The following is a 57,671-nucleotide window of genomic DNA, read 5'->3' on the forward strand; positions in this document are numbered from 1 at the left end:
AGGTAGTTTTCCTGTGTAGCAGTGAGTCGGGACGTATTTAACATCCATCTGCCACTTGATACCGAGTTCAGTCGGCGTGTCATATGGTTTTGGGACATAAGATTTTTTCTTTGTTTTATGGGATTTGAAGAAGTCCAGTTTTCTCAAGATTCGAAAGAGTGAGCAAGGGTGTCTATCATATCCCTTATTCGTTTTGAGCTTGTAAAAAATTTCGATGAGGGTTGCGTTTGGATTTCTTTTGATGCAGTTTTTAATCCAGGTTAGCTCCTGCTCGGTATGAGCCTTTGGATGCGGTGTTAGAGGGCGATGAGAACGGTCTTTCAGCGACTCTTTTGTGCCATCAAAATGCTTGTTCCAGCGCATGAGAGAGGCTTTTGAAACTTTGTAACGTCGACAGATGAAGGCGACAGAGGCACCATTTTGATAGGTTTTAACAGCGTGGTAACGTGTTTCTAGAGTATGTGGTAAATAGCGAAGATTTTGTGATATACTAGTCATGAGAAGATTCCTTTTTTGGTGAGTGGTGGTACTCTTATCATATCAGGGAATCTTCTTTTTGACTTCTAGAAGTCTCACATCTATTGTAACGCTACAATCTACAAAAATGGAAGACTGTCTGATTATTGAAGAAAGCTCTAAAATATGTTAGAATGGAGCGATAAGACTATCGAAAGGAATTCAGATGGCACATATTATACGCAGAATCATTGAAAATGAAAAAGGCGAATTAAAAAAATTAGAACGTATAGCAAAAAAAGTCGAAAGTTATGCGGATGAAATGGACAACTTGCCAGATGCAGCTTTGCAAGCTAAAACAGAAGAATTTAAAGAGAGATACCAATATGGTGAGAGTCTAGATGATCTTTTGCCAGAAGCATTTGCAGTTGTACGCGAAGCAGCTAAAAGGGTACTAGGCTTATATCCTTATCGTGTTCAAATCATGGGAGGTATTGTCCTCCACCATGGTGATGTCCCAGAGATGCGTACCGGAGAAGGAAAAACCTTAACAGCTACCATGCCTGTTTATCTTAATGCTCTGTCAGGAGAAGGTGTACACGTTATCACAGTTAATGAATATTTGTCTGAACGTGATGCAACTGAAATGGGGGAATTGTATAGCTGGTTAGGGCTTTCGGTTGGAATTAACTTAGCAGCCAAGTCTCCTTATGAGAAGCGTCAGGCTTATCAATGCGATATTACCTACTCAACTAACTCTGAGGTCGGTTTTGACTATCTTCGTGACAACATGGTGGTCCGTCAAGAGGACATGGTTCAACGACCATTAAATTTTGCAGTTGTCGATGAGGTTGATTCGGTCTTAATTGATGAGGCCAGAACACCACTGATTGTTTCTGGACCAGCTAGTTCTGATACCAATCAGTTGTATCATCGAGCAGATATGTTTGTAAAAACACTGGTTCGTGAAGACTACGCTATCGATGTTCAAACTAAAACCATTGGACTGATGGACTCGGGAATTGATAAGGCCGAAGCTTATTTCCATCTTGACAATTTGTATGATATTGAAAATGTAGCCTTAACACACTTTATTGATAACGCTCTTCGAGCAAACTATATTATGTCTTTAGATGTGGATTATGTCGTCAGTCCAGAACAAGAGATTTTGATTGTTGATCAATTTACAGGTCGTACCATGGAAGGGCGTCGTTTCTCTGATGGGCTCCATCAAGCAATTGAAGCTAAAGAAGGTGTTCCGATTCAAGACGAGTCTAAGACAAGTGCCTCAATTACCTATCAAAATCTTTTTCGTATGTATAAAAAGCTTTCAGGGATGACAGGAACAGGTAAAACAGAGGAAGAAGAGTTTCGTGAAATCTACAATATGCGCATTATTCCAATTCCAACCAATCGTCCAATTCAGCGTATGGACCATCCAGATCTTTTGTATCCAACTTTGGAATCTAAATTTAATGCGGTTATAGAAGATGTGAAACGTCGTTATGAAAAAGGCCAACCTGTCTTAGTTGGTACGGTTGCTGTTGAAACGAGTGATCTTATTTCTAAGAAATTAGTAGCATCTGGTGTACCACACGAGGTCTTAAATGCTAAAAACCATGAAAAAGAAGCACAAATTATTATGAATGCTGGTCAACGTGGGGCAGTTACCATTGCGACCAATATGGCTGGTCGTGGAACTGATATTAAGCTTGGTGAGGGAGTGCGCGAATTAGGTGGTTTATGTGTCATTGGAACTGAGCGTCATGAAAGTCGCCGCATCGATAATCAGCTTAGAGGACGTTCTGGTCGCCAGGGCGATCCCGGAGAATCTCAGTTTTATCTTTCTTTAGAAGATGAGTTGATGCGTCGCTTTGGTTCAGACCGTATCAAAGCCTTCTTAGATCGTATGAGTCTGGAAGAAGAGGATGCTGTGATTAAATCACGCATGTTTACTCGTCAAGTAGAGTCCGCACAAAAACGTGTTGAGGGGAACAACTATGACATGCGTAAACAAGTCCTTCAATATGATGATGTCATGCGTGAACAGCGTGAGATCATCTATGCAGAGCGTTATGATGTCATTACAGCTTTTCGTGATCTAGGACCAGAAATTCGCTCTATGATTGGACGTACCATCGATCGTCAAGTTGATGCCCATTATGGTGCCAAAGAAGAAGGCTTAGAGGCTATCTTAAACTTTGCACGTTTAAATCTTGTTCCAGAAGAGTCCATTTCGCTGGCTGATTTAACAGGCTTGAAAGCAGCTGAGCTAAAAGAGGAATTATATGATCGTGCTATGGAAGTCTATGATCGTCAAGTGGCTAAATTTAAAGGTGATATTGACAAGCTAATAGAGTTCCAAAAAGTATTGATTTTAATGGTCGTTGACAGTAAGTGGACTGATCATATCGATGCTTTGGATCAATTGCGTAACGCAGTCGGTCTTCGTGGTTATGCTCAAAATAACCCAATTGTCGAATATCAGACAGAAGGTTTCAAAATGTTTAACGACATGATTGGAGCAATTGAGTTTGATGTGACACGGACCATGATGAAAGCACAAATTCATGAAAATGTGGAACGCGAACGTGCTAGCCATCAAGCAACGACAACGGCAACACAAAATATTGCGGCAAAACCAATTGGTGAAGAAGTATCAACAGAGAAACTAGATTTTAGTGGTGTTGGTCGCAATGATAAATGTCCATGTGGTTCTGGTAAGAAATTTAAAAACTGCCACGGACGACAACAATTATAAAGAGTAGGAAAAAATATGTCATTTAAAGCAACAAGTGAAAAAATTAATTTAGAAGATGTTAAAAGTGCTACACGTCTCACAGGCGATGTTCTAGCCAAAAAAGAATCACGCGATAAGGAATTAGAGGCCATTATGCGTGGAGAAGATGATCGCGTTCTTTTAGTGATTGGGCCTTGTTCATCAGATAATGAAGAAGCTGTTTTAGAGTATGCTCATCGCTTGGCGAAACTTCAAGAAGAAGTGAAAGATCGTGTCTTTATGGTGATGCGTGTTTATACAGCTAAACCACGTACAAATGGTGATGGTTATAAAGGGCTAGTTCACCAACCAGATGCAAAAGGTGCGCCAAACTTAATCAATGGTATTAAAGCAGTTCGTAACCTTCACTACCGTGTGATTACAGAAACCGGTATCACAACAGCAGATGAGATGCTTTACCCAGAGAATTTATCCCTTGTTGATGATTTGGTGTCTTATATTGCTATTGGAGCACGTTCGGTTGAAAACCAACAACACCGTTTTGTGGCTTCTGGAATTGATGTGCCAACAGGAATGAAAAATCCAACGTCAGGTAACTTAAACATTATGTTTAACGCTATGTATGCTGCACAAGCCCAACAAAACTTCTTGTTTAATGGGGAAGAAGTTCAAACAAGTGGTAACCCACTAGCACATGCTATCTTACGTGGCGCTGTTAATGAGTATGGTAAAAATATTCCAAACTATTACTACGACAATCTTCTTGAAACGATTGAAACGTATGAAAAGATGCAACTTGAAAATCCGTTTATCATGATTGATACTAACCATGATAACTCAGGCAAACATTACCTTGAGCAAGTGCGTATTGTTCGTCAAACACTCATTAATCGTGACTGGAATGAAAAAATTAGAAAATATGTTCGTGGTTTTATGATTGAGTCTTACCTTGAAGACGGTCGTCAAGATGAACCAGAAGTCTTTGGCAAGTCTATCACAGACCCATGTCTTGGTTGGGACAATACTGAACAGCTTGTTCATGAACTTTATGATTCGTTAGGAAAATAATTTATGGCAATTAGACAAAAAAGTGAGACCATTAAAGTCTCAGATGTGAAAGAACTTTCAAAACTATCTGGAGATGCTTTAGTTAAAAAAGAAGCACGTGATAAAGAATTGGCGGCAATTATCAAAGGAGAGGATGATCGTGTTCTCTTGGTGATTGGCCCTTGTTCATCGGATAATGAAGAAGCTGTTTTAGAGTATGCTCATCGTTTATCTAAATTACAAGAAGAAGTAAAAGATCGTATTTTTATGGTGATGCGTGTTTATACTGCAAAACCGCGTACGAACGGTGATGGTTATAAAGGGCTGATGCACCAACCAGACACTTCTAAGTTACCTGATTTGATCAATGGGATTGCGGCTGTTCGTAACCTTCATTACCGTGTGATTACAGAGACAGGTTTAACAACGGCAGATGAGATGCTTTACCCATCTAATCTCCCTTTGGTAGATGACTTGGTCAGTTACCATGCGATTGGAGCGCGCTCTGTTGAAGATCAGGAACATCGTTTCGTGGCATCAGGTATCGATGTGCCAACAGGTATGAAAAATCCAACATCAGGTAATTTGAATGTGATGTTCAACGGGATTTACGCAGCGCAATCAGCTCAAAACTTTATCTACCATAATGCTGAGGTAGAAACAGACGGTAATCCGCTTGCCCATGCCATCTTGCGTGGAGCAACGAATGAGCATGGGGAAAATGAACCAAACTACTACTATGATGTCTTGCTCAAAGCTATTGCTCAGTATGAAAAAATGGGACTGAAAAATCCATTTATCGTTTTAGATACTAACCATGATAACTCAGGCAAACAGTACCTTGAGCAGATGCGTATTGTCCGTCAGACTTTGATTAACCGTGATTGGAACGAAAAAATCAATAAATATGTTCGTGGTTTCATGATTGAGTCTTATCTTGAAGATGGTCGTCAAGATGAGCCAGAGGTATTTGGTAAATCCATTACAGATCCATGTTTAGGTTGGGAAAAAACAGAAAAAATGATTCGTGAAATCTATACAACACTAGGACATGATTCGTTTGAAGATTTAATCAAATAATAATAGGTAGTAAAAAAGGAGTGGGGAAGAGGCGTATAAGTACTTGTTCCCCCTTCTTCTTTTTGGTGATGAGACAGTATGATTGTAGGACACGGGATAGATTTACAAGAGATTAGTAAGATTCAGCAGGCTTATAAAAAAAATAAAAACTTTGTCACAAAGGTATTGACAGCTAAGGAACAATTGGTTTTTGCTGATTTAATGGGAAAAAAGCAACTCACCTATTTAGCAGGGCGTTGGTCAGCCAAAGAAGCCTTTTCAAAAGCCTATGGAACGGGAATAGAGGTCAAGGGACTGCGATTTCAAGATTTAGAAATTTTATCAGATGCTAAAGGGGCCCCTTATTTTTCAAAGCATCCCTTTTCAGGTTCTGTTCACGTGAGTATCAGTCATTCAGGAAATTTTGTCCAAGCTAGTGTTATTTTAGAGGAGGAAGTATGATTTCAAGTCCACATAGACCAACTGTCATTCATGTTGATTTGGAGGCAATTACCTACAATATCCATCAAGTTCAGTCTTCATTAGATAAAAAGACAAAAACTTTTGCTGTGGTTAAGGCTAATGCTTACGGTCATGGTGCAGTAGCAGTTTCAAGGGCAATTGAGTCACAAGTTGATGGCTTTTGTGTTTCGAATTTGGATGAAGCTTTGGAATTGCGAGAAGCAGGGATTAAAAAATCTATCTTAGTTTTAGGTGTCTTGATGCCAGAAGAGATTAATTTGGCCTTGGAGCATAATATCTGCTTAACCATTGCTAGTTTAGAGTGGCTTGATTTGGCTGAGCGTAAAGGTATTGATTTAACAGGCTTATCTGTACATTTAAAAGTAGATTCAGGAATGGGACGGATTGGTTTTAGGACAGCAAATGATGTTAATCAAGCTTTAGCGATATTAGGGGATAAGGCAGCTTTTGTAGAAGGCATTTTTACCCATTTTGCGACAGCTGATGAAGCCTCAAAGGAGTATTTTGATACTCAACTCTCTCGTTTTAAAACAATTTTAACGGGTTTAGACTGGGTTCCAGAAATGATTCATGCTAGTAATTCTGCTACAAGTCTTTGGCATAAAGATACGGTTTTTAATGCTGTTCGTTTAGGGCTTGTGATTTATGGTCTTAATCCAAGTGGTACTGTCCTTGAGTTGCCTTATGATTTAAAACCTGCCTTGAGCTTGGAGTCCGAATTGGTACATGTGAAGGTCTTGTCTGAAGGAGAAGCAGTAGGTTACGGAGCAAGTTATCGAACAACTGAAGAAGAAGTGATTGGAACGATTCCTATTGGTTATGCAGATGGTTGGACCAGAGATATGCAAGGTTTTTGTGTGCTGGTAGATGGGGAGCCTTGCCCAATCGTTGGTCGTGTATCGATGGATCAAATCACGGTTTCTTTACCAAAAGTGTATCCTTTAGGCACCAAAGTGACCTTAATTGGAACAAATAAGGAAAAAGTGATTTCTGCGACAGCTATTGCAGAAAAAAGAGGGACTATCAATTACGAAGTACTTTGTCTTCTTAGTGATCGCATTCCAAGAGATTATCTATAAAACAGGAGTGGGGTTAGGAAACTAACTCTGCTTTTTCAGTAGGAGAAGTATGTTATTAACAGATTCTTTAGCTGTCTTGCCAGGGATAGGCCCTAAGTCAGCAGAAAAATTTCAAAAATTATCTATTTTTACGATCAAAGATTTATTACTTTATTATCCTTTTCGGTATGAAGATTTTAAAGCGCGATCGGTGTTTGAGTTATTAGATGGTGAGAAAGCTGTCATTACAGGAACTGTAGTGACACCGGCTAATGTTCAATATTATGGGTTTAAGCGTAACCGTTTGTCATTTAAAGTACGACAGGGAGAGGCGGTCATTGCTGTTTCTTTTTTTAATCAACCTTATTGGCAAGATAAGGTGGTTGTTGGACAAGAAATTGCGGTGTTTGGAAAATGGGATCAAGCTAAAGGGGCTGTGACAGGCATGAAAATTTTAGTTCAGGTAGAAGAGGAAATGCAACCTGTTTATCATGTCGCACAAGGTATCTCTCAAGCGAGTTTGACTAAGGCTATCAAAGCGGCCTTTGAGATGGGGTATGATCGTTTGCTAGATGAAAATTTACCACAGACTTTAATAGATAAGTACCGCCTGTACACAAGGCAACTGGCTTGTCGAGCCATGCATTTTCCAAAGGATTTACCAGAATATAAACAAGCCTTGAGGCGTACTAAATTTGAAGAGTTATTTTATTTTCAAATGAATTTACAATCCTTAAAATCGGAAAATAAATCAGAAACAAGTGGTCTAAAAATTGATTATAACCCTCTTGCGCTAGAAAAACAAATTGCAGACTTGCCATTTCCTCTAACCAAGGCCCAAAGACGGAGTTTAGATGAGATTGTTGCAGATATGGCATCTGGTCGTCATATGAATCGTCTTTTGCAAGGGGATGTCGGTAGTGGTAAGACAGTTATTGCTAGTCTTGCTATGTATGCGGCTTATACTGCTGGTTTGCAGTCTGCTATGATGGTTCCCACAGAGATTTTGGCAGAGCAGCATTATGAAAGTTTGACCAAGTTGTTTCCAGACCTTTCTATTGCGATCTTAACATCAGGGATGAAGGCGGGTCCTAAGCGAACAGTCTTAGCAGCGATTGCTGATGGACAAGTGGATATGGTTGTGGGGACCCATGCTTTGATTCAAGATGGAGTGGTTTACCATCGTTTGGGCTTGGTGATTACAGATGAGCAGCACCGATTCGGTGTGGGGCAACGTCGCCTTTTTCGTGAAAAAGGGGAAAATCCAGATGTTCTGATGATGACAGCAACGCCTATTCCTCGAACCCTTGCCATCACTGCTTTTGGGGAGATGGATGTTTCACTTATTGATGAACTACCAGCTGGAAGAAAGCCGATTGTGACGCGTTGGGTTAAACATGAGCAAATGGAGTCGGTTTTAAGCTGGATTGGGAGTGAATTGAAAAAAGGTGCCCAGGTTTATTTTATTTCACCTTTGATCGAAGAGTCTGAAAGTTTAGATTTAAAAAATGCGGTAGCTTTGGAGGAAGAATTAAAGCATTATTTCTCAGATCAGGCGCGTGTGGCCTTGATGCATGGTCGTATGAAAAATGAAGAAAAAGACCACATTATGCAAGAATACAAGGCTCATCGTATTGATATTTTGGTTTCTACCACTGTTATTGAGGTTGGGGTAAATGTTCCCAATGCTACGATCATGGTAATTATGGATGCTGATCGCTTTGGGCTGAGTCAGCTGCATCAATTGCGTGGTCGCGTAGGACGTGGTGATAAACAATCTTATGCAGTTTTGGTGGCTAATCCTAAAACAGAGACAGGCAAGCAACGGATGAAAATAATGTGCGAGACCACTAATGGCTTTGTTCTTGCTGAAGAGGATCTCAAAATGCGGGGGTCAGGAGAAATTTTTGGAACACGCCAATCAGGCATCCCAGAATTTCAAGTAGCTGACTTGGTGGAAGATTATCCTATTCTCGAAGAAGCTAGAAAAGTAGCCAGTCAGATTACTAGCCAGCCTAATTGGAAAGATCAAGCTGAGTGGAAAATCATTGCTCAAAATTTACAAGAAAAGGGGCAGTTTGATTAATAAGCTCCTTACAGTAATAGAAAGAAAGGTGATAGTATGTTAAATAATCAAGTGACACTAGAGAATTTAGAGGAAAAAGATAAAGAACAGTTTATTCTAGACAATCAAGAAGCTTTTCAAGTAGCTGCCCTTGGCGTTTTAGCCAACCATCTTGAAGAAGAACCAGTGATCTCTAGACAAGACATTGAGGAATCTCTTGCTAATGGGATAGCTTACCGGATTTGTTTAGATGGTGAAAGAGTTGGCGGAGCAGTGGTGTCCATTAATGGGGATAAGGGAGATTTGGAGTTGTTATTTATTTCTCCAAACATGCAAGGAAAAGGAATAGGTTATACTGCTTGGGCGTTACTTGAAAAAGCTTATCCTAAGGTAAAAATCTGGCAAACCATGACACCTTATTTTGATAAACGAAATATTCACTTTTATGTCAATCGTTGTGGTTTTCAGATTGTTGAGTTCTTTCATCCTCATCATCCAGATCGACACCGAAGTGATGATGGTAAAGGTTTGGATGAGATGTTTCGATTTGAGAAAAGAAAAGTTTGATCTTAGATGCTTTTGTTTTGTTAAAGATTTATTTAAGAGTTTGCCGCTATAATGAGTCTATTCAAATGAAAGAGGTGACGCATATGACTGTAAAACTCAAAGTTGCTTATCAGAATAAAGAATTTCAAATGAAAAAAGATTTCCCTCACTACGGTGTTCGTCATTAAGATTTTATGGATAAAAAAAAGGATAGTAAAAACTATCTCCGTTTAAGTTTTTCTCTCAAGCTAACCATTTGCTTTTTAAAAAATACTTATGCTATAATAAGTTGCTTTATGCAAATGAAATAAAAGAGGATACGATGATGTTAAAAGCAATGGAAGTTTATTTGGTAATGGATGGAAATGGTCTTGAAGCTATCGAATTTTATAAAGAAGCACTAGGTGCAACAGTTGAGCAAGTCAATCTATACAAGGACTTTCTGCCTGATTGTCCAAAAGAATTAGAAAATTTTGTCATGAATGCTCAGTTTCGTTTAAATGGTCAGCGCTTTATGTTATCTGATAATAATCCAGAGATGCCATATACTGCAGGAGATAACATCACAGTAGCCTTGATTACAGATGATGCAGAAACAGCACAAGACTTATTTACAAAACTCTCAAAAGATGCCAAAGCTATTGCTATGGAATTACAAGCAGTACCGTGGTCACCAGCTTATGGTAATCTGACAGATAAGTTTGGCATCAACTGGCAGATCAATGCTGAGGTTGAAGGATACGGTCAAGAATTTTACGCAGAATCATAAAAAAAGTTGGGATTTCCCAACTTTTCATTTCAAATAAATTGAAAGGGTTTACAAGAATTTATGTCACAAAAAATTGGACAAACAGATATCAAAGCTTCTAAAATTGCGCTAGGTTGTATGCGTATGGCGAGTTTAGAAGCAAAAAATGTAGATGATGTGATTACTAGGTGTTTAGATCTTGGAATTGATTTTTTTGATCATGCGGATATTTATGGTAAGGGGCAATCAGAACAGGTCTTTGGAGATAGTGTGAAGCGCCTTGGAATCAAGCGAGAAGATATGGTCATTCAATCGAAATGCGGTATTCGAGAGGGCTATTTTGACTTTTCAAAGAAACATATACTAGCATCGGTAGAAGGTAGTTTAAAACGCTTAGGGACAGATAATTTGGATATTCTGGCCCTACATCGTCCAGATGCTTTGATGGATGTAGAAGAAGTAGCAGATGCCTTCTATGAGTTGAGAAAATCAGGAAAAGTCCGTTATTTTGGTGTTAGCAACCAAAACCGCTATCAAATGGAACTGTTAGAAGCTTATCTAGAACAGCCTTTGGCGGTCAATCAAGTGCAATTTTCTCCAGCACATACCCCTATGATTGACGCTGGATTAAATGTTAATATGGTTGATCGTCCCGCTTATGATAGAGATAATGGGATTTTAGACTATTGCCAGTTGAAAAAAATAACCCCACAAGCTTGGTCTCCTTTTCAAATTGATTTAGGACGAGGAATTTTTATGGGGCATCCTGATTATCAAGATTTGACACGCACCATTGAGGAACTTGCAGGTCAATATGGTGTTTCGCATGAAGCGATTATTATAGCTTGGATTTTACGTCATCCAGCAAAAATTCAAGCTATTGTAGGTTCAATGAACCCTGTTCGTTTAGAAAAAATTGTTGCTGCAAAACAAATTGAATTAAGTAGGGAAGACTGGTATCGTATTTATCGTAGTGCAGGTAATCGTCTGCCTTAATATAAAAAGGTTTGTGTAAGCACAAACCTTTTTATATTATCCTTCAATGTATTCTTTTAACTCCTGCCCTTTTAGACCAGCATTTAGAGCGATGAGTAATTTGATGCGAGCCTTTTGAGCGTTTAGTTCTTTTACAAACATGACACCTTTTTTAGCGAGTTGTACTCCCCCGCCATCATAAGCATAGACAGGCTCAGCAATACCATTAAAGCAACGCGACACTAGCACAACAGGGATATTATTAGTCATCAATTGTTCTAAGGCAAGTGCTGCTTGAGGAGGGATATTTCCAGCCCCCAGTGCTTCGATCACAATGCCATCCACACTGTCAGGAGATAGTAAGCTGATAATGCCATCTCCCATACCAGCGTAAGCTTTGATAATAGGAACGGTACCAGAGATGGTCTCAAGTTCAAAACGTACACGGGGTTCTGCCGTTTTAAAGTAAAGGATATCATTTTTCATGATGATGCCTAAGGGACCATGTGTCGGAGTTTGGAAAGTGGAGACGTTAGTTGTATGGGTTTTGGTCACATATTTGGCAGCATGGATCTCGTCATTCATGACGACCAAGACCCCTTTATCTTTACTTTTTTCATGGCTGGCAACTCGTAAAGCAGAAAGGTAGTTATAGATGCCATCACTACCTAGTTCATTGGAGCTACGCATGGCTCCTGTCAAAACAACAGGTATATCAGGAAGTGCCATTGTATCTAAAAAATACGCTGTTTCTTCTAGGGTATCTGTTCCATGGGTAATGACGACGCCATCATATTGTCCAGCTGTTTCCTTGATTTTTTGATAAAGTGCCATCATATGTGTCATAGTGATATGAGGACTGGGGACATTTAGAAAGTCTAAAACATCAAGGCTGACTTGTTTTAAATCTAGTCCAACTTGGGTCATCGGATTTACTGTATCAGGAACAACGTTTCCTTCTTGATCAGCATGCATGGAGATGGTACCTCCTGTGTGGAGGACAAGGATTTTTTTCATTGTCATTCTATTTCTCTCTTAAAATGTGTTATACTATATTTTAACATAAAGAAGAGGAAGAAGAAGGACTATAATTTGGCAATTAAAGCAGTTTTTTTTGATATTGATGGCACGCTCTTGACGGATATGAAGACTGTTTCCAAATCGACACAAGAAGCGATAAAATCAATGAAAAAACAAGGCATTTTGGTCGGTGTGGCGACTGGTCGTGGTCCTAGTTTTATCAATCGCTTTATGGAAAATTTAGAGTTAGATTTTGCAGTTAGTTATAATGGTCAATTTATTTTCACACGCGATCAGATTCTTTATCAAAATCAGCTTCCTAAATCAACTATCTATAAAGTGATCAAGTATGCAGGAGACAAGCGTCGTGAGATTTCTCTTGGAACGGCATCTGGTCTAGTTGGATCTAATATCATCAATATGGGGACAAGTCGTTTTGGTCAAATTGTTAGTCGTATTGTTCCAAAGCGATTGACAAAAACAGTTGAGCGCTCTTTTAAGCATTTGATTCGTCGCTTTATTCCTCAGAATCGTGCCAATCTTCTCACGATTATGCGTGAGCCTATTTTTCAAATCGTTCTTGTGGCAACAGCAGGAGAAACAGATAAAATCCAAGAGAAATTTCCACAACTAAAGATAACACGCAGTAGTCCTTACTCTGCTGATTTAATTGCTAAAGGGCAATCTAAATTGGTTGGTATTGAGCGAGTTGGTCGAATTTTTGGTTTTGACTTAGATGAGGTTATGGCTTTTGGGGATTCAGATAATGACAAAGAGATGTTGATGGGTGTTGGTGTTGGCGTTGCAATGGGAAATGCGACGGAGGAGTTAGCAGCAATCGCCACTTATCGCACGAGTAGCAATAATCACGATGGCATTGCTAAAGCTTTGTCACATTATGGTTTGATTCATATTGAAACAGACCGCACGTTTACCAGTAGCGATGATAATTTTAATAAGGTAAAAGATTTTCATCAGCTGATGGATGGTGAGACCTGTGAGACACCAAGGACCTATGGTCTTATAGAAGCAGGGCATCGGGCAGATTTTAAAGTTGAGGAAATTGTCGAGTTTTTATATGCGGCATCAAATGGTGACCAAGAGGAGTTTACTCAAGCTATCGCAAATCTTCATCTTGCAGTTGATAAGGCAGTCAAAAAGGTGCAAAACAAACCTCATCCAGAAAGTCCACTTGTTGGAGAAGTGGATGCCCTAGTAGATCTACTTTACTTGACTTATGGTTCTTTTGTTTTAATGGGAGTTGATCCTAAGCCACTTTTTGATACTGTTCATGAAGCTAATATGGGCAAAATTTTCCCAGATGGTCAAGCTCATTTTGATCCTGTGACACATAAAATTTTAAAACCGGATGATTGGGAAGAACGCTTTGCCCCTGAACCAGCTCTTAAGCGAGAGTTAAATCGCCAAATTCAAAAATCCTTAATCCGAAAAGCTAGTCGTTAATCTATTTTGCGTAGGAAATTTCCTGCGTAAAATTTTTCTTGACTTATGCAAGCGTTTGCGGTAAAATAAAATCAAATTAAAATAAGGGAGAAAACCTATGACAACCCTCAATCTTAATAAAGTTTACAAAAAGTATCCAAACGCAACGTATTACTCTGTTGAAGATTTCAATCTTGATATTAAAGACAAAGAGTTTATTGTCTTTGTTGGCCCATCTGGTTGTGGTAAATCAACGACCCTTCGTATGATTGCAGGACTTGAGGACATTACCGAAGGTGAGTTTTATATTGATGGTAAACTCATGAATGACCAAGCGCCGAAAGATCGTGATATCGCTATGGTCTTCCAAAACTATGCCCTCTATCCACACATGAGTGTTTATGAAAATATGGCATTTGGTCTAAAACTACGTAAGTACTCCAAAGATGAAATTGATAAGCGTGTCAAAGAGGCAGCTGAAATTCTTGGTTTGACAGAATTTTTACAACGTAAACCAGCAGATCTATCTGGTGGACAACGTCAACGTGTTGCTATGGGGCGTGCCATTGTTCGTGATGCGAAAGTTTTCTTGATGGATGAGCCATTGTCTAACTTGGATGCCAAATTGCGTGTCTCTATGCGTGCAGAGATCGCCAAGATTCACCGTCGTATTGGAGCGACAACCATCTACGTGACACATGACCAAACAGAAGCAATGACTTTGGCAGATCGCATTGTCATCATGAGTGCCACTAAAAACCCAGATAAATCAGGCTCTATAGGTCGTATTGAGCAAATTGGAACACCGCAAGAACTTTACAATGAACCAGCTAATAAGTTTGTCGCAGGCTTTATTGGAAGCCCAGCTATGAACTTCTTTGAGGTGACAGTTGATAAGGGTGAGATTCGTAGTGATGATGGCTTTAGAATTGCTCTTCCGGCTGGACAGGAAAAAGTCTTAGAAGCAAAAGGTTACCTTGGGAAAAAAGTAATTTTTGGAATTCGTCCAGAAGATATTTCAAGTAAAGAAATCGTTAAAGAAACCTTCCCAAGTGCTAATGTTCAAGCAGAAGTCGTGGTTTCAGAGCTTTTAGGTAGCGAGACCATGCTGTATGTGAGAATTGGTCAAACAGAATTTGCCTCACGTGTTGATGCCCGTGACTTCCATGAACCAGGAGAGAGTGTTGATTTGACGTTTAATGTTGCTAAAGGCCACTTCTTTGACCTAGAGACAGAAAAACGTATCACTAATTAAAGCTAAGTTCCATAAAATAGAAGGAAAAAACCAGTTGTTAGCTGATGATTCAGCTAAGTTTTGGAATGATTTTTGTATCCCTAAATAGTTTTGGGGAGATGCAGTAATAATAAATGATAAGACAACTTGTTCACCAACCTATTTAGGATAAAAAATAAAAAGTGAAACCGATGATTTAATCGGTTTCACTTTTTTAGATTAGAAACTCAATATGTCAAGCTTTAATGTTTAGAAAGTTTTTTCAGGATCACGGACGATAAGCAGATCAACTTTTGCATGACGAAGAATGTATTCTGATGAAGAGCCGATGAGTAGGCGTTCAAAAGTATTTAGCCCAGTTGCTCCGACCATGATAAGATCCACCCCTTCACGATCAGGAATTTCAGTAGCTAAAAGTGGTTTTGGGTTGCCAAATTCAACAACCTTTTTAACCTTTAATAGTCCTTTTTTATTAGCTTGTTGCTCATAATCATTCAAAACCTCCTTAGCCTCTTGTTCAAGTTTTTCATAAACATAAGCATCAAAAGTGGCAACACTCTGGAGGGCACGAGTATCGATAACATGAGTCAAAAGAAGCTCAGCACCATTTCTGAGAGCGACATTAACCGCTTTTTCAAAAGCAAGCTCAGATTCATAAGAACCGTCAATAGCAACTAGGATACGTTCATATTGATGTGACATAAGTTTGACCTCCTTATCTTTTATGATTTTATTGTACTCCTTTTTTTAAAAAAATGAAAGCGTTTTTACAAAAAAGATGAAAATTTTTTGATGCCAGTGAGAAATTTTCTGTTAGAATAAAGAAAAATGAAGGGAGAAAAAATGATTAGGAAAGTTTTAAGAGATCTTTATCAACATAAATATACCTATATCTTAAAAGCCTTGCTACTACAGCTATTTTTAACTACTATAGGGATTTATATCTTATCAGAGCTCTTTTCGTTGATTTTATTTTTAGGAAATCAAGTCCAACTCAATAAGGATAATCTAGCTGATTTCTTTTTAAATCCTTTAACGTTACTGGGATTTATCCTTTATTTCTTTGCGGTTGCTCTTTTGGTTTATATGGAATTTTCTATTTTAGTAGAGATTATTCGTCAAAAAGATAGTCCAATAAGGGTAACGATTAAGCGATCTTTGTTTAAAATTAAGCCATTTTTAAGATCCATCTCTGGTTTTCATTTATTTGCCTTTATCGGTTACTTGATCTTAACTGTCCCCGTGGTGCAATATGTGATGGCATCTTCTTTAGTTGAAAAGCTTTACATTCCCAAATTTATTACCGATGAGCTCATGAAAAGTAGTCCTACTCGGTATATCATGATGGCAATGGGGATTTTGGTTTTTTATTTGAACATTCGCTTTATTTATACCCTTCCTTTAACAGTGATAAAAGAAGCTCCGTTTTTGTCTAACATGAAAGAAAGTTGGCAACTCACTAAAAAGAAAACGTTCACGATTTTATGGCAGCTAGCTGTCATTGAATCGGTCATTTTAGTGACCTTATTTAGCATTGCTTTGCTGATTATAATGGGCTTAAATTATATTGATAGTAGTGAAAAACATCTGATATTACAAACAATCTTTTTAAGCTTTTCATGGGGAGTGCTGTATTCAGCCTCATTGTTATCTAAGTTATCTTCTATTTCTTATCTTTTATCCAGTATCAATGAAGATAAAAGTCCTTATCTTCTTTCTGTCCCAAAAGTTAGAAAGAAAAAAAGACTCTTAGCTTTAATGATCTTGGTCACTGCTATGGGACTAGTCACGATGGCTTGGAATTTGGAGCGTTTTAGTGGCGCAGCTTTTAATAAAAATATTAAAACAATTGCACATAGAGGATACGTGTCAAAGGGTGTGGAAAATTCGATTGAAGCACTTGAAGGAGCTGCTAAACAAGGTGTGGACTATGTTGAGATGGATATTCTATTAACCAAGGATCATCACTTTGTGGTTATTCATGACAATAATCTCAGTCGTCTCGCTGGGGTTGATAAAAATGTTAGTGATCTCAAAGCAAGTGAGGTTATAGGACTTGCGATTCATCAAGATGGTCATCAGAGTACAATTTCTTCTTTTGAAGATTATGTCGCAAGGGCAAAAGAGCTAGGTGTCAAATTGTTAGTTGAGTTGAAACCGCATGGGTCAGAACCAGATAACTACGCCCAGTTATTTGTAGATAAGATGAAAGAGCTGGGTGTTGAAAAAGATTACCAAGCCATGTCGCTAGATTTATCAGTAATGGAAAAAATAGAACAATTGGCACCAGAGATACAGACAGGTTATGTCATTCCTTTACAGATTGGGAATTTTGACAAAAATAAGGTTGATTTTTGGGTTATTGAAGATTTTTCATATCGCGAACGTTTGGCTTTAGAAGCTAAGTATCTAAAAAAATCGCTCTATGTTTGGACGGTAAATGATGAGGATCAAATCGAAAAATATCTAAACAGCTCAGTTGATGGTATGATTACGGATTATCCTAATTTAGTTAAGGAAGCTAAGAAGTCTCTGGAGGAGAATGATTCATATGTGATGCGCTTTTTAAGTCTTCTTAGTTGAAAAAATATATTTAGTTCACCTTTTTATAAATTTAGTTTATAATTTTAACAAGTAAAAAATTTGAGGTATGATTATGAAATATTTTGATAAATCATCGAAATTAGAGCATGTTGCTTATGATATTCGTGGACCAGTATTAGATGAAGCCATGCGTATGCGAGCTAATGGAGAGAAGATTCTGCGTCTAAACACTGGGAATCCAGCAGAATTTGGTTTCACAGCTCCTGATGAAGTGATTCGAGATCTTATCATGAATGCACGTGACAGTGAAGGTTATTCAGATAGTAAAGGGATTTTTAGTGCTCGAAAAGCCATTATGCAATATTGTCAGCTAAAAAATATTCCAGATGTTGACGTTGAAGATATTTATATCGGAAATGGTGTCAGTGAGCTGATTACGATGAGCATGCAGGCTTTATTAGATAATGGAGATGAGGTTTTGGTTCCTATGCCAGACTATCCTCTTTGGACGGCAGCGGTCAGTCTTGCTGGTGGTCATGCGGTGCATTATATCTGTGATGAGCAGGCAGAGTGGAACCCTGATATAGATGATATTAAGTCTAAGATCACATCTAATACTAAGGCTATTGTTCTTATCAATCCTAATAATCCAACAGGTGCCCTTTATCCAAAAGATATTTTAGAGCAGATTATTGAGATAGCTCGTCAACATGACTTGATTATTTATTCAGATGAGATTTATGACCGTATGGTCTTTGATGGGGCAACACATATTCCTATCGCGAGTCTAGCACCAGATTTATTTGTGGTCACGATGAACGGGCTATCAAAATCACACCGTATTTGTGGCTTCCGTGTAGGGTGGATGGTTTTATCTGGTCCTAAAGAACATGTCAAAGGCTATATTGAAGGTCTAAACATGCTATCAAATATGCGTCTTTGTTCAAATGTCTTGGCGCAACAGGTGGTTCAGACTTCTCTTGGTGGCTATCAGTCAGTAGATGAGTTGTTAATACCTGGAGGGCGTCTTTACGAGCAACGTGAGTTTATCACTAAAGCCATCCAAGATATCCCTGGTTTATCAGCTGTTAAGCCTAAGGCAGGCTTATATATCTTCCCTAAAATTGACACGACCATGTATAATATCACGGATGATGAACAGTTTGTCCTGAATTTCTTGAAGCAAGAAAAAGTCATGTTAGTTCATGGACGAGGTTTCAACTGGAAGGATCCAGATCATTTCCGTATTGTTTATCTGCCGCGAGTGGAAGAATTGGCAGAAATACAGGAAAAAATGGAGCGTTTCCTCCGTCAATACCGTCGTTAAAAAACAGAAATTATTAAATTAAAATAATGTAGGGAATTTTCTGATAATTGTTTGCAATTTAAGAAGAGCTTTGTTATAATTGGGGGGAATGATCAAAGAAAGAGTAAAAAATGGCAAATTTATTATCAAAAACAAGAAAAATAACATCGATTTTACAACGCTCAGTCGATAGTCTGCAAGGAGAGTTACCATACAATATTATGGCTGATCAACTTGCTAATATTATTGATTGTAACGCTTGTATTATCAATGGTGGCGGTGTTTTACTTGGTTACGCAATGAAGTACAAGACCAATACCGATCGTGTCGAAGAATTTTTTGAAGCTAAAAAATTTCCTGAAACTTATGTTAAATCGGTGAGTCGTGTCTATGATACTGAGGCGAACCTTCCTATTGACAGCAATTTAACAATTTTCCCTGTGGAGTCTAAGGATATCTATCCTGATGGCTTGACGACTATTGCCCCTATTTATGGTGGAGGGATGCGTCTAGGGACACTGATTATTTGGCGTAATGATAAAGAGTTTAACGATGATGATCTTATCCTGGTTGAGATTGCCTCAACAGTAGTTGGTTTACAACTGCTTAATCTTCAAACTGAGAATTTAGAAGAAACCATTCGTAAGCAAACCGCTGTTAATATGGCGATTAACACCCTTTCTTATTCAGAAATGAAAGCTGTTGCAGCGATCTTGGGTGAATTAAACGGAACAGAAGGGCGCTTGACGGCATCTGTTATTGCAGATCGTATTGGCATTACTCGTTCTGTTATTGTTAATGCTCTTCGTAAGCTAGAGAGTGCAGGGATTATTGAGAGTCGCTCTTTAGGAATGAAGGGGACCTACCTCAAAGTCATTAACGAAGGCATTTTTGATAAGATTAAGGATTACGAATAGTCTATGGTAAAAGCTTTAATTTCAATTGATTACACCTATGATTTTGTGGCTGATGACGGTAAATTAACAGCAGGAAAGCCTGCTCAAGCGATTTCAGAGGCTATTTATCAAGTCACTCAGGCCGCTTACGAGGCAGGAGATTACATCTTTTTTGCGATTGACGGTCATGATGAGGGAGATAAATTTCACCCAGAAACCAATCTTTTTCCTCCGCATAATATTATAGGAACTAACGGCCGTACCCTTTATGGGAAATTGTCGGATTTTTATCAAGAACATCACTCAGATAGCCGTGTTTTTTGGATGGATAAGCGCCATTATTCAGCATTTTCAGGGACTGATTTGGATATTCGTTTACGTGAGCGTCGTGTTGATACCCTTGTGTTAACAGGGGTGTTGACAGATATTTGTGTTTTACACACAGCCATTGATGCTTATAATTTAGGTTATCAGATTGAAATTCCAGAAAAAGCTGTTGCCAGTCTGACAAAAGAAAATCACGATTGGGCTTTGGCGCATTTTCAACAGGTTCTAGGTGCTAGAATCATTAAATAAAGAGTTGGTTTACCCCAGCTCTTTTTACATTTGCTGTGAGTTTAGCAAGAAAAGAAGATAGGTGATTACTTTAAAATGTGGTATAATAAAAAACGATAGACTAATTGGAGGATAAGCTCAAAATGAAAATTTCTGAAGCAGAAGTTCGTCACGTTGCTCAGTTGTCAAAACTGTCTTTTAGTGACGAAGAAACCGCAGAGTTTGCGACAACTCTAAGTAAAATTGTTGATATGGTTGAGCTCTTAAACGAAGTGGATACAACAGGTGTCGCGGTTACAACAACCATGGCAGATCGAAAAAATGTCTTGCGTGAAGATGTGGCTCAAAAAGGGGATGACCGCTCAGAGCTCTTTAAAAATGTCCCAGAATCACAAGATAACTTTATTAAAGTTCCAGCCATTTTGGATGGGGGAGGAGATGCTTAATGACATTTAATCATAAGACTATTGAAGAATTACATGATCTTCTGGTGAAAAAAGAAATCTCAGCCCTTGAGTTAACCAAGGCAACACTTGAAGATATTAAAAGCCGTGAAGATGCTGTTGGAAGTTTTATTACAATTGCTGAAGAAGCAGCGCTTGCTCAGGCAGCGCGTGTTGATGAAAAAGGAATTGATGCTGATAATCTTCTGTCAGGTATTCCTTTAGCGGTTAAAGACAATATTTCAACTAAAGGGATTTTAACAACAGCTGCTTCAAAAATGTTATACAACTACGAACCAATCTTTGATGCAACAGCGGTGGCACAAGCCTATGCCAAGGATATGGTGGTGATTGGTAAGACTAACATGGATGAGTTTGCCATGGGAGGATCAGGTGAGACCTCTTATTATGGTGCTACTAAAAATGCTTGGGACCAAACGAAAGTTCCGGGGGGGTCATCAAGTGGTTCTGCAGCAGCAGTTGCATCTGGTCAGGTTCGCTTATCACTTGGTTCGGATACAGGTGGTTCTATTCGTCAACCTGCAGCTTTTAATGGGATTGTTGGGTTAAAACCAACTTATGGAACCGTTTCGCGCTTTGGCTTGATTGCCTTTGGTTCTTCACTTGACCAGATTGGTCCATTTTCACAAACAGTAAAAGAAAATGCACAACTTTTAAATGTTATTTCAGGTCACGATGCTAAAGACTCCACCTCTACAGTCAATGAGATTGCAGATTTTACAAGTAAGATTGGTCAAGAAATCAAAGGAATGAAGATTGCCCTCCCTAAAGAATATATAGGTGAAGGAATTGATCCAGCGGTTAAGGACACTATCTTAAAAGCAGCCAAGCATTTTGAGTCACTAGGCGCTGTAGTAGAAGAGGTTAGCCTACCACATTCTAAATATGGTGTTGCAGTTTATTATATCATTGCATCATCAGAAGCTTCTTCTAACTTGCAACGTTTTGATGGGATTCGCTATGGTTTCCGCGCAGACGATGCTAAGAATTTAGAAGAGATTTATGTGAAAACACGTAGCCAAGGATTCGGTGAGGAAGTGAAGCGTCGTATTATGCTAGGAACTTTTAGTTTGTCATCTGGTTATTATGATGCTTATTTCAAAAAAGCAGGTCAAGTCCGTAGCTTGATTATTCAAGATTTTGAAAAAGTCTTTGCAGACTATGATTTGATTTTAGGTCCGACAGCTCCGACAGTTGCTTTTGGTCTTGACACCTTGAATCATGACCCAGTAGCTATGTACTTAGCAGATTTATTAACAATCCCAGTTAACCTTGCAGGTCTTCCAGGAATTTCCATTCCAGCTGGTTTTGTAGAGGGCTTACCTGTAGGATTACAACTGATTGGTCCAAAATATTCAGAAGAAACCATCTATCAAGCGGCATCAGCGTTTGAAGCGACAACTGATTACCATAAACAACAACCAGTGATTTTTGGAGGTGACAAGTAAATGAACTTTGAAACTGTCATTGGACTTGAGGTCCATGTTGAGTTAAACACCAATTCTAAGATTTTCTCACCTTCTTCTGCTCATTTTGGTGAGGACCCAAATGCCAATACCAATGTGATTGACTGGTCCTTCCCAGGAGTTCTTCCTGTTCTTAATAAAGGGGTTGTTGATGCGGGGATTAAGGCTGCCTTGGCTTTAAATATGGCTATCCACAAGGAAATGCATTTTGACCGTAAAAACTATTTCTACCCTGATAACCCTAAAGCTTATCAGATTTCTCAGTTTGATGAGCCGATTGGTTATAATGGTTGGATTGAGATAGAACTAGAAGATGGCTCAACTAAGAAAATTCGTATCGAGCGTGCGCATTTAGAAGAGGATGCAGGAAAGAACACTCACGGTACAGATGGTTATTCCTATGTGGATCTCAACCGTCAAGGTGTGCCATTGATTGAGATTGTATCAGAAGCAGATATGCGTTCGCCTGAGGAAGCTTACGCCTACTTGACAGCTCTTAAGGAAATTATTCAGTACACAGGAATTTCAGATGTTAAGATGGAAGAAGGGTCCATGCGTGTGGATGCCAATATTTCTCTTCGTCCTTATGGTCAAGAAGCTTTTGGAACTAAGACAGAAATTAAAAACTTGAACTCCTTTAACTATGTGAAAAAAGGGCTCCAACATGAAGTAGAACGTCAAGCGAAGATTTTACGATCAGGTGGTCAAATCCAGCAGGAAACCCGTCGTTACGATGAAGCTACTGGCGAGACGATTCTCATGCGAGTTAAGGAAGGATCATCAGACTACCGCTATTTCCCAGAACCAGATCTTCCTCTTTATGAGATTGATGATGCCTGGATTGAAGAAGTTCGTGAAACCTTACCTGAATTTCCAAAAGAACGTCGTGCCAACTACGTGGAAAACTTGGGCTTGACAGCCTATGATGCAGGTCAGTTGACTTCTACCAAGGCTCTGTCTGACTTCTTTGAAACAGCAGTGGCAGTAGGTGGCGATGCTAAACAAGTTTCCAACTGGTTGCAAGGAGAGGTGGCTCAGTTCTTAAATGCTGAAGGAAAAACTTTAGCTGCGATTTCTTTGACTCCTGAAAACTTAGTAGAAATGATTAGCTTGATTGCTGATGGTACGATTTCTTCTAAAATTGCTAAAAAAGTCTTTGTACATTTGGCAAAAAATGGAGGGTCAGCGCGTGATTATGTTGAAAAAGCTGGTTTGGTACAGATTTCAGATCCAGCAGTTTTGATTCCAATTATCCATCAAGTCTTCGCAGACAATGAAGCAGCGGTAGCCGACTTCAAGTCAGGTAAACGCAATGCTGATAAGGCCTTTACAGGTTTCTTGATGAAAGCCACTAAAGGCCAAGCCAACCCACAAGTAGCTCAAAAATTATTAGCAGAAGAGCTGGCTAAGTTATTGGATTAATCTAAAAAAGCTATTTCCTAAAAATAGGAAGTGGCTTTTTAACTCTTTAAATGAAAATAAAAAAAGGAAAATGATAATGGATAGTAAATTAAAAGGCAGTCTTTTAACTGTAACGGCGGCAATTTCTTGGGGACTATCAGGCGTGAGTGGTCAGTACTTGATGGAGCACGGTGTCCATGTCAATATGCTGACCTCGATCAGACTTCTCATTGCAGGGATTTTATTAACGGGATTTGTGGCACTGAGAGATGACAAGGTTCTTATCCAGATGTTTTTGGATAAAAAGACCTTGCTGATGGTCTTTATTTTTAGTTTAGCTGGACTGGTATTAAATCAGTATGCTTATTTACAAGCTATTCATCATACCAATGCAGGAACAGCTACTGTGTTACAATATGCCACACCTGTTTTAATTTTAATTTACATGTCGATAAAAACTAGGGTTATGCCTAGTATGATTGAAGTCCTATCTATTGTTTTGGCTATTTTAGGAACCTTTATTATTGCAACACACGGCTCTTTTGCCAGTTTAGCCTTAACACCAAAGGGCTTATTTTGGGGAATTTTTTCTGCTTTCACTTATGCAGCCTATATTTTAATTCCAGTAGAGATGATTAAGCGATGGGGAAGTCTTCCAGTTATTGGCTTGGGGATGCTATTTGGCGGAATGGTATTCCCAATTGGTGTAGGAGTTTGGCGCTATGATGCTCATGTGACACCTGATAATCTTTTAGCTTACTTTGGAATTGTGGGAATCGGAACCATTGTAGCCTATACCCTATTTTTAAAAGGTGTTAGCATGGTTGGGGCTGTAAAAGGAAGCTTATTAGCAGCTATTGAACCAATTGCTGCTGTTATATTTTCAATTATTTTGATGAAGGAGATTTTTTATCCTATTGATATTTTGGGAATGATTTGTATTTTATCAGCAGTTATCTTGATTAGTATCAAAGATATATTGATTATGAAAAAGTATAGAAATTAGTTTATATTAATAATAAGTAAATTTATTGTAAAAACATTTTTGATATCTTGGACGATGTCAAATTAGCAGATGAAAAATAATATGAAGACGTTTAAAAATAAAAGAGCTAGCTGATAATAACAATATTGATATTATAATATTTCGAAAGTGATAGGAGTTTTTTATTGTCAATTAATAAAGTTTATTTTTGCTATTTTAGGAGAATTAAGAGATAAATCACGATGTTAGCGTCAGTATCTTTTTTTCTGATATTATGGTAAAATAAAGGGTAAATTTATTTTTGGAGAAAATTGTGAGTATAGATGATTATAGGCCGGACTTTTTAGTTGAGGCAGTTTATGATTTAACCCCAGACCGTTTGCGTCATCATGGTATAAAGGCTGTTTTAGTCGATTTAGACAATACCTTGATTGCATGGAACAACCCTGATGGCACCCCAGAGCTTCGTGACTGGTTGGATAGTATGACAGAAGCCGATATGCCTGTTGTAGTAGTTTCTAATAATAAGCACTCACGAGTTGAGCGTGCCGTTGACAAATTCGGTGTGGACTTTGTGAGTCGTGCCATGAAGCCTTTTACAAGGGGGATTAAGATTGCAATTGATCGCTATGGCTTTGATCCGACAGAGGTTGTTATGGTAGGAGATCAACTCATGACCGATATTCGTGCAGCTCACCGTGCTGGTATTAAGTCTATCTTGGTAAAACCGTTGGTCACATCAGATGCATGGAATACCAAAATTAACCGTTGGCGTGAACGTCGTGTAGTAGCCAAGTTAGAAGATAAATACGGAAAACTAAACTATCAAAAAGGAATTTAATTTGGAAGAATTATACTGTATTGGCTGTGGAGCCCAGATTCAAACCAAGGACAAAGAAAAAGCAGGTTACACTCCAAGTGCTGCCCTTGAAAAAGGGCTAGAAACGGGTGAGGTTTATTGTCAACGTTGCTTTAGATTACGTCACTACAATGAAATCACAGATGTTAATATTTCAGATGATGAGTTTTTAAAACTCCTTCATGAAGTAGGTGATAGTCAAGCTCTTGTGGTTAATGTTGTGGATATTTTTGACTTTAATGGCTCGATTATTCCAGGGCTACCTCGATTTGTAGCTGGAAATGATGTGCTTTTAGTGGGAAATAAAAAAGATATCCTACCTAAATCAGTCAAAGATGGAAAAGTAACCCAATGGTTGACAGAACGAGCGCATGAAGAAGGCATTCGTCCTGTTGATGTGGTGTTGACCTCAGCACAAAATAAGACAGCTATTCGTGAGCTTATCGATAAAATTGATGCCTATCGTAAGGGACGGGATGTGTATGTTGTTGGAGTAACTAATGTTGGAAAATCAACTCTAATTAACGCCATCATTCAAGAAATTACAGGTGATCAAAATGTTATTACGACTTCTCGCTTTCCTGGGACAACTTTAGATAAGATTGAGATTCCACTTGATGATGGTTCCTATATCTTTGACACACCAGGGATTATTCACCGTCACCAGATGGCACATTATTTAAGTGCTAAAGACCTCAAGTATGTCAGCCCTAAAAAAGAGATTAAACCAAAGACCTATCAGCTCAATCCAGAACAAACCCTATTTTTAGGTGGTTTAGCACGTTTTGACTATATCTCGGGTGAAAAGCAGGGCTTCACGGTCTTTTTAGATAATAACCTTAAACTTCACCGTACCAAAATGATTGGTGCAGATGCTTTTTATGACAAGCATGTTGGGAGTCTATTGATGCCACCTGGGCCTAAAGATTTAGCAGGCTTTCCAAACTTAGTCAAACACGAATTTACCATCACTGAGAAGACAGATATTGTTTTTTCTGGCCTAGGATGGATTCGTGTTACAGGTAAAGCAAGGATCGCAGCATGGGCTCCAGAAGGTGTTGCTGTCCTACTTAGAAAAGCTTTAATTTAAAGATAGTCTAATAAGCGCAAGCTTTTATAAAAAAAGGAGAAAAAATGGCACTTACGAGTAAGCAACGTGCTTTTCTAAAATCAGAAGCACACAGCCTAAAACCGATTATTCAGATTGGGAAAAACGGTCTAAATGATCAAATTAAAACCAGTGTCCGCAATGCTCTAGATGCTAGAGAATTGATTAAGGTCACTCTGTTACAAAATACTGATGAAGATATTCATGAGGTAGCAGAAATTTTAGAAGACGAAATCGGTGTTGATACCGTATTAAAAATTGGACGAATTTTGATTCTTTATAAAGAATCATCACGCAAAGAAAACCGTAAACTTTCACCTAAAGTAAAAGCGATTTAAGGTGGAAAGATCGGTTCGGAGGATGCTATGGCAATTGAACTCTTAACACCATTTACAAAAGTAGAACTTGACACGAAAGACGATAAAAAAGGACGCAAACAGGTTGGTATCCTAGGTGGAAATTTTAACCCTGTTCATAACGCACATTTGATAGTAGCAGACCAAGTGAGGCAACAACTGGGACTAGATCAAGTCTTCCTAATGCCTGAATATGAGCCACCGCATGTAGATAAAAAAGAAACGATTGATGAAACGCATCGTCTCAAAATGATTGAGTTGGCACTTGATGGCATTGACGGTTTAGCAGTAGAAACGCTTGAACTAGAGCGTAAAGGGGTTTCCTATACCTATGACACCATCAAAATGTTAACGAAACAACATCCTGATGTGGACTATTACTTTATTATCGGAGCTGATATGGTGGCTTATCTTCCAAAATGGTATAAGATTGATGAGTTAGTGAAAATGGTTCAATTTGTCGGCGTTCAAAGACCAAAATTTAAGGCTGGTACTAGCTATCCTGTCATTTGGGTTGATGTTCCCTTGATGGATATCTCATCGAGTATGATTCGTGATTTTATCAAGTCTGGGCGGACCCCTAATTTTCTTCTTCCTAAACCTGTTTTGGACTATATCAAAGAAGAAGGACTTTATCAATGACCTATGAAAAGTATATCAATCTCTCTCGTGAAGACTTATTAGTGGCCTTGCAAAAGGTCATGAGTGAGAAGCGTTTTCAGCATGTATTAGGTGTGGAAAAGGCAGCTATTCATCTAGCGCAGTTAAATGATTATGATCAAGAAAAAGCAGGTTTGGCAGGGCTTTTGCATGATTATGCCAAAGAGCTCTCTGATGAAGAGTTTTTATCTCTGATTGATCGCTATGCACTTGATCCTGATTTGAAAAATTGGAATAACAATGTTTGGCATGGTATAGTTGGTATCTATAAAATTCAAGAAGACCTAGGTCTGAGGGATGCTGAGATTTTACGCAGTATTGAATGCCATACTGTAGGTAGTGCTCAAATGACAACACTGGATAAGATTGTTTATGTAGCCGATTATATTGAACACAATCGCCAATTTCCTCTTGTTGAGGAGGCGCGCTTGATTGCTGAGGAAGATCTCGATCGTGCAGTGGCCTATGAAACGGTGCATACTGTTGAATACCTAGCTAAAAAAGCTCTTCCTATTTATCCCAAAACCCTAGAAACATACAATGCTTATGTTCATAAGCTGAAAGAATAAAGGAGAAAGCAGTGACAGAAAAAGAATTACTAACATTAGTGGTGAGTGCTGCCGATGAAAAACGTGCAGAAGATATCGCTATTTTAGATTTACAGAGTTTAACGAGCATGACAGATTATTTTGTCATTATGAGCTCAACAAACAGCCGTCAACTCGAAGCAATTGCGGAAAATATCCGTGAAAAAGTGAAAGAAGCAGGGGGTGACCCTAGCCATGTTGAAGGTGATGCCAAAGGAGGATGGGTCTTACTGGATTTAAATAGTGTGATTGTCCATGTCTTCTCAGAAGATGAGCGTGACCACTATAACTTGGAAAAACTTTGGCATGAAGCCCCTTTGCTTGATGTTTCAGAATTTTTACCTAAATAATAAATCAATAGAGGTTGAGGTAGGTTATCTCAACCTCTATTAACCATTTTAGAAAGGATAAAAAGATAGATGGCAACATATGAAACCTTTGCGAGAGTTTATGATAGCATCATGGACGATAGCCTTTATGATAAGTGGACAGACTTTAGTTTACGACACTTTCCTAAACATAAGAAAAAATTATTAGAGTTAGCTTGTGGAACAGGGATTCAGTCTGTCCGTTTTGCTCAAGCGGGATTTGAGGTTACTGGCTTAGATTTGAGTGCGGATATGCTTGAGCTTGCTAAAAAGCGCGCTTCCTCAGCACATCAAAAGATAGACTTTCTTCAAGGCAATATGCTCGACTTATCAAATGTTGGGAGTTTTGATTTGGTAACTTGCTACTCAGATTCCATCTGTTACATGCAAGATGAAGTGGAGGTTGGTGATGTTTTTGGAGAAGTTTATAATTGTCTAAATGAGGGAGGTGTCTTTATTTTTGATGTCCACTCCACTTATCAAACTGACGAGGTTTTTCCAGGCTATTCTTATCATGAAAATGCAGAAGATTTTGCTATGGTATGGGATACTTATGCCGATGAAGCCCCTCATTCTGTTGTGCATGAGCTAACCTTTTTTATTCAGGATGATGATGGACGTTTTACTCGCTTTGATGAGATTCATGAGGAGAGAACTTACGAGATTCTGACCTATGACATTTTATTAGAGCAAGCAGGATTTACAGATGTTAAGGTCTATGCTGATTTTGAGGATAAAGAGCCGCAGGAGCAATCTGCACGTTGGTTCTTTGTAGCTAAAAAACCATGATTACAGGAATTGTTGCAGAGTTTAATCCCTTTCATAATGGTCATGCTTATCTTTTAGAAAAAGCCCAAGGCTTAAAAATTGTAGCAATGTCGGGGAATTTTGTGCAGCGAGGGGAACCTGCACTTGTGGACAAATGGACCAGAGCCCAAATGGCCTTGGAAAATGGAGCTGATATCGTTGTGGAACTCCCTTTTTTGGTTTCAGTTCAAGCAGCAGATCACTTTGCACAAGGAGCGATAGCTATCTTAGCGCGATTAGGTGTGGATAACGTGACCTTTGGAACAGAAGAAGTGATTGATTATCAAAAGATTTCCACACTTTATGTGGAAAAACAGCAAGAAATGGCAAATTATTTGTCTAGTCTACCTGAAACCTTATCTTATCCACAAAAAACGCAGGCCATGTGGGAAAAATTTGCTGGTTTAAGTTTCTCAGGCTCCACCCCAAATCATGTCCTGGGTCTAGCTTATACGAAAGCAGCAAGTGCTTATGGCATCACCTTGAGCCCTATTCAAAGGCAAGGTGCAGCTTTTCACTCTGAAGAAAAAGAGACAAACTATGCCTCAGCAACTGCTATTAGAAAGCATATTTCAGATCAAGCTTTTGTGGATAAGTTTAGTCCTTCAGCGCAGTTACTTTTATCTTGTCCACAAGTCTCTTGGGAAAACTATTTTTCTTACCTCAAGTATCGTATTTTAAGCCAAGATAATTTGACGACAATTTATCAAGTCAATCAAGAAATGGCACAGCGTATTAAAGTAGCTATTAGAACAGCTTCTTCTCTAGATGAGTTGGTAGAAAAAGTTGCGACGAAACGCTATACTAAAGCTAGAGTTAGACGAATGTTGACTTATATTTTAGTGAATGCCAAAGAAACAACCTTACCTGAAGAGATTCATGTCTTAGGATTTAATGCAAGAGGACAGAAACATCTTAAGTCCATAAAAAAAAGAGTTCCCTTGGTCACAAAAATTGGCCAGAAACCTTGGGATGAATTGACACAAAAAGCAGATGACCTCTATCGCTTAGGTCATTCTGATATCAAGGAACAGAACTTTGGTCGCATTCCAGTAAGAACCTTGTAAATAACATCGGCTAGATAGGAGTTTGTATTTTAAATGGATGGACTGGTATTATGTGAGCCTTGTTTTATCAATTGTTCAAGGGGGATGAGCTATCTTTTCAATTAGTATCATAAAATGAAGGAGTACTATCTGATAAAGCATATGGAGAAACAAAGAGATAAAAAACAGATGAGCTATTGTATAGTGGCATTTGTGTTAGTATTGATGGCGGTTTTCATTTATATGGTAGGACGATCGCGTTACTTGTATGCATTTTTTAAGAATGATGACCAAAAAATACAGATTTATACAGGGTGGCGTCCGAATGCTATCAGTTTATATAAAGAACTTCAAATCGTCGGTAGAGATCCTTCTATTCTTAGAGTGGGAGAGTATTACTATATTGCTGTTACAGAATTTGATCCTCAGACAGGTAAGGACTTTGTCATCTATAAAACGAAAGATTTTAATCAGATAGAACGTCATGAGATAAAGGCTGGTTTAACGACTCCTCAGACCCAAAGTGTCTGGGCACCTGATTTATTTCAGACAAAAGATGGAAAAGTGGGTGTTGTCATCTCAGTACAAGCAGAAGGAAATCCTTTAGAAACAGATAAAAATGGTAATGAGATGAAGGTGTTTGACAACTATACCATGATATTAAATTTGGAAAATATGACAGTTTCCACGGTTAAAAAGTTATTGTTAGATGGAGGCAATAAAATTGATGGTCATATTTTTTGGGACACTGATTCATATCGCTTACTGATAAAGGATGAGAAAAATAAGGAGATAGAATTGTGGTCAAGCAACGATTTTGTTACTTGGTCTCAAGATTATGACACTATTCCTCAAACTAAAACAGATATAGAAGGGGCATTTGTGATAAAAAGTGGTGGTTTATATACCATATACACAGATGAATATCCAGAAGGGAATAAAAAAGCTGGAGGTATTTATTTTACTCAAACGAGAGACTTTAAGCATTTTTCAAATCGCCAAAAACTAACAACAAAAGACCACATTAGGCACGGATCGGGCTTGTATCTTCCCTCTATATTTGAATTCTGGGTAGATAGATAATTTAAAACTATTAGTATCTCATAAGGAGAAATGAATAAAAAAACTCGTCTGGGTTGTTGACCAGACGTTTTTTTATAATTCATTAACCACATATTGAAAGAGCTTGAAGTTTTCATTTTTTTCTTGAATCAGGAGTTCTGGGTGCCATTGGACACCGAGGTAGGCAATTTTATTGCTTCTTACTGCTTCGATGGTGTTATCTTTGGGATCAACTGCAATAACCTCAAGAGATGGTGCTAAATCTTTAATGGCTTGACGGTGAAAGGAATTAATGCTATTTTTAGAGCCAAAAATGTTAGCTAATTCGGAATTTTTTAAGACTGTGATCTCATGGGTAGTTTGAGAGCCTAGTTCACTTTGCCAGTGATTTTTTATCGATTGTTCCAGTGTTCCCCCCATGGCAACATTAACCAGTTGGGTACCGCGGCAGACGCTAAAAATCGGTTTATTTTGTTTGATAGCCTCAGTAACAAGGGCTAGTTCAAATTCATCACGTTCACGATGATAGTCATCACTATCAATAGTTTGTTCTTCACCATAATAGTCTGGCAGTACATTTTGTCCACCTGTGATAATAAGTTTATCAATCATATCAACATAATCCTTAGCAATGGCCACATCACCGATTGGTAAGATGATAGGAATTCCTCCAGCTTCTTTCACGGCCTCAGAGAATGCCTTAGAGGCAAAGGTACGGGTGATGGCTTTATTAGGATCTAATTGATTGGTTTCGTTTCCAGTAATTCCGATAATTGGTTTTTTCATTCCCTTGTCCTCCCTTTTAAATGGCTTTATTATCATAACACGATTTTAGACTCTTGTGAAATAGGAATTTCTTATCACTTTGATAGGAAAAACAAAAGACTTATTTTGCTCGTGAAAGCAGTCTAAATATGTACCTTTGTTAATGATGTGAGACCTAAAATGTTATTTTGAAGCTATCCATTTGTTAAGCTTTACTAGGAGCTAGCTCCTAGTAAAGCTTTTCTGATATCGATAGGAGATTTCCAGACTAAAGTTTGCATAGGGAGCCGATTAGAACGATAAAGATAGGTTTTCATCTGCTTGATCAGATCGTCATAGGAATAGAAGGTCAAGTGCTGATAGAAACGTCGATTGTCATTTCGATGACTGCGTTCAACCTTACCATTATGTCTGGGTGTTCGAGGACGAATCAGCTTGTGCTCAATGCCCAGTTCCTGACAAAATAAGTCTAGTGGGTGAACTTGTTTGGTTTCTTTGAAATGAGTGAACTCAAAGCCATTATCCGTTTGGAGGATTTTTGGTTTGTATCCAAAGTGTTTAATAGCCATTTTGAGAAATTGAACCGTTGAGTAGGACGACTGCTCTTTGAAAGGGAATATAAAGCGTTCTCGACTGGCCTCATCAATGACGGTATACTGGTAGAATTTGTCAGGTAGTTTTCCTGTGTAGCAGTGAGTCGGGACGTATTTGACATCCATCTGCCACTTGATACCGAGTTTAGTCGGCGTGTCATATGGTTTTGGGACATAAGGTTTTTTCTTTGTTTTAGGGGATTTGAAGAAGTCCAGTTTTCTCAAGATTCGAAATAGTGAGCAAGGGTGTCTATCATATCCCTTATTTGTTTTGAGTTTGTAAAAAATTTCGATGAGGGTTGCGTTTGGATTTCTTTTGATGCAGTTTTTAATCCATGTTAGCTCTTGCTCGGTGTGAGCCTTTGGATGAGGTGTTAGAGGTCGATGGGATCGATTTTTCAACGATTCTTTAGTTCCATCAAATCGCTTATTCCAGCGCATGAGAGAGGCTTTTGAAACTTTGTAACGTCGACAGATGAAGGCGACAGAGGCACCATTTTGGTAGGTTTTAACAGCGTGGTAGCGTGTTTCTAGAGTGTGTGGTAAATAGCGAAGATTTTGTGATATACTAGTCATGAGAAGATTCCTTTTTGGTGAGTGGTGGTACTCTTATCATATCAGGGAATCTTCTTTTTGACTTCTAGAAGTCTCACATCTATTGTAACGCTACATTTTGCTCGTGAAAGCAGTCTAAATAATATTTTACCAAATGCTGACAAAGTGCTATAATATAAGGGATATTAATTTTCGCTCTGCTTTTAAAAAGCGAGATAAAACTAAAAAGATAAAAGGAGATTACCCATGGGACGTAAGTGGGCCAATATTGTTGCCAAAAAAACTGCTAAAGACGGAGCAACGTCTAAAATTTATGCTAAATTTGGTGTAGAGATTTATGTTGCAGCTAAGCAAGGAGACCCAGATCCAGAAACAAATGCGGCTCTACGCTTTGTTTTAGAGCGTGCTAAACAAGCGCAAGTACCAAAGCATATCATTGACCGTGCCATTGATAAGGCTAAAGGTAATACAGATGAAACCTTTGTCGAAGGACGTTATGAAGGGTTTGGACCAAATGGTTCAATGATTATCGTTGATACTTTGACATCCAATGTTAACCGTACAGCTGCCAATGTTCGTACAGCTTATGGTAAAAACGGTGGAAATATGGGAGCATCTGGCTCAGTTTCGTATTTGTTTGACAAAAAAGGTGTTATCGTTTTTGCAGGCGATGATGCAGACAGTATTTTTGAAATCTTACTTGAGGCTGATGTGGATGTAGATGACGTTGAGGCAGAAGATGGCTCAATTACAGTCTATACTGCACCGACAGATCTTCATAAAGGAATCGAAGCCCTTCGTGCTAATGGAATTGAAGAGTTTCAAGTAACAGAACTTGAGATGATTCCACAATCAGAAGTGGAGCTTTCAGGTGAAGATCTTGAAACGTTTGAAAAACTCATTGATGCTCTTGAAGCAGATGATGATGTCCAAAAAGTTTATCACAATGTAGCAGATTTTTAAGTTTTACTGATAAAAAATGGTCTAACAGACGCAATCTATGTGCATCTGTTAGGCTTTTTTGATATCTTTTTTCTATCACTGTGATAAAAAAGAAGTATTAGCCTTTTAGGATTAGGGATGTTATCATGGTCAAAATGAAAAGGAGTAGTGACGATGAAAAAAGTGTTGATAAGTTTAGGATTAGCTTTTCCTCTAGTTCTTGGAGGAGCATCTGCCAGTGCTGATGAAAAGGAAATTGTCGTGGCAACTGCAGGCGATATTAAACCCTTCTCTTATGAGAGTAAAGGGCAATTAACAGGTTATGATATTGAGGTGTTAAAAGCAGCCGATCAATTGATTGAAGACTATAAGGTAACCTTTAAAAAAACATCTTGGGAAAGTATTTTTCCTGGTCTAGATAGTGGTCGTTATCAGGCAGCAGCTAATAATCTGAGTTATACAGAAGAGAGGGCAAAGAAGTATCTTTATTCAACAGCTATTGCTCAAAATCCCCTAGTTTTAGTCAGTAGGCCTTCAGAAAAACTACGAACTCTGTCTGACTTGGCAGGTAAGACTACTCATGACGATGTAGGGACTTCAACCGCACAGTTGGTGGAAGAGTGGAATAAAAAACAGGAAAATCAGTCTTCAACTATCGTTTATACTGGAGAAGATATCGGAAAACGTCTTTTTGATTTGAATGAAGGAAAGTTTGATTACTTGATTTTTGATAAAATCAGCATTGAAACCCTTATCAAACAAAAAGGTTATGATTTAGAAGTTGCCGATTTAAAAACAGATCTGAACCCTAATAACTATATTGTCTTTTCAAAAGATGCCAAGGACTTTGCATCCCAATTTGACAAGGCTGTTAAAAAACTTTATGCTAAAGGGGAGTTAGAAAAATTAAGTCAAACCTATCTCGGAGGTAGCTATTTACCAGAACAATAAAAGAGTGGAGAATTTATGGAATCGGATTTTTACGACAATCTTTCTAAAGTGAGACAGCATATTCATGCCAATCCTGAAATTTCTAACAAAGAATTTCAAACGACTCAATTTTTACAGCAACGATTAGAAGCTTTGGATATTAAGATTTTAGACTTGCCTTTAACAACTGGTCTTGTCGCTGAAATAGGGCAAGGTTATCCTATCATTGCCTTAAGAGCTGATATTGATGCTCTTCCTATTGTGGAAAAAAATACCTTTTCTTATGCTAGTCAAAATGGTGCCATGCATGCTTGTGGACATGATTTTCATCAAACATCATTATTGGGAGCTGCACAACTATTAAAAGCTAGAGAATCAGAATTAAGAGGAAGGGTTCGCTTGATTTTTCAACCAGCTGAAGAAGTGGCAACAGGTGCCTATGCAATGATTGATGCAGGTGCCTTAGAAGACGTCTCTGCTATTATTGGTTACCATAATATGCCTTTTTTAAAACCCGGTCAAATCGGCCTACGTTCAAAGGCTATCATGGCAGCTGTTGAAAAATTTAAAGTTTGTGTGACTGGTGTGAGTGGTCATGCTGCCAGACCTGATTTGGGAGTGGATACTGTTTTAACCATTACAACGATGGTGAACAATCTTCAAGCAATTGTGTCACGTCAGGTTTCTCCTTTTGAACCGACGGTGTTATCGGTCACGCATATTGAGGTTGGCTCGGCTTGGAATATTATGCCTCATCAAGGTTTTTTTGAAGGAACAATTCGAAGTTTTACACCAGATAATCGTATTTTTTTACGTCAGAAGTTTACGCAGATTGTGGAGCAGACGGCTCAACAATTTGGAGCAGAAGTTGATATTCAGTGGGATCAAACGCCAAATGTCACTTATAACGATGAGATTCTAACCCCTTTGATAGCGGAAAATAGTAAAAGCTTTGCAGAAGTGATTGAGGTTGCTCCTGTTACGGGTGGGGAAGATTTTGCGGCTTATCAAGAAAAGATTCCAGGCGTATTTGCTTTTATTGGTGCAAATGGAGATCCTGATGCTCCCGATCTTCATCATGATACCTTTAAGGTAAAAGATGAAGCTCTACCAATTGCTGTTAAATACTATGTTAACAATGCTGAAATGTTATTGGCATATTTTGGTGATAAAGAAAAGCTATCACGGTGATAAAAATTATCTACTAGCTAGTATTTTTAAATCGTGGTAAGATAGGTTTACTAACGTTTTGGAGGAATAATATGAAATTGAAAAAAGTAGTGACGTTTGCAGGTATTGCGGCAGCATCGGCTCTTGTTTTAGCGGCATGCAGTTCATCATCGTCAAAAAGTAGTACTGCATCAAGCTCGAAAGAAGAAGTTGTATTTGCTACTGTTGGGACAACTGCACCATTTTCATATGAAAAAGATGGTGAGTTAACAGGTTATGATATCGAAGTGGCTAAAGCTGTATTTGAAGGTTCTGATAAATATGAAGTGAAGTTTCAAAAAACAGAGTGGACTTCTATCTTTACTGGTCTAGATTCTGGAAAATTCCAAATGGGTGGAAACAACATTAGTTACTCAGAAGAACGTGGGGCTAAATACCTTTATTCTTACCCAATTGGGTCAACTCCTCAAGTTTTAACCGTTCCAAAAGATTCAGAGATTAAGTCGTATGAGGACATTGCTGGACACTCTACTCAGGTTGTACAAGGAACAACAACTGAGGCTCAGTTAAAAGAGTTTAATGATAGTCACAAAGATAATCCTGTTGAATTGAAATATACTAATGAAAATATCACTCAAATTTTGACTAGCTTGAGTGAAGGGAAAGCAGACTTTAAGATTTTTGATGCCCCAACAGTTAACTCTGTTATTAAAAACCAAGGTCTAGATAATTTACAGACGATTGAGTTAGAATCTAAAGAACAACCATTCATCTACTTTATTTTTGGACAAGATCAAGAAGAGCTCCAAACATTTGTTAATGAGCGACTAAAAGAGCTTCAAGCAGATGGTACATTGTCTAAGTTAGCCAAAGAATATCTTGGTGGGGACTATGTTCCAACAGCAGATGACTTAACTGTTCCTAACAAATAATCACATCAAGTCTAGAGCAATATGCTCTGGGCTTTTTTAAAAATTGTCAAACGAGACGTTTGATTTACCTTATAGTTATTTTCTATATCCAGACTTAGCTAATAACAATTTGCTAGATGACCTATATTGTGAGAAAATAGAAAACAGTTAAAGATGAAAATTAAAGGTGGAAATATCATGAAATTGAAAAAAGTATTAGGAATTACAGGATTAGCTTTAGCATCAACACTAGTTTTAGCGGCTTGTGGCTCAAAGCAAACAGAAGATAAAAATACCCTAACAATTGGTGTTATGACTAAAACAGAGTCAGATGAAGCTCGTTGGGAAAAGATTGAAGAACTTCTAAAAGAAGATGGCATTACCTTGAAATACAAGGAGTTTACAGATTATTCACAACCTAATAAGGCATTAGCAAATGGAGAAGTGGATCTTAATGCCTTCCAACACTATAACTTCCTTAACAACTGGAATAAAGAAAATAAAGGGGATTTAGTATCTGCTGCAGAAACTTATATTAGCCCAATTAACCTTTTCTCTGGTACAGATTCTTCTGGTAAAGCAAAATACACTAAAGTCTCAGATCTTCCTGATGGTGCTCAAATTGCGGTACCAAATGATGCGACAAATGAAAGCCGTGCTCTATATGTTCTTCAGGCAGCGGGCTTGATTAAACTAGATGTTTCAGGTGAGGAACTTGCAACGATTGCTAATATCACTGAAAATAAGAAAAATCTTGATATTAAAGAGCTAGATGCTAGCCAGACTGCTCGTGCTTTGACATCAGCTGATGCGGCTATTGTGAACAATAGCTATGCAGTACCAGCAGGTATTGACTATAATACCTCACTTTATAAAGAGCAAGCAGATGAGGATTCAGCAAAACAATGGATCAATATTATTGCAGCTCCAAAAGATTATAAAGAATCAGACAAAGCGGATGATATTGCTAAGTTGATCAAAGCTTATCACACAGATGAAGTGAAAAAAGTGATTGAAGAAACATCAAATGGTGTAGATGTTCCAGTTTGGTAAAAAACATAAGAGGTTGAGTTAACTTACGGAGCATGGGATTTTCCCAGCTCCATTTTGTCGTATAAGGAGAGAAGATGGCGTTTTCAAGCGAGCGTGAACAAATTGAAAAATTTAAAAATGATGAAGTTGCCCAACATTATTTTGAGGTTTTGCGGACGCTAATCTCAAAAAAGTCAATTTTTGCGCAACAAATTGGCTTAGCTGACGTAGCGGCTTATTTAGGAGAAGTTTTCTCAAGTGTTGGTGCAGAGGTGACGATTGATGAATCTTATACGGCTCCTTTTGTCATAGCCAAGTTTAAAAGTCCAAATCCTGATGCTAAAACCATTATTTTTTATAATCATTATGATACTGTACCAGCAGATAAGGACCAAAAGTGGACGGATGATCCTTTTAAATTGACCATTAGAAAGGGCTACATGTATGGTCGAGGGGTTGATGATGACAAGGGACACATCACGGCACGTTTAACAGCTGTCAGAAAATATATTAAAGAAGTTGGTCCTCTTCCTGTTAATGTGACTTTTATCATGGAAGGAGCAGAAGAGTCTGCTTCAACGGATTTGGATAAATATCTTGCCAAGTATCAGAAAGATCTTCTTCCAGCAGATTTTCTTGTTTGGGAGCAAGGAGCTAAAAATAGTTCAGGTCAACTGGAAATCACAGGTGGTAATAAAGGCATTGTGACTTTTGATTTATCTGTCAAAAGTGCTGATGTTGATATTCATTCAAAGTTTGGTGCAGTAATTGATTCGGCTTCTTGGTATTTACTAAGTGCTTTAAACAGTTTACGGGATGAAACTGGTCGGATTTTAGTTGAGGGGATTTATGATCAGATTAAAGAGCCTAGTCAGCGTGAGTTGGATTTAGTTGAGGAGTATGCTCTTGAAAATAGTGAAACTTTAAGAAAACTATATGGTCTGCGATTACCTGCTCTTAAAAAAGAACGTCGTGATTTTTTAAGAACTTATTATTTTGAACCTGCCCTCTCAATAGAAGGGTTGAGCACTGGTTACCAAGGTCAAGGTGTTAAAACCATTATTCCGTCTAAGGCTTCTGCTAAGATGGAGATGCGCTTGGTTCCAGGTCTTAGTCCTCACTATGTTTTAGAGCAAATTCAAAAACATTTGAAACAGGCAGGTTATGATCATATCCGTGTGACCTATACTCTTGGTGAGGAAGCTTATCGATCCGATATGTCATCACCTGCTGTTTTAAAAGTTATTGAACTAGCTAAAGCTTTTTATCCAGAAGGAATTTGTGTCCTGCCTACTGCTGCAGGAACGGGTCCTATGCACACCATATATGAAGCATTAGGTGTCCCTATGGCAGCTTTTGGCTTAGGTAATGCCAATAGTCGAGATCATGGTGGAGATGAAAATGTTTCTATAGCTGATTATTATACCCATATTGAATTAATTAAGGAGTTAATAAAATCTTATGCCTAATCCTATTATTAAATTAGACCATATTGACATTACGTTTCATCAGAAAAAACGTGTCATTGAAGCTGTCAAAGACGTTACCGTTCATATCAATCAAGGTGATATTTATGGTATTGTAGGTTATTCTGGTGCTGGAAAATCAACCCTTGTTCGTGTGATCAACTTACTACAAGTTCCAACAGCTGGTAAGATTACAATTGATGGTGATGTGACCTTCTCAGATGAAAAAGTTCAGCTGAATCCAGCAGCCTTACGTCAGAAACGCCGTGATATTGGAATGATTTTTCAACACTTTAACTTGATGGCACAAAAAACAGCACGTGAAAATGTTGCTTTTGCCCTTAAGCACTCTTCTTTGACGACAGAGGAGAAAGCTAAAAAAGTTGAAGAATTACTAGACTTGGTTGGCCTTGCAGAACGTGCTGATAATTACCCATCTCAATTATCTGGGGGACAAAAACAACGTGTTGCGATTGCGCGTGCTTTGGCAAATGACCCTAAGATCTTGATTTCAGATGAATCCACATCAGCTCTAGATCCTAAAACTACAAAACAGATTTTAGCCTTATTGAAAGATCTTAATAAAAAATTGGGTCTTACGATTGTGATGATTACCCATGAAATGCAGATTGTTAAAGATATTTGTAATCGTGTAGCCGTGATGCAAAATGGAGTACTGATCGAAGAAGGAACAGTTCTTGATATCTTTTCTAATCCTAAAGAGACGTTGACCCAAGATTTTATCAAGGTTGCTACAGGGATTGAAGATGCTATGGAAAAAATTGAACAACAAGATATTGTTCAGCATCTTCCAGCAAATGCTCTGTTAGCTCAACTCAACTATGCAGGAACTTCTACTGATGAACCTATTTTAAACGAGATTTATAAACGTTATGAAGTAACAGCAAATATTTTATTTGCCAATATTGAGATTTTATCAGATACTCCTGTTGGTGAGTTGATTGTAGTCTTATCAGGTGAAAAAGAAAAACTAGTACAGGCTCAAGTAGCTATTAAAGAGGCAGGGATTGATTTAATCGTATTAAAGAAAGGTGCTTAAATGACAAACTTAATTCAAACATATCTACCAAATGTGTATCAATTGGGCTGGAGTGGTGATGCTGGTTGGGGAACTGCAATTTTTACGACACTGTATATGACGGTTATCCCTTTTATCATTGGTGGGATAGCAGGATTAGCGGCAGGTCTTTTATTGGTTATGACAGGACCAGGTGGTGTTATTGAAAATAAGCCAATTTATTGGATTTTAGATAAGATTGCTTCTGTTTTTAGAGCTATTCCATTTATCATCTTATTGGCGATTTTGATGCCTGTGACCATGTTGATTGTTGGGACAATGTTGGGGCCTGATGCTGCTAATGTTTCCTTATCTGTAGCAGTATTTGCCTTCTTTTTACGACAAGTGCAAGTCGTTTTATCAGAGCTAGATAAAGGAGTGATTGAAGCAGCACAAGCTTCTGGCGCGACAACTTGGGATATTGTTGGGGTTTACTTATCAGAGGGCTTACCAGATCTTATCCGTGTGTCAACAGTAACCCTTATCTCTTTAGTTGGTGAAACGGCTATGGCTGGTGCTATTGGTGCAGGTGGTCTGGGAAATGTGGCCATTTCTTATGGTTATAACCGCTTCAACAATGATGTTACTTTTGTGGCAACTTTGATTATTCTTCTTATTATTTTTGCTATTCAGTTTGCGGGTGATAGTTTGACACGAAAAATCAGTCACCGTTAAGCTTTTGTTTAAGAACATAAAAAACGACTATCAGATATAAAATCTGGTAGTCGTTTTTGTATTTACTTATTTTTTAACCTTTGAGAAAACTAGCCCAAGGATTAATCCAATGAGGGCAAAAGTTACCCAACCTAGTGAATATTGCCCTAGGGGAACAACCTTGGTAAAGAAATGACTTAAAGCTGATGGGATAGTAAAAAATCCTGTCATAGTGGCAAAAGTAGAAATAGCATCATAAAGCCCAGCGAAAAACGTCAACCCGATGGTAAAGACATAGATACTACGATGAGAGTGGAAGTATTTATCCCCTAGCACTAAGAAGATTAAAGTAATCGTCAAAGGATAAAGGAGATAAAGGACAGGAACAGACCACTTAATAATTTCAGACAAGCCACCAAAGTAGAAAGTCGTTGCTATCAAAGTGAAGATGCTTGCCCACATCACATGAGAAATTTTTGGAATAAGACCATGGAAATATTCCGCACAAGCTGTGATCAATCCTGTTGAAGTGGTCAAGCAAGCAAGAAAGACAATAATAGAAAGAATGTTTTGCCCAATTGTCCCAAGATAGAGTCTGGAAGCTTGGCTAAGGACGTGTCCTCCATCAATAGGCATTCCATTTTGTACAAATTGTCCATTTGAAAAATCAAATAACCCTTGTGAAGTTGCGCCGATACGTGCTACAAAGATATAAATGAGTGCTAGGAGAGAAATAGCAACTAGACCAGATTTGATGGTCAAGCCTGAGATTTCTTTTTCAGAGGTTGCACCGTATTGTTTAGCCGCATCAATCACTAGAACTGCAAAAGCAAGGGAAGCAAGAGCATCCATTGTTCCATATCCTTGAATGAGTCCAGCGATAAATGGAAGATCCTTGAAAGCATCGTTGACACTAGAGCTCGCATTGTGTGCTGCTCCAAGAGATCCAGAAGGATTGATAAAGGACATGATAATCACAACTGCAATTGTGATGAGAAGCGTCGGTGTTAAGTATTTCCCAATACGCTCAGTCATCTTGCTAGGTTTAATAGCCATCCAGTAGGATAACCCAAAGAAAATTAAAGCATAAATGACTTTGACCACTAAGCTAGAACCAAAAATAGGTTCCACTCCCATGGAATAAGAGGTTGCACCAGTTCTTGGGATAGCAAAGAATGGTCCGATTGAAAGATATAGAGCCACAGAAAAGAAGATAGCATAAGGCTTAGACACACGTGAAGCCAATTCTTCCATATTTTTTGCTCCAGACCATGCTGTTGCAATCACACCTAGAAAAGGAAGGGTAACACCTGTTAGGCAGAAAGCTAGGATAGATACCCAGACATTTTTACCAGAATAAATTCCTAGAAGGGCAGGATAAATTAAGTTGGCAGCGCCAAAGAAAAGCGCAAAAAGCATAAAACCAATAACGGTATAGACTTTAGCGTCAAATTGTTTTGTTTTCATATAAAACCTTTCCAAGTCATAAACATTTTGAAAATCTATTATAGCTTAAATTGTCATACAATTCAAGTCAATTTTATACAATTCAATAAATAGCTCAGTGAAGAAGAGGAAGGAAAGATTGACTTGCGCTTTAATTTATAATATGATGGAGAATGTGAAAAAATGAAGGAGTGTAACATGTCTAGATTTATCAGAACGTGGAATCGAACCAGTCTAATTAAACGGATTATGATTGGTGTCCTATTTGGGATTGTTTTAGGATTAGTAGTACCGAAATTTACAGTGATAGGCCTTTTAGGGAGCTTATTTGTAGGGGGCTTAAAAGCTGTCGCTCCCTTGTTGGTTTTTGCCTTAGTAGCGAATGCCCTTTCTCAAACGAGAGAAGGTCAAAAATCTAATATGAAAACAGTAGTGGGGCTTTATCTTTTAGGGACATTTGCGGCAGCGTTAATGGCTGTTATTGTTAATTATATCTTTCCTTTAAAGTTGGTGTTAAAAAAAGCAGAGACGGGTGAGTTGAGCCCTCCACAAGGTGTAGCAGAAGTGTTTCAAAGTTTATTGTTAAACCTAGTGGATAATCCAGTTAATGCTCTAGCAACGGCAAACTATATTGGTGTTTTATTTTGGGCGGTTATTTTTGGTTTTGCAATGAGAACTGCCAGTCCTAATACCAAAGACCTTTTACATACTCTGGCAGAAGTGACTTCCCAAGTGGTAAGCTGGATTATTAACCTAGCTCCATTTGGAATTATGGGTCTAGTTTTTACAACCATCTCAGAAAATGGTCTTGGCATTTTGGCTGATTATGGGATGCTTCTTGCGGTTTTGGTTGGCACCATGTTTTTCATTGCCTTAGTCATCAATCCTTTGATTGCCTTTGTGATGATGCGAAAAAATCCTTATCCACTTGTCTTTCGTTGCTTAAAAGAAAGTGGCGTGACAGCTTTCTTTACCAGAAGCTCTGCAGCCAATATTCCTGTTAATATGAAATTGTGTGAGAGTTTAGGATTGGATCCAGATACTTATTCTATCTCTATCCCACTTGGTGCGACTATTAACATGGCAGGTGCAGCAGTTACTATTAATGTATTAACTATGGCAGCAGTTAATACCCTGGGGATTGAGGTTGATTTTGCGACAGCTTTTCTTCTTAGTGTTGTGGCTGCAGTTTCTGCCTGCGGTGCATCAGGTGTTGCTGGAGGATCTTTACTTTTGATTCCTGTAGCCTGTAGTTTGTTTGGTATTTCAAATGATCTCGCTATGCAAGTTGTAGGAGTTGGTTTTATCATTGGTGTTTTGCAAGACTCATTTGAAACAGCCCTTAATTCTTCAACAGATGTTCTTTTTACAGCTGTAGCTGAAAAGTCTGTTTGGGGAAAGAAAAAATAAAACGCTAAGATTTTATAGTCTAAAACTATATCTAGCTCAAATAAATCGGTATTTTACACCTGCACTGTTCTATGTTATTATTGATATTCAATAATATGGAAAGTGCAGGTTTTTTATGAGTAATCAGTTATTGGTTTTGCAATCAGATTTTGGCTTGGTTGATGGTGCAGTTTCAGCTATGATTGGGGTGGCCCTTCAGGAAGCTCCTAATCTTGGGGTTCATCATTTGACCCATGAAATCACACCTTATAATATTTTTGAGGCAAGCTATCGCCTTTTTCAAACCATAGAGTATTGGCCAAAGGGAACTACTTTTGTTTCAGTTGTTGACCCAGGTGTGGGATCAGATCGTAAAAGTGTTGTTGCTCTAACCAATGCAGATCAGTATATTGTAACACCAGATAACGGGACTTTGTCTTATATTAAAAAACATGTTGGTATTAAGGCTGTTCGTGAAATTTCAGAGGTTAAAAACCGCCGTGAAAATACCGAGCTATCTTATACTTTCCATGGACGTGATGTCTATGCTTTTACAGGGGCAAAGCTTGCTTCAGGCCATATTAGTTTTGAAGAGGTGGGTCCAGAGCTCTCGGTTGATGCGATTGTGGAGTTGCCAGTTGTGGAGACCCTAGTAGAAGAGGATTTGGTGAAAGGTGCCATTGATATTTTAGATGTCCGTTTTGGCTCGCTTTGGACCTCTATCACGCGTGAAGAGTTTTATCGTTTAGATCCAGAGTTCGGTGATCGATTTGAAGTGACCATTTATAATAATGATATGTTAGTCTATCAAAACCAAGTGACTTATGGTAAATCATTTGCGGATGTTCGAATTGGTCAACCTATTTTATATATCAATTCACTTTATCGTTTGGGACTGGCTATTAACCAAGGTTCTTTTGCCAAGGCTTATAATGTCGGTGTGGGACCCCAATGGCATCTTGAAATTAAGAAAATTTAGGAGAAGTTATGAAAAATAATACGATTAAAAATGTAGTGGCAACAGGTATCGGAGCAGCTTTATTTGTAGTCATCGGAATTTTGGTGAATATCCCAAGCCCAGTTCCAAATACTAGCATTCAATTGCAATATGCAGTTCAGGCTCTTTTTGCTGTAATTTATGGCCCAGTTGTTGGTGGCTTGGTTGGCTTTATCGGACATATGGTAAAAGATATGTTTTCAGGTTACGGAATCTGGTGGACCTGGGTTATTCCAAGTGGTCTATTAGGGCTAGCTATTGGTTTATTGAAGCAAAGGTTATCAATTGAAAAAGGGCTATTTCCTAAGAAAGATATCTTGACATTTAATGTCGTACAAATTGTTGCTAACCTTTTGGTTTGGGGCTTGATTGCTCCTATTGGAGATATCTTGGTTTATCAAGAACCTTCAAGTAAAGTTTATACACAAGGGCTTGTTGCTGGCTTGTCTAATGCAACAACCATTGCTATTGGTGGCACTTTACTTTTAGCAGTATATGCTAAAACTCGAACACAATCAGGAAGTTTATCCAAAGATTAAGGAGTCAGCTCAGTTGTTTGTCAGCTGAGTTTTCTCATATTCTGTAACTGTGGTAAAATAATAAAGTAAACTTTTAGATGAGATGTAAAGATAAGAGATAAAATGACAGATAACGTGATAGAATTTAAAAATTTTAGTTTTAAATATGATGCTCAATCGGAGCCGACCTTAAAAAATATCAATCTTTCTATCAAACGTGGAGAGAAGGTTTTAATTGTTGGTCCTTCTGGATCAGGGAAATCCACATTAGGACAGTGTTTGAATGGGATTATTCCTCATATTCATCAAGGTGAGCACGAGGGTGAGTTTTTGATTGATGGAAAACCTGCTTTTGACTTATCAATCTATGATAAATCTCATCTGGTCAGTACCGTGTTACAGGATACAGATGGGCAATTTATTGGTCTTAGTGTGGCTGAGGATTTAGCCTTTGCGCTTGAAAATGATGTGGTTTCTCAAAAGGAAATGAGAGATAAAGTTAATTTTTGGGCTAAGCATTTAGACTTAACACCTTTATTACATCATCGTCCTCAAGACTTATCAGGGGGGCAAAAACAAAGGGTCAGCTTGGCAGGTGTTCTTATCGATGAAAGTCCGATTCTATTATTTGATGAACCATTAGCCAATTTAGACCCTAAATCAGGACAAGATACGATTGCTTTGATTGATGATATCCATCAATCAACTGGCGGGACAACAATCATTATCGAGCATCGTTTAGAGGATGTCATTTATCGTAAGGTGGATCGCATTATTCTTATCAATGACGGCAGTATTCTTTTTAATGGATCGGTCAGTGAGCTTTTAAAGACTAATCTTTTAAATGAAAATGGTATTCGTGAACCTCTTTATATTAGCGTCTTACGCTCTCTAGGTTATCCGTTTGAAGAAGAGCTGTATCTGGATCAACTTCATCGACTAGATTTACCAACTTATTCCTTAAGTGGCGAGACTTCTACTCTAGAGAAAAAACAATCTGACGTGGTTTTAGAAGTAAAGGGATGGCAGTTTGCTTATCGTAAAGAAAATCCTATTTTGAAAGATATCAACTTAAGCGTTTATAAAGGTGAAAAGATAGCTCTAGTTGGAAAAAATGGTGCAGGAAAATCTACCTTTGCCAAAAGCTTATGTCAATTTGTTCAGGCAGAAGGTCAGATTTTTTATAAGGGAAAAAATATAGCAGATGATTCGATGACAGAGCGAGCTAGTCGCATTGGTTATGTTTTACAAAATCCCAACCAAATGATTAGCCAGACAATGATTTTTGATGAAGTGGCTCTAGGACTACGTCTAAGAGGGATAGAAGAAGAAGTCATAAAAGAAAAGGTTTATGAGACCCTGAAAGTTTGCGGTCTGTATGCTTTTAGAAACTGGCCCGTTTCTGCCCTATCCTATGGCCAGAAAAAACGTGTTAGTATCGCATCAATTCTGGTTTTGAACCCAGAAATTATTATTTTGGATGAACCTACTGCAGGACAAGATCAAAAAAATTACACAGACTTAATGAATTTTTTAAATGGCTTGCAGGAAAAAGGACACACTATTATCATGATTACACATGATATGCAACTGATGTTAGAATACTCAGATCGCGCTATTGTTTTAGCAGAAGGGCGTATTTTAGCAGATGCTAGTCCACTAGAAGTTTTAAACCAGCCAGCTGTCTTAGAGCAGGCTAACTTAAAGCCAACGAGTCTATTTGCCTTAGCTCAAAAAATAGGGGAAGATCCTGAGCAAGTGACAGATTACTATATTAAAAAGAGAGGAGATAATGATGCAACAATCTAATAGTTTGATTGGTTTTCATGAAGGTCAGGGTTTTCTTTATGATCTATCTGGGGCCACTAAACTAGTTTTTTTCCTTCTGGTATCGATTGCCTGTATGACAACTTACGATACGCGTTTGATTGCCCTGGTCTCTTTTTTATCCTTAGTTTTATTTCGTTTGGCAAGGATACGCTTGCGTGATATTTCATTTGTCTTGATGTTTATCTTGACTTTTGCGACCTTAAATGTTGTGATGGTCTATCTTTTTGCACCAGCTTATGGTGAGGAGATCTATGGAGCAAAAACAGTTTTGGTAGAAGGTGTGGGGCGTTTTAACATCACAAGCCAAGAACTCTTTTATTTGTTAAATTTAATTTTAAAATATTTTTGTACGGTTCCTCTAGCAATTATCTTTTTGGTGACCACTCATCCTAGTCAATTTGCAGCTAGTCTCAATCAAATTGGGGTATCTTACAAGATAGCCTATGCGGTCAGTTTGACGCTACGCTATATTCCAGATCTTCAAGAGGAATTTCACATGATTAAACTCTCCCAACAGGCTCGTGGTTTAGAATTATCCTCAAAAGCTAGTCTTTTTTCGCGGATTAAAGGAAATATACGGATTATTACGCCTCTTATTTTTAGTTCGCTTGAGCGTATTGATACGATTTCAACTGCTATGGAGTTGCGTCGATTTGGTAAAGAGAAGAAAAGAAGCTGGTACAAAGGGCAAGCTCTCCTTTGGTATGACTACCTTGTCCTACTTTTGGCAGTGCTAATTTTGTTAACAAGTTTTTATCTCTTTTATCTCAATGGTGGACGTTTTTATAATCCTTGGAAATAAAATAATTTAAAATAAAAACTAGAATTTTCAACTTCCTTCAACTTTGGAGACCTTATCTCAATTGTTGGAAAGAATCAGAAATTCTAGTTTTTCGTTTAGTCAAAATACCCTAAATAATCATATTTTTCAAATGTTTTAGAACTGGTAACAGCTACGATAAGATTGTTAGCCTCTAGCGGAGCTTGTAAGATAGAAGTCGTGTTGATTGGCCCTCCCTTATTAGAACGAATACCGATGACATTGATATCGTATTGTTGACGTAAATTGAGTTGAGGAATAGATTTTCCAATCCATTTTTTAGGGGTTTTAAATTCAACAATAGACACATCACCTTCAAAATGAAAGACGTCATTAATACTATTTCGTAAGAGTCTAGAGACAAGATTTACCCCTGCTTCACGTTCGGGTGCGATGACTAAGTCGGCACCAATCCCGTAGAGGACTTCTTCGTAGGTTTTGCTTCTAGCCTTGGCAATAATTTGTGAGACTCCTAGTTTTTTGCAGTTCATAACAGCTAAGACAGCACTTTCAAGATTAGTTCCTGTTGCGACAATAACGGTATCGCACTGGTCGATACCGACATATTTTAGAAAATCAATATCCGTCATATCACCGATAACGGCTTTAGTGACCTGATCGGCTAATTCTTGGACATATTGCTTTTCGCTATCGATGATAATGACATCTTGATCTAAGCGGGCGAGTTCTTTTGCGACAGTACGACCAAAGATACCAAGCCCCAAAACACCAATAATTTTTCTTTTCATAGTTTTTCCTTATCCAATAATAATATCACATTCAGCATAGTGAATGTCTTTTTCTTTTTTTTGTAAAATACTAAGAAGGACCGTGATGGGCCCAACACGTCCGATAAACATGAGAGCCATGATGATACATCGTCCTATTGTCGAAAGTTGGCTTGTCAACTCCATACTAACCCCAACAGTCGCAATAGCACTGCTAGCTTCAAAAAATAGGGCAAAAGGGTCTAAATGAGGCTCGTTTTCTAATAATAGTAGATAGCCAATGATTAGGATCCCAAAGAAGAAGAGTAAGACGGTGAGGGTCTGTCGTAAAAGACGTTGAGGGATTGTCCGATTTTGAAAGGTGACCTGGGATTGTCCTGCCAACTCTGCTCGAAATAAAAGAAATAAAATGGCTGCAACACTGACTTTAATTCCTCCTGCAGTTCCTCCAGGCCCTCCTCCTATCAACATTTGTAAGATATAGAGAAAATTTGTAGCATGACCAGTATCTAGGTAGGATAAGGTTGAAAAACCTGCCGTTCTCATGGTGACACTTTGAAAAAAACTGACCAAGATTTGTTCAGGAAAGGTCAAATATTTTAAGGTCTCGGAGTTATTATATTCTAGTAGAAAAGATAAGCCCGTTCCCAATAAGAGAATGATAGCCGTACTGTTTAGAATTAAGCGAGAATGAATCGATAAGTGTTTCCAAAAATTCGCCCAAAATCGTGGTTGTGGTCGGCTGTTTAAGTAGCTATTGTAAAGATCATGCCAGACATTAAATCCCAATCCTCCAGAAAAAATTAAAAAAGCAAGGACAAGATTAATCAAGGGGTTAAGAGCAAAAAGTTGTAAACTATTTTGACCGATATTGTCAAATCCAGCATTACAAAAAGCTGAAACTGCTAAAAAAAGGCTATTGAAGATTCCATTTCCCCATCCAAATCTAGGAATAAAATCAAATGCCAATAAAATCGCACAGATTAATTCAATTCCAAAGGTAAGACGATAGGCAAAAAAGAGATATTCTTTTAAGTGGTGATGGGTGCTTTGACTCATTGCAGATTGTAGCAATGTTTGATCACGCAGAGAGAGGCGTTTTTTGAGGCTGTATTGGCTAAAGGCGACTAAAGAGACTAAGCCAAGTCCTCCAATTTGCATTAAGGCCATTGCAGTAACTTGGCCCAGTCCATTATAGACCTCACTGACAGGAAATACAGATAACCCCGTCACACAGACCATAGATACGGCAGTAAAAAGATGATCAAGATAGCTTGTTTCAGGAGCATTTGGATAGTGCATTATAGGTGATGCTAATAATAAACTTCCGATAAAAATAAGACCAATAAAACTAAGGCTAAGTTTTTGAGTGGTTGATAGTGGATAAGTGAGGATTGATTTTTTCATAGAACCTCCAAGATAAACTAGAGTTATTATATCAAAAAAATAAAGTGCAGTGAGATTTGACAAGGAGAAGTCCTTGCGTATAATAAAAGAAAAGGAGAAAATATGACACGGGCTAAATTAACATTTAATAGTAGTATCGCAAAGAAGAAACCAACTAATCAAGATCGTTGTCCATTTTGTTATCAAGAAGAATTAGGAAAAGTCTTGGATCGACAAGATCAAATGATTTGGGTTGAAAACAAATACCCTGTTTTAGAGCAGGCTTATCAAACCTTGATTATAGAGTCAGATTGGCATGATGGAGATATTCCGATTTATTCTAGGGATTATAACCGACAGCTATTTTCTTATGCAGTAGAAAAATTTGAGTACCTAGAGCAATCTGAGAAATTTAAATCGGTTTTATGCTATAAAAATTTTGGTCCCTTGTCTGGTGGGAGTTTGCGCCATCCTCACCTTCAAATTGTGGGGCTAGAAACCGTTGACGGCTATGCTTTTATTCAAGAAAGTGCTTTTGAGGGACTGGAGGTTCAATCTTTTAGACAAGGTGCTAGGCTGGTCTTATCTTCGGATCCCATTGCAGGTGGTTTAGAGTTTAATATTATTATCTCTAAACGCTCGCATTTAGAAATCCTAGCGGATGTATCTCAGTTAGTTTTACGCTTTATCACACACGTTTATTTTAAAGATAAGGAAGCTTCCTATAATTTATTTTTATATCCTATAAAAGAGGGCTTTGTATGTAAAATCATGCCTCGTTATGTGGTATCTCCTTATTTATTGGGATATGGTATTAGACAAGTTCCTAGCCAAAAACGTCTTAGTCAACTTAAAAGCCAACTAGAAAGTTATTTGAAAGACAGTCTGTCAGATGATATTTAGACGATAAAAAATCCATCTTTACCTCTTGGTCATGGAGAGGGTGAAGATGGACTTTAAAAGATGGGAAGCCTTTATTAAGGGAAATTTTCGGTTGATAGCGTGTAAGTTGTTTTTCTAAATAACTGGTTTAGAGTGGTTTTTTATTTGGCATTCCCGCTTTTCTAGGATATTTGTTAGGGGTTTCTTTTTTCTTAGTGACAATAGTAAGGTTGCGATCATCCCCGTTTGGCAGTTGGTAATCCTGACTGATATCAACTTTACCAAAGAGCAAGTTAAGAGCTCTTTGGGCATCTTCTAATTCTTGGTCGGCGGCGCTGGCTTTTAAGGCAATGACTTGCCCATTAACCTTTAGAAAAGGAATAGTAAGCTCAGATAGTACTTGCATTCTTGCAACAGCTCTTGCGGTTACGATATCAAACTGTCCACGAAAAGCCTTATCTTGTCCAAAATCCTCAGCTCGACCGTGGAAAAAGCGTACATTTTGAAGCCCTAACTCTTCTGATAAAAGATGGAGGAAATTGATACGTTTGTTCAGTGAATCAATAATGGTAACCTTCAAGTTGGGACAGATAATTTTCATTGGCAAACTAGGAAAACCAGCTCCAGCACCAATGTCTAAGATGGAGATAGGCTCATTTTTGATGTAGCCCATTAGGACTGGGGCTAAGGAATCATAAAAGTGTTTGAGATAAACTTCTTCTTTTTGGGTGATGGCAGTGAGATTGATTTTTTCGTTCCATTCAACGAGGAGGGTAAAGTAACGTTCAAATTGATTTTTTTGCTGATCAGTTAGCTCAAAACCCGCTTGAGCTAGTAGGGTATAAAATTCTTGCTTGGTCATAGTTTCTCCTTTATTCTTGATTATTTTATCATAAAAATAGAAGGTGTGGCAGGATTAAAAAAGAGATGATGTGTTTTTCTCCTTATTTCAAGAAATTTGTTATAATGGAAAGAAAATAAAAAGGAGACAAAAATGGGAATCATTATTGGATTAGTTGTAGTTGCTATTTTAGTAATAGGGGGAATTTTTAGTTACAATGGTTTGGTAAAACGTCGTATGCAGACAACAGAGGCTTGGAGTCAGATTGATGTGCAATTGAAACGTCGAAATGATTTAATTCCTAATCTCATTGAAACGGTGAAAGGTTATGCAAGCTATGAAGGAAAGACGCTAGAGAGTATCGCAGAGTTGCGTGCACAGGTGGCGAATGCCAAGACACCTAGTGAAGCGATGGTAGCTAGTGATGCGCTAAGTCGTCAAGTGTCAGGTATCTTTGCGGTTGCAGAGAACTATCCTGATCTAAAAGCTAATGCTAGCTTTGTTAAGTTGCAAGATGAGTTGACGAATACTGAAAATAAAATTTCTTATTCACGCCAGCTTTATAACACCACAACTGCAAATTATAATGTGAAACTAGAGACTTTCCCAAGTAATCTTATTGCAAAAATTTTCCGATTTAAGCCAAGTGAATTTTTAGAAATTCCTGAAGAAGAAAAAGCTGTGCCAAAGGTTGAGTTTAACTTTTAAGGGGTGATGGGATGTTATTTGACCAAATTGCTCAAAATAAAAGGCGAACAGTTTTTTTACTCATCGTTTTCTTTGCACTTTTAGCCGCTTTAGGCGCAGCAGTTGGTTACTTGTGGTTACGCTCAAGCCTAGGCGGTATGGTGGTAGCCTTAATTATTGGGATCATCTACGCTTTTAGTATGATTTTTCAATCGACTAATGTGGTCATGTCTATGAATGGCGCAAGAGAAATTAGCATCGAAGACTATCCTGATTATTATCATATTGTTGAGGATATGGCTATGGTGGCCCAAATTCCCATGCCTAGAGTTTTTGTGATAGAAGATAGAGGGTTGAACGCTTTTGCAACAGGATCTAGTCCAGAAAATGCGGCGGTTGCTGCAACAACGGGATTACTATCTGTGATGAATAGAGAAGAGCTAGAAGGTGTCGTTGGCCATGAGGTTAGTCATATTAGAAATTACGATATTCGGATTTCTACGATTGCGGTTGCTTTAGCTAGTGCAGTTACCATGCTCTCGAGTATGGGAGGGAGAATGATGTGGTACGGTGCAGGTCGTTCTCAGCGTCGCCAAGACAATAGCCGTTCGTCTGGTTCAGACTTAGTAATGGTGATTTTTTCTTTAATCACTATTCTCTTAGCGCCCCTAGCTGCCACTCTAGTGCAACTGGCCATTTCTAGACAGAGAGAGTATTTAGCTGATGCTTCTGGTGTTGAGTTGACCAGAAATCCTCAAGGTTTGATTCGTGCACTTGAAAAATTAGATCACTCTGTACCGATGGAGCATGAGGTGGACGATGCTAGTAGTGCCTTGTATATCAATGACCCGAAAAAAACAAACCGCTATCAGTCTTTGTTTTATACTCATCCTCCTATCTCCGATAGAATTGAGCGTTTAAAAAAGATGTAAGTTTTCAAAGTAAAGATACTGATTTTAATAGTTTTGAAATTTGAGACATTAGATAGTCTATAGAAAAGTCTGGAAATCTTCAGACTTTTTTCTAACTCGTTCTATTTCATTAGTGCTCTGTTGAGTCATATGATTTCCGATATATAGAATATAAAATCAATATTTCTTAATATCTAGTCGAAATTAAAGAAATATATCGAATAAGCTTATAAAGTAAGAATAAAATAACAGAAGCTCTAAAAACTTGCTGTTTTACTTCTTGTTTGATAAAATTTAGGTGAGAAAAAATGATTTAGAAGGATAATGAACAAAAAAATAGACATATTGTTAATTTTATGATATAAATTTAACATGGTGTTTATTCTGAAAGAGTTATGACAGGATATAGTACTAAGAAGGAAAATACCAGACGTTATTTAGATTTAGCCTTGGTAGAGTTATTACAGGAAGTACCTTTTCATAAGGTATCTGTTTCTAATTTAACGAAAAAAGCAGGGCTTTCTCGTGGGACTTTTTATTTACATTATGTAGACATAGATGATTTTTTGAATAGTCAAAAAACAGGTTTATTAGCACAATTTAAAGAAGAGTTTTTGTCTGCTTCAGATAACAAGAGTTTCCAAAGAAAAATAACTGACCTCATTTACTATATTGAGAATCATTTTGAGCTTTTCAAAGGATTGTTAGGGGTAAATGGTGATAAATATTTTGAAAAAGATATCATTATTTTTATTCAAGAATTTATTTTTGAAGATTATGAATTAGAAAATAGGTTTCCTGAGTTGCCGGATCAGTATATCATCAATCTGAGTGTGATGAGTATTATTTCTATCATCCTAACTTGGTTGGAGGAAAGAGAGCCCAGGTCTGCTCAGGAAATTTTAGAGATTATTAGAGAAACGCGTCAAATTACCTTAAATGAGTTGGTAGAAGGAAAACTATGATATTTAATCTTTTAGATGTTAAAAAAAAGCCTGAGGGAATAACCTTTGAAGAGCAATTGGATTTAAAAGAAGAGTTACAAGATCGTAACAGTGAAATCTTGGATATTAGAGATATCTTGGCTAAAGGCCAGTTGATTTATGAAAATGGACTATACCTTTTGGAGTATCAGTTGTCGTATGTTTTGGTTCTCCCTTCAAGTCGATCTATGACACCTGTTGAGTTAGAGCAGTCCTATGGGGTTGTAGAAGTTTTTGTTTCAGCTGAAGAACTGGTTGCTAAGCAAGATTTAGTAGATGAAGATTTAGTCTTAGTTCTAGATGGAACGACTCTCAGTTTGTCGGAGAGTGTTGCGGATAATATTATTCTTAATATTCCAATGAAAGTTTTGACGACTGAAGAAGAAAACGATGATACCATGCCCTCAGGTCAATCGTGGTCGGTCTTGACAGAGAGTCAGTACAAGGATTTGCAAGAAGAAAAAAAAGCCGAGTCTAGTCCATTTGCTTCTCTGAGCAAATTATTTGACAGTGATGAGTGAATTGATGTAAAATAATTATTTTGCTTTAAAAATGATTGAAAAAACTAACAAGAGATAGTATAATTATACCGATGCGTTAAGTTTGGATGTGATGATAACTTCATGATATCCTATAAAGGAAGAAGGTTGGTGAAAATGGTAAAGAAAATTTTAATTATTGAAGATGAAAAAAATCTCGCTCGCTTTGTTTCTCTGGAGTTGCAACATGAGGGATATGAGGTAACGATTGCTCATGATGGTCGTAGCGGCCTAGAGCAAGCAATAGATGATGATTTTGATTTAATTCTTTTAGACTTGATGTTACCAGAGATGGACGGGTACGAAGTAACACGTCGACTTCGTCAAGAAAAAACGACTTATGTGATTATGATGACAGCGCGTGATTCCGTGATGGATATCGTGTCTGGTCTTGATAGAGGTGCTGATGATTATATTGTTAAACCATTTGCGATTGAGGAGTTGTTAGCACGGGTTCGTGCGACTTTCCGTCGTCAAGATTTTGAAAGTGAAAAATCCTTTTCTGATGGTTCAGCTATTTATCGTGACTTAAAGATTGACAGTCAAAATCGTTCAGTGGTTCGTGGTGACACAACTATCCCATTGACAAAACGTGAGTTTGACTTGCTAAACGCATTGATGAGTAATGTCAATCGAGTAATGACACGTGAGGAGTTGCTTTCACGTGTCTGGAAATATGATGAAGCGGTTGAGACTAATGTTGTCGATGTTTATGTTCGTTACCTTCGTGGTAAGATTGATGTCCCAGGACGTGAAAGTTATATTCAGACCGTTCGTGGAATGGGATATGTGGTACGTGAAAAATAATGTTAAAAAAAATACGTGAGTATTATCACCGTGCTAGTTTAAAAGGAAAATTGTCTGTGACGACTTTTTTCCTTTTTCTGTTTATTTTTACTATTGTAACACTTTTGGCTTATGCTTCTATGAATTATATATTATTAAATCATGAAAAAGAGACACTTCAAGCAAATAGTCAAAAGTTGAGTACGGAATTGTCTGAGATTGATAAGGAGTTGACTTTAGATAATTTATCAGACTATCTTTATACGCATAGAGATTCTGATGTGGTGAAGGTTCAAGAATCGATTAGGGAACATCATATTTTTCGAGAAATGAGAGATTTGTCCTCTGTCTTGATATCAACACAACAAGCTTATATTTACAGTAGTCAAAAGCGATTAATTTTTACAACAGATTCTGAAAAAAATCCTCCAACCTTACGATATGTTGGGGAGATTTATTCAACGGCCTACAGTAACGTGAAAGGATATGTGCTGACTAAGCCGATTTATGCAAAATCCAACTCTAAAAAGATTATAGGTTATATTCAAATATTTCAAAATTTACAAGTTTATTATAATATTCGTAATCGTGTGTTATTTTTTTTGGTTGTCATGGAAATTTTTATTTTGATTATTGGTCAGCTAGTTATTGTTGAGTTTTCTAGGCGTTTTTTAAGTCCTGTCCATGCCTTAAATGCTTCCATGCGTGAGGTTGTGAAAAATCCTTCAGATTTATCTAAGCGTGTAGAAATTCATACTGGCGATGAGATTGAAAGTTTAGCTCATATTTATAATCAGATGCTGGAGCGGTTGAGTGAGCAAAATGATCGCCAAGTTCGTTTTATTAGCGATGTCAGTCATGAACTTAGAACTCCTATCGCTGTGATTAAGGGTCATTTAGATTTGTTGCAGCGTTGGGGGAAAAATGATCCTGAAATTCTAGAAGAGAGCTTAGAGGTTAGTTCAGTAGAAATTAATCGTATGAATATCATGATTAATGATATGCTTGAGATGGTGCGTATCACAGGAAGTTTTGAGCAGCATCAAAATGATACTTGTATAGTTCAAACATCCAGTGCTGCCATTGTGGGGAACTTTAAAGGATTACACCCTGATTTTGACATCACCTTAAGTGATCAGATGGCTCAGCCTATTATGATTAAGATGTATAAAAATCATTTTGAACAAGCGTTGACTATCCTAATGGATAATGCTGTTAAATATTCTAGAGATAAAAAGGTTATTGACTTATCAATAGGTTTAGAGGAACAGTATGCTTTGATCAGGGTTAAAGATCAGGGAGAAGGAATTTCTAAAGAAGATTTACAGCATATTTTTGAGCGCTTTTATAGGTCTGATAAGTCACGCCATCGTGTAAGTACACAAGCTGGTTTAGGAATTGGGTTATCTATTTTGAGTGAAATTGTGGAAGCTTATCATTGTCAGATAGATGTTGTGAGCGAAGTTGATAAAGGAACAGAGTTTATGT

57 protein-coding genes (1 of these 57 running past the window's edge) are annotated in these 57,671 nt (G+C 37.9%); 48 read left to right on the top strand and 9 right to left on the bottom strand.

The window, feature by feature from the left end:
- Positions 1-498 (bottom strand): transposase (locus tag ACQRDX_RS02470; RefSeq protein ID WP_427896383.1); only part of this gene is annotated, 498 nt, incomplete at its 3' end.
- Positions 499-682: 184 nt separating this feature from the next.
- On the opposite strand from ACQRDX_RS02470, the gene secA reads away from it, so the two are divergent.
- The 9 genes from secA to ACQRDX_RS02515 all read left to right on the top strand — a co-directional run bounded on the left by secA (position 683) and on the right by ACQRDX_RS02515 (position 11,198).
- Positions 683-3,217 carry a preprotein translocase subunit SecA gene (gene secA / locus ACQRDX_RS02475; protein WP_427896381.1) on the top strand — a complete coding sequence of 845 codons (2,535 nt, stop codon included), beginning with the start codon at positions 683-685 and terminating at the stop codon, positions 3,215-3,217.
- A 15-nt stretch (positions 3,218-3,232) separates the two neighbouring features.
- Positions 3,233-4,264: a 3-deoxy-7-phosphoheptulonate synthase gene (locus ACQRDX_RS02480; protein WP_427896379.1), complete on the top strand. Its 1,032-nt coding sequence runs from the start codon at positions 3,233-3,235 to the stop codon at positions 4,262-4,264.
- A 3-nt stretch (positions 4,265-4,267) separates the two neighbouring features.
- A complete protein-coding gene (locus ACQRDX_RS02485; protein ID WP_427896377.1) occupies positions 4,268-5,323 on the top strand; it encodes a 3-deoxy-7-phosphoheptulonate synthase in 1,056 nt (351 codons plus the stop codon).
- A 78-nt stretch (positions 5,324-5,401) separates the two neighbouring features.
- Positions 5,402-5,764: a holo-ACP synthase gene (gene acpS, locus ACQRDX_RS02490; protein WP_427896375.1), complete on the top strand. Its 363-nt coding sequence runs from the start codon at positions 5,402-5,404 to the stop codon at positions 5,762-5,764.
- Positions 5,761-6,864 (top strand): alanine racemase, encoded by a 1,104-nt coding sequence (alr, locus tag ACQRDX_RS02495; protein ID WP_427896374.1) that lies wholly within the window; start codon positions 5,761-5,763, stop codon positions 6,862-6,864. The genes acpS and alr overlap by 4 nt, the downstream gene beginning before the upstream one ends.
- Before the next feature lie 49 nt (positions 6,865-6,913).
- A complete protein-coding gene (recG, locus tag ACQRDX_RS02500) occupies positions 6,914-8,929 on the top strand; it encodes an ATP-dependent DNA helicase RecG (RefSeq protein WP_427896372.1) in 2,016 nt (671 codons plus the stop codon).
- Positions 8,930-8,965: 36 nt separating this feature from the next.
- Positions 8,966-9,475 (top strand): GNAT family N-acetyltransferase, encoded by a 510-nt coding sequence (locus ACQRDX_RS02505; RefSeq protein WP_427896370.1) that lies wholly within the window; start codon positions 8,966-8,968, stop codon positions 9,473-9,475.
- Between the two features lie 304 nt (positions 9,476-9,779).
- Positions 9,780-10,223, top strand: coding sequence for a VOC family protein (locus ACQRDX_RS02510; RefSeq protein WP_427896385.1), 444 nt, complete (start codon positions 9,780-9,782; stop codon positions 10,221-10,223).
- A 60-nt stretch (positions 10,224-10,283) separates the two neighbouring features.
- The gene (locus tag ACQRDX_RS02515; RefSeq protein WP_427896368.1) at positions 10,284-11,198 is read left to right on the top strand and encodes an aldo/keto reductase; all 915 of its coding nucleotides are present in this window, start codon (positions 10,284-10,286) and stop codon (positions 11,196-11,198) included.
- A 36-nt stretch (positions 11,199-11,234) separates the two neighbouring features.
- On the opposite strand, the gene ACQRDX_RS02520 is transcribed toward ACQRDX_RS02515, so the two are convergent.
- A complete protein-coding gene (locus ACQRDX_RS02520) occupies positions 11,235-12,194 on the bottom strand; it encodes an asparaginase (protein ID WP_354369361.1) in 960 nt (319 codons plus the stop codon).
- Positions 12,195-12,269: 75 nt separating this feature from the next.
- Here ACQRDX_RS02520 and ACQRDX_RS02525 point away from each other — a divergent pair, with 75 nt between their 5' ends.
- Both ACQRDX_RS02525 and ACQRDX_RS02530 read left to right on the top strand, forming a co-directional pair.
- Positions 12,270-13,661 carry a Cof-type HAD-IIB family hydrolase gene (locus ACQRDX_RS02525; RefSeq protein WP_427896366.1) on the top strand — a complete coding sequence of 464 codons (1,392 nt, stop codon included), beginning with the start codon at positions 12,270-12,272 and terminating at the stop codon, positions 13,659-13,661.
- A gap of 97 nt (positions 13,662-13,758) precedes the next feature.
- The gene (locus ACQRDX_RS02530; RefSeq protein WP_427897459.1) at positions 13,759-14,895 is read left to right on the top strand and encodes an ABC transporter ATP-binding protein; all 1,137 of its coding nucleotides are present in this window, start codon (positions 13,759-13,761) and stop codon (positions 14,893-14,895) included.
- A gap of 228 nt (positions 14,896-15,123) precedes the next feature.
- On the opposite strand, the gene ACQRDX_RS02535 is transcribed toward ACQRDX_RS02530, so the two are convergent.
- Positions 15,124-15,576: a universal stress protein gene (locus ACQRDX_RS02535; RefSeq protein WP_427894342.1), complete on the bottom strand. Its 453-nt coding sequence runs from the start codon at positions 15,574-15,576 to the stop codon at positions 15,124-15,126.
- A 141-nt stretch (positions 15,577-15,717) separates the two neighbouring features.
- Between ACQRDX_RS02535 and ACQRDX_RS02540 the strand changes: the two genes are divergently transcribed.
- The 17 genes from ACQRDX_RS02540 to ACQRDX_RS02620 all read left to right on the top strand — a co-directional run bounded on the left by ACQRDX_RS02540 (position 15,718) and on the right by ACQRDX_RS02620 (position 31,365).
- On the top strand, positions 15,718-17,457 hold the full coding sequence (locus ACQRDX_RS02540; protein ID WP_427894340.1) for a glycerophosphoryl diester phosphodiesterase membrane domain-containing protein: 1,740 nt from the start codon (positions 15,718-15,720) through the stop codon (positions 17,455-17,457).
- Between the two features lie 73 nt (positions 17,458-17,530).
- Positions 17,531-18,745, top strand: coding sequence for a pyridoxal phosphate-dependent aminotransferase (locus ACQRDX_RS02545; RefSeq protein WP_354369333.1), 1,215 nt, complete (start codon positions 17,531-17,533; stop codon positions 18,743-18,745).
- A gap of 110 nt (positions 18,746-18,855) precedes the next feature.
- Entirely contained in the window at positions 18,856-19,641 is a 786-nt protein-coding gene (gene codY, locus ACQRDX_RS02550; protein ID WP_427894337.1) for a GTP-sensing pleiotropic transcriptional regulator CodY, read from the top strand.
- A 3-nt stretch (positions 19,642-19,644) separates the two neighbouring features.
- A complete protein-coding gene (locus ACQRDX_RS02555; protein WP_427894335.1) occupies positions 19,645-20,196 on the top strand; it encodes a cysteine hydrolase family protein in 552 nt (183 codons plus the stop codon).
- A 122-nt stretch (positions 20,197-20,318) separates the two neighbouring features.
- The gene (gene gatC / locus ACQRDX_RS02560) at positions 20,319-20,621 is read left to right on the top strand and encodes an Asp-tRNA(Asn)/Glu-tRNA(Gln) amidotransferase subunit GatC (protein WP_354369327.1); all 303 of its coding nucleotides are present in this window, start codon (positions 20,319-20,321) and stop codon (positions 20,619-20,621) included.
- On the top strand, positions 20,621-22,087 hold the full coding sequence (gatA, locus tag ACQRDX_RS02565; RefSeq protein ID WP_354369325.1) for an Asp-tRNA(Asn)/Glu-tRNA(Gln) amidotransferase subunit GatA: 1,467 nt from the start codon (positions 20,621-20,623) through the stop codon (positions 22,085-22,087). Before gatC ends, gatA begins: the two co-directional genes overlap by 1 nt.
- Positions 22,088-23,527, top strand: a complete 1,440-nt coding sequence (gene gatB / locus ACQRDX_RS02570; RefSeq protein WP_427894333.1) for an Asp-tRNA(Asn)/Glu-tRNA(Gln) amidotransferase subunit GatB — start codon at positions 22,088-22,090, stop codon at positions 23,525-23,527.
- A gap of 76 nt (positions 23,528-23,603) precedes the next feature.
- Entirely contained in the window at positions 23,604-24,512 is a 909-nt protein-coding gene (locus ACQRDX_RS02575; protein WP_427894331.1) for a DMT family transporter, read from the top strand.
- Positions 24,513-24,804: 292 nt separating this feature from the next.
- Positions 24,805-25,332 (top strand): YqeG family HAD IIIA-type phosphatase, encoded by a 528-nt coding sequence (locus ACQRDX_RS02580; RefSeq protein ID WP_354369138.1) that lies wholly within the window; start codon positions 24,805-24,807, stop codon positions 25,330-25,332.
- A 1-nt stretch (position 25,333) separates the two neighbouring features.
- Entirely contained in the window at positions 25,334-26,440 is a 1,107-nt protein-coding gene (yqeH, locus tag ACQRDX_RS02585) for a ribosome biogenesis GTPase YqeH (protein WP_427894328.1), read from the top strand.
- 44 nt (positions 26,441-26,484) lie between these two features.
- Positions 26,485-26,796, top strand: a complete 312-nt coding sequence (gene yhbY / locus ACQRDX_RS02590) for a ribosome assembly RNA-binding protein YhbY (RefSeq protein ID WP_427894326.1) — start codon at positions 26,485-26,487, stop codon at positions 26,794-26,796.
- Between the two features lie 27 nt (positions 26,797-26,823).
- Positions 26,824-27,456 (top strand): nicotinate-nucleotide adenylyltransferase, encoded by a 633-nt coding sequence (locus tag ACQRDX_RS02595; RefSeq protein ID WP_427894324.1) that lies wholly within the window; start codon positions 26,824-26,826, stop codon positions 27,454-27,456.
- Positions 27,453-28,043 carry a bis(5'-nucleosyl)-tetraphosphatase (symmetrical) YqeK gene (gene yqeK / locus ACQRDX_RS02600; protein ID WP_427894322.1) on the top strand — a complete coding sequence of 197 codons (591 nt, stop codon included), beginning with the start codon at positions 27,453-27,455 and terminating at the stop codon, positions 28,041-28,043. Before ACQRDX_RS02595 ends, yqeK begins: the two co-directional genes overlap by 4 nt.
- Positions 28,044-28,054: 11 nt before the next feature.
- Complete coding sequence (gene rsfS / locus ACQRDX_RS02605; protein ID WP_354369128.1) at positions 28,055-28,411, top strand: ribosome silencing factor; 357 nt, start codon at positions 28,055-28,057, stop codon at positions 28,409-28,411.
- A gap of 69 nt (positions 28,412-28,480) precedes the next feature.
- Positions 28,481-29,218 carry a class I SAM-dependent DNA methyltransferase gene (locus ACQRDX_RS02610; protein ID WP_427894320.1) on the top strand — a complete coding sequence of 246 codons (738 nt, stop codon included), beginning with the start codon at positions 28,481-28,483 and terminating at the stop codon, positions 29,216-29,218.
- Complete coding sequence (locus ACQRDX_RS02615) at positions 29,215-30,303, top strand: nucleotidyltransferase (protein ID WP_427894318.1); 1,089 nt, start codon at positions 29,215-29,217, stop codon at positions 30,301-30,303. The genes ACQRDX_RS02610 and ACQRDX_RS02615 overlap by 4 nt, the downstream gene beginning before the upstream one ends.
- A gap of 168 nt (positions 30,304-30,471) precedes the next feature.
- On the top strand, positions 30,472-31,365 hold the full coding sequence (locus ACQRDX_RS02620; protein WP_427894316.1) for a family 43 glycosylhydrolase: 894 nt from the start codon (positions 30,472-30,474) through the stop codon (positions 31,363-31,365).
- Positions 31,366-31,437: 72 nt separating this feature from the next.
- Here the strand turns inward: ACQRDX_RS02620 and ACQRDX_RS02625 are convergent, their stop codons facing one another.
- Together ACQRDX_RS02625 and ACQRDX_RS02630 are read right to left on the bottom strand one after the other, a co-directional pair.
- The gene (locus tag ACQRDX_RS02625) at positions 31,438-32,130 is read right to left on the bottom strand and encodes a gamma-glutamyl-gamma-aminobutyrate hydrolase family protein (RefSeq protein WP_427894314.1); all 693 of its coding nucleotides are present in this window, start codon (positions 32,128-32,130) and stop codon (positions 31,438-31,440) included.
- Between the two features lie 194 nt (positions 32,131-32,324).
- Positions 32,325-33,278 carry a DDE-type integrase/transposase/recombinase gene (locus ACQRDX_RS02630; protein WP_427894312.1) on the bottom strand — a complete coding sequence of 318 codons (954 nt, stop codon included), beginning with the start codon at positions 33,276-33,278 and terminating at the stop codon, positions 32,325-32,327.
- Between the two features lie 225 nt (positions 33,279-33,503).
- On the opposite strand from ACQRDX_RS02630, the gene ACQRDX_RS02635 reads away from it, so the two are divergent.
- The 8 genes from ACQRDX_RS02635 (at position 33,504) to ACQRDX_RS02670 (ending at position 41,461) form a co-directional block, all read left to right on the top strand.
- Positions 33,504-34,220 (top strand): YebC/PmpR family DNA-binding transcriptional regulator, encoded by a 717-nt coding sequence (locus tag ACQRDX_RS02635; protein WP_354369119.1) that lies wholly within the window; start codon positions 33,504-33,506, stop codon positions 34,218-34,220.
- Positions 34,221-34,373: 153 nt separating this feature from the next.
- A complete protein-coding gene (locus ACQRDX_RS02640; protein ID WP_427894310.1) occupies positions 34,374-35,150 on the top strand; it encodes a transporter substrate-binding domain-containing protein in 777 nt (258 codons plus the stop codon).
- A 15-nt stretch (positions 35,151-35,165) separates the two neighbouring features.
- Complete coding sequence (locus ACQRDX_RS02645; RefSeq protein WP_427894308.1) at positions 35,166-36,320, top strand: amidohydrolase; 1,155 nt, start codon at positions 35,166-35,168, stop codon at positions 36,318-36,320.
- Positions 36,321-36,391: 71 nt separating this feature from the next.
- Complete coding sequence (locus ACQRDX_RS02650) at positions 36,392-37,231, top strand: amino acid ABC transporter substrate-binding protein (RefSeq protein ID WP_427894306.1); 840 nt, start codon at positions 36,392-36,394, stop codon at positions 37,229-37,231.
- A 177-nt stretch (positions 37,232-37,408) separates the two neighbouring features.
- Entirely contained in the window at positions 37,409-38,263 is an 855-nt protein-coding gene (locus ACQRDX_RS02655; RefSeq protein ID WP_427894304.1) for a MetQ/NlpA family ABC transporter substrate-binding protein, read from the top strand.
- 74 nt (positions 38,264-38,337) lie between these two features.
- Positions 38,338-39,711: a M20/M25/M40 family metallo-hydrolase gene (locus ACQRDX_RS02660; RefSeq protein WP_427894302.1), complete on the top strand. Its 1,374-nt coding sequence runs from the start codon at positions 38,338-38,340 to the stop codon at positions 39,709-39,711.
- Positions 39,704-40,768 (top strand): methionine ABC transporter ATP-binding protein, encoded by a 1,065-nt coding sequence (locus ACQRDX_RS02665; RefSeq protein ID WP_427894300.1) that lies wholly within the window; start codon positions 39,704-39,706, stop codon positions 40,766-40,768. The genes ACQRDX_RS02660 and ACQRDX_RS02665 overlap by 8 nt, the downstream gene beginning before the upstream one ends.
- Positions 40,769-41,461: a methionine ABC transporter permease gene (locus ACQRDX_RS02670; protein WP_427894298.1), complete on the top strand. Its 693-nt coding sequence runs from the start codon at positions 40,769-40,771 to the stop codon at positions 41,459-41,461.
- Between the two features lie 66 nt (positions 41,462-41,527).
- Here ACQRDX_RS02670 and brnQ read toward each other — a convergent pair whose 3' ends face one another.
- Positions 41,528-42,907 (bottom strand): branched-chain amino acid transport system II carrier protein, encoded by a 1,380-nt coding sequence (brnQ, locus tag ACQRDX_RS02675; RefSeq protein WP_427894296.1) that lies wholly within the window; start codon positions 42,905-42,907, stop codon positions 41,528-41,530.
- A 177-nt stretch (positions 42,908-43,084) separates the two neighbouring features.
- Between brnQ and sstT the strand changes: the two genes are divergently transcribed.
- From sstT to ACQRDX_RS02700, 5 genes are all read left to right on the top strand, one after another.
- Positions 43,085-44,296 (top strand): serine/threonine transporter SstT, encoded by a 1,212-nt coding sequence (gene sstT / locus ACQRDX_RS02680; protein ID WP_427894294.1) that lies wholly within the window; start codon positions 43,085-43,087, stop codon positions 44,294-44,296.
- 115 nt (positions 44,297-44,411) lie between these two features.
- A complete protein-coding gene (locus tag ACQRDX_RS02685; protein ID WP_354369099.1) occupies positions 44,412-45,254 on the top strand; it encodes an SAM hydrolase/SAM-dependent halogenase family protein in 843 nt (280 codons plus the stop codon).
- 8 nt (positions 45,255-45,262) lie between these two features.
- A complete protein-coding gene (locus tag ACQRDX_RS02690) occupies positions 45,263-45,811 on the top strand; it encodes an ECF-type riboflavin transporter substrate-binding protein (RefSeq protein ID WP_354369097.1) in 549 nt (182 codons plus the stop codon).
- A 102-nt stretch (positions 45,812-45,913) separates the two neighbouring features.
- Positions 45,914-47,599, top strand: coding sequence for an ABC transporter ATP-binding protein (locus ACQRDX_RS02695; protein WP_427894291.1), 1,686 nt, complete (start codon positions 45,914-45,916; stop codon positions 47,597-47,599).
- Positions 47,586-48,422, top strand: a complete 837-nt coding sequence (locus tag ACQRDX_RS02700; RefSeq protein ID WP_354369093.1) for an energy-coupling factor transporter transmembrane component T family protein — start codon at positions 47,586-47,588, stop codon at positions 48,420-48,422. The genes ACQRDX_RS02695 and ACQRDX_RS02700 overlap by 14 nt, the downstream gene beginning before the upstream one ends.
- 95 nt (positions 48,423-48,517) lie before the next feature.
- On the opposite strand, the gene ACQRDX_RS02705 is transcribed toward ACQRDX_RS02700, so the two are convergent.
- Both ACQRDX_RS02705 and ACQRDX_RS02710 read right to left on the bottom strand, forming a co-directional pair.
- On the bottom strand, positions 48,518-49,189 hold the full coding sequence (locus ACQRDX_RS02705) for a potassium channel family protein (protein WP_354369092.1): 672 nt from the start codon (positions 49,187-49,189) through the stop codon (positions 48,518-48,520).
- Positions 49,190-49,198: 9 nt separating this feature from the next.
- A complete protein-coding gene (locus tag ACQRDX_RS02710) occupies positions 49,199-50,575 on the bottom strand; it encodes a TrkH family potassium uptake protein (protein ID WP_427894288.1) in 1,377 nt (458 codons plus the stop codon).
- A gap of 102 nt (positions 50,576-50,677) precedes the next feature.
- Between ACQRDX_RS02710 and ACQRDX_RS02715 the strand changes: the two genes are divergently transcribed.
- The gene (locus ACQRDX_RS02715; protein ID WP_427894286.1) at positions 50,678-51,457 is read left to right on the top strand and encodes a DUF4931 domain-containing protein; all 780 of its coding nucleotides are present in this window, start codon (positions 50,678-50,680) and stop codon (positions 51,455-51,457) included.
- A 127-nt stretch (positions 51,458-51,584) separates the two neighbouring features.
- Here ACQRDX_RS02715 and rsmG read toward each other — a convergent pair whose 3' ends face one another.
- Positions 51,585-52,298 (bottom strand): 16S rRNA (guanine(527)-N(7))-methyltransferase RsmG, encoded by a 714-nt coding sequence (gene rsmG / locus ACQRDX_RS02720; protein ID WP_427894284.1) that lies wholly within the window; start codon positions 52,296-52,298, stop codon positions 51,585-51,587.
- A 132-nt stretch (positions 52,299-52,430) separates the two neighbouring features.
- Between rsmG and ACQRDX_RS02725 the strand changes: the two genes are divergently transcribed.
- The 6 genes from ACQRDX_RS02725 to ACQRDX_RS02750 all read left to right on the top strand — a co-directional run.
- Positions 52,431-52,985: a LemA family protein gene (locus ACQRDX_RS02725; RefSeq protein ID WP_354369084.1), complete on the top strand. Its 555-nt coding sequence runs from the start codon at positions 52,431-52,433 to the stop codon at positions 52,983-52,985.
- An 11-nt stretch (positions 52,986-52,996) separates the two neighbouring features.
- A complete protein-coding gene (htpX, locus tag ACQRDX_RS02730; RefSeq protein ID WP_427894282.1) occupies positions 52,997-53,896 on the top strand; it encodes a zinc metalloprotease HtpX in 900 nt (299 codons plus the stop codon).
- A gap of 374 nt (positions 53,897-54,270) precedes the next feature.
- Positions 54,271-54,840: a TetR/AcrR family transcriptional regulator gene (locus ACQRDX_RS02735; protein ID WP_354369080.1), complete on the top strand. Its 570-nt coding sequence runs from the start codon at positions 54,271-54,273 to the stop codon at positions 54,838-54,840.
- Positions 54,840-55,379 carry a YceD family protein gene (locus ACQRDX_RS02740; protein WP_427894346.1) on the top strand — a complete coding sequence of 180 codons (540 nt, stop codon included), beginning with the start codon at positions 54,840-54,842 and terminating at the stop codon, positions 55,377-55,379. Before ACQRDX_RS02735 ends, ACQRDX_RS02740 begins: the two co-directional genes overlap by 1 nt.
- 135 nt (positions 55,380-55,514) lie before the next feature.
- The gene (locus ACQRDX_RS02745) at positions 55,515-56,204 is read left to right on the top strand and encodes a response regulator transcription factor (RefSeq protein WP_354369078.1); all 690 of its coding nucleotides are present in this window, start codon (positions 55,515-55,517) and stop codon (positions 56,202-56,204) included.
- Positions 56,204-57,671, top strand: partial view of a HAMP domain-containing sensor histidine kinase gene (locus tag ACQRDX_RS02750; RefSeq protein WP_427894279.1) — the 5' portion only. The gene runs 29 nt beyond the window's last position; only the first 1,468 of its 1,497 coding nucleotides appear in the window; its start codon is at positions 56,204-56,206; the stop codon falls past the right edge of the window. Before ACQRDX_RS02745 ends, ACQRDX_RS02750 begins: the two co-directional genes overlap by 1 nt.

Source organism: Streptococcus sp. SGI.013 (genome assembly GCF_050315295.1).
Lineage (GTDB): Bacteria > Bacillota > Bacilli > Lactobacillales > Streptococcaceae > Streptococcus > Streptococcus porcorum.

What these genes read in the sequence shown, in the direction of transcription:
- secA (WP_427896381.1), top strand. Translation starts at nt 683, where the DNA reads ATGGCACATATTATACGCAGAATCATTGAAAATGAAAAAGGCGAATTA.
- ACQRDX_RS02480 (WP_427896379.1), top strand. Translation starts at nt 3,233, where the DNA reads ATGTCATTTAAAGCAACAAGTGAAAAAATTAATTTAGAAGATGTTAAA.
- ACQRDX_RS02485 (WP_427896377.1), top strand. Translation starts at nt 4,268, where the DNA reads ATGGCAATTAGACAAAAAAGTGAGACCATTAAAGTCTCAGATGTGAAA.
- acpS (WP_427896375.1), top strand. Translation starts at nt 5,402, where the DNA reads ATGATTGTAGGACACGGGATAGATTTACAAGAGATTAGTAAGATTCAG.
- alr (WP_427896374.1), top strand. Translation starts at nt 5,761, where the DNA reads ATGATTTCAAGTCCACATAGACCAACTGTCATTCATGTTGATTTGGAG.
- recG (WP_427896372.1), top strand. Translation starts at nt 6,914, where the DNA reads ATGTTATTAACAGATTCTTTAGCTGTCTTGCCAGGGATAGGCCCTAAG.
- ACQRDX_RS02505 (WP_427896370.1), top strand. Translation starts at nt 8,966, where the DNA reads ATGTTAAATAATCAAGTGACACTAGAGAATTTAGAGGAAAAAGATAAA.
- ACQRDX_RS02510 (WP_427896385.1), top strand. Translation starts at nt 9,780, where the DNA reads ATGTTAAAAGCAATGGAAGTTTATTTGGTAATGGATGGAAATGGTCTT.
- ACQRDX_RS02515 (WP_427896368.1), top strand. Translation starts at nt 10,284, where the DNA reads ATGTCACAAAAAATTGGACAAACAGATATCAAAGCTTCTAAAATTGCG.
- ACQRDX_RS02520 (WP_354369361.1), bottom strand. Translation starts at nt 12,194, where the DNA reads ATGAAAAAAATCCTTGTCCTCCACACAGGAGGTACCATCTCCATGCAT.
- ACQRDX_RS02530 (WP_427897459.1), top strand. Translation starts at nt 13,759, where the DNA reads ATGACAACCCTCAATCTTAATAAAGTTTACAAAAAGTATCCAAACGCA.
- ACQRDX_RS02535 (WP_427894342.1), bottom strand. Translation starts at nt 15,576, where the DNA reads ATGTCACATCAATATGAACGTATCCTAGTTGCTATTGACGGTTCTTAT.
- ACQRDX_RS02540 (WP_427894340.1), top strand. Translation starts at nt 15,718, where the DNA reads ATGATTAGGAAAGTTTTAAGAGATCTTTATCAACATAAATATACCTAT.
- ACQRDX_RS02545 (WP_354369333.1), top strand. Translation starts at nt 17,531, where the DNA reads ATGAAATATTTTGATAAATCATCGAAATTAGAGCATGTTGCTTATGAT.
- codY (WP_427894337.1), top strand. Translation starts at nt 18,856, where the DNA reads ATGGCAAATTTATTATCAAAAACAAGAAAAATAACATCGATTTTACAA.
- ACQRDX_RS02555 (WP_427894335.1), top strand. Translation starts at nt 19,645, where the DNA reads ATGGTAAAAGCTTTAATTTCAATTGATTACACCTATGATTTTGTGGCT.
- gatC (WP_354369327.1), top strand. Translation starts at nt 20,319, where the DNA reads ATGAAAATTTCTGAAGCAGAAGTTCGTCACGTTGCTCAGTTGTCAAAA.
- gatA (WP_354369325.1), top strand. Translation starts at nt 20,621, where the DNA reads ATGACATTTAATCATAAGACTATTGAAGAATTACATGATCTTCTGGTG.
- gatB (WP_427894333.1), top strand. Translation starts at nt 22,088, where the DNA reads ATGAACTTTGAAACTGTCATTGGACTTGAGGTCCATGTTGAGTTAAAC.
- ACQRDX_RS02575 (WP_427894331.1), top strand. Translation starts at nt 23,604, where the DNA reads ATGGATAGTAAATTAAAAGGCAGTCTTTTAACTGTAACGGCGGCAATT.
- yhbY (WP_427894326.1), top strand. Translation starts at nt 26,485, where the DNA reads ATGGCACTTACGAGTAAGCAACGTGCTTTTCTAAAATCAGAAGCACAC.
- ACQRDX_RS02595 (WP_427894324.1), top strand. Translation starts at nt 26,824, where the DNA reads ATGGCAATTGAACTCTTAACACCATTTACAAAAGTAGAACTTGACACG.
- yqeK (WP_427894322.1), top strand. Translation starts at nt 27,453, where the DNA reads ATGACCTATGAAAAGTATATCAATCTCTCTCGTGAAGACTTATTAGTG.
- ACQRDX_RS02610 (WP_427894320.1), top strand. Translation starts at nt 28,481, where the DNA reads ATGGCAACATATGAAACCTTTGCGAGAGTTTATGATAGCATCATGGAC.
- ACQRDX_RS02615 (WP_427894318.1), top strand. Translation starts at nt 29,215, where the DNA reads ATGATTACAGGAATTGTTGCAGAGTTTAATCCCTTTCATAATGGTCAT.
- ACQRDX_RS02620 (WP_427894316.1), top strand. Translation starts at nt 30,472, where the DNA reads ATGAGCTATTGTATAGTGGCATTTGTGTTAGTATTGATGGCGGTTTTC.
- ACQRDX_RS02625 (WP_427894314.1), bottom strand. Translation starts at nt 32,130, where the DNA reads ATGAAAAAACCAATTATCGGAATTACTGGAAACGAAACCAATCAATTA.
- ACQRDX_RS02630 (WP_427894312.1), bottom strand. Translation starts at nt 33,278, where the DNA reads ATGACTAGTATATCACAAAATCTTCGCTATTTACCACACACTCTAGAA.
- ACQRDX_RS02635 (WP_354369119.1), top strand. Translation starts at nt 33,504, where the DNA reads ATGGGACGTAAGTGGGCCAATATTGTTGCCAAAAAAACTGCTAAAGAC.
- ACQRDX_RS02640 (WP_427894310.1), top strand. Translation starts at nt 34,374, where the DNA reads ATGAAAAAAGTGTTGATAAGTTTAGGATTAGCTTTTCCTCTAGTTCTT.
- ACQRDX_RS02645 (WP_427894308.1), top strand. Translation starts at nt 35,166, where the DNA reads ATGGAATCGGATTTTTACGACAATCTTTCTAAAGTGAGACAGCATATT.
- ACQRDX_RS02650 (WP_427894306.1), top strand. Translation starts at nt 36,392, where the DNA reads ATGAAATTGAAAAAAGTAGTGACGTTTGCAGGTATTGCGGCAGCATCG.
- ACQRDX_RS02655 (WP_427894304.1), top strand. Translation starts at nt 37,409, where the DNA reads ATGAAATTGAAAAAAGTATTAGGAATTACAGGATTAGCTTTAGCATCA.
- ACQRDX_RS02660 (WP_427894302.1), top strand. Translation starts at nt 38,338, where the DNA reads ATGGCGTTTTCAAGCGAGCGTGAACAAATTGAAAAATTTAAAAATGAT.
- ACQRDX_RS02665 (WP_427894300.1), top strand. Translation starts at nt 39,704, where the DNA reads ATGCCTAATCCTATTATTAAATTAGACCATATTGACATTACGTTTCAT.
- ACQRDX_RS02670 (WP_427894298.1), top strand. Translation starts at nt 40,769, where the DNA reads ATGACAAACTTAATTCAAACATATCTACCAAATGTGTATCAATTGGGC.
- brnQ (WP_427894296.1), bottom strand. Translation starts at nt 42,907, where the DNA reads ATGAAAACAAAACAATTTGACGCTAAAGTCTATACCGTTATTGGTTTT.
- sstT (WP_427894294.1), top strand. Translation starts at nt 43,085, where the DNA reads ATGTCTAGATTTATCAGAACGTGGAATCGAACCAGTCTAATTAAACGG.
- ACQRDX_RS02685 (WP_354369099.1), top strand. Translation starts at nt 44,412, where the DNA reads ATGAGTAATCAGTTATTGGTTTTGCAATCAGATTTTGGCTTGGTTGAT.
- ACQRDX_RS02690 (WP_354369097.1), top strand. Translation starts at nt 45,263, where the DNA reads ATGAAAAATAATACGATTAAAAATGTAGTGGCAACAGGTATCGGAGCA.
- ACQRDX_RS02695 (WP_427894291.1), top strand. Translation starts at nt 45,914, where the DNA reads ATGACAGATAACGTGATAGAATTTAAAAATTTTAGTTTTAAATATGAT.
- ACQRDX_RS02700 (WP_354369093.1), top strand. Translation starts at nt 47,586, where the DNA reads ATGCAACAATCTAATAGTTTGATTGGTTTTCATGAAGGTCAGGGTTTT.
- ACQRDX_RS02705 (WP_354369092.1), bottom strand. Translation starts at nt 49,189, where the DNA reads ATGAAAAGAAAAATTATTGGTGTTTTGGGGCTTGGTATCTTTGGTCGT.
- ACQRDX_RS02710 (WP_427894288.1), bottom strand. Translation starts at nt 50,575, where the DNA reads ATGAAAAAATCAATCCTCACTTATCCACTATCAACCACTCAAAAACTT.
- ACQRDX_RS02715 (WP_427894286.1), top strand. Translation starts at nt 50,678, where the DNA reads ATGACACGGGCTAAATTAACATTTAATAGTAGTATCGCAAAGAAGAAA.
- rsmG (WP_427894284.1), bottom strand. Translation starts at nt 52,298, where the DNA reads ATGACCAAGCAAGAATTTTATACCCTACTAGCTCAAGCGGGTTTTGAG.
- ACQRDX_RS02725 (WP_354369084.1), top strand. Translation starts at nt 52,431, where the DNA reads ATGGGAATCATTATTGGATTAGTTGTAGTTGCTATTTTAGTAATAGGG.
- htpX (WP_427894282.1), top strand. Translation starts at nt 52,997, where the DNA reads ATGTTATTTGACCAAATTGCTCAAAATAAAAGGCGAACAGTTTTTTTA.
- ACQRDX_RS02735 (WP_354369080.1), top strand. Translation starts at nt 54,271, where the DNA reads ATGACAGGATATAGTACTAAGAAGGAAAATACCAGACGTTATTTAGAT.
- ACQRDX_RS02745 (WP_354369078.1), top strand. Translation starts at nt 55,515, where the DNA reads ATGGTAAAGAAAATTTTAATTATTGAAGATGAAAAAAATCTCGCTCGC.